Below are 56,254 nucleotides of genomic sequence, written 5' to 3'. Positions count from 1 at the left end.
ATGTTGCTTGTTGGCGGAGGCCATGGGCGTCGTTCCGTAATTCGATTAAAAGGGCAGGTGACTCAGCGGCGAGGCACTGTCCGCCCGGGTGTGTCGGGGGCCAGCTCGCCGTTTTGCAGCCAGGACAGTGCAATGGGCCATAGTGTGGCTTGGTATGCGCTGCGAAAAAAGGCGAAATGACCAACTTCCTGCTCGCCGATGTCTTGGGGGGTAATGCGCAGGTGAGTGTTGGTGCTGGCGGTGAAGTAGCCGAGCAGGCGTTCGATGGCCGGGATTGTGCCGTAGGGATCGTCGCTGAGGCTGATCGCCAGGGTTTTCGCGGTGACGGCAGCGAAGTGTCTGACATGAATGTCCTGGCCGCTGGGACGCTTCTCGTAACGCGCGGTGGGCGTGCTCCAGTCGCGCACTACACCGGCTGGCGTGTCTTCCAGCCAGCCGAGGCGTTTGCCGGGAAAGTAGCCGCAGAGCATCGTCACCAGCGGCATCACCACATGCCACTTGCCAAACATCCGCCAGCGATGAGCGGGTTCATAGTCGCGCCAGTAAGCGAATTGCGCGCCGACCGTCACCAGGCGACGGATTAGCTGTCCGGACGCTCCCAGCCCCGCTGCACAGCCACCAAAGCTGTGACCGACCACATCGATCGGCTGACCTGGAAACTCACGCTGTGCGCGCTTGAGCATCGCCTCGAAGTCCAGGGCGCCCCAGTCGGACCAGGACGCCTTCAGTCCTTTCATCGATGCGGGCCGTGATTCGCCGATGCCGCGGTAGTCGTAGGTGATGACATCGAAGCCGTTGGCAAACAGGTAATCGGCGAAGCGCGAGTAGTGTCGGCAGCGCACCGATGTGGCGGCGTTGATGATGACGACTGCCCGGGAAGCGTCCGGCTCCGCATGCCGCCAGGTGAAGCCGCCAAGGACGAAACCGTCGGCGGCGGGTTGCTTGAACGGTTCGCCCGAAGCGCCAGTCGTTAGCGGCAGCTCGATTTGAGTGGGGGCGAGGGATGCCATGTCCTGCACATTCATTGGCGTCGGACCTTTGCGGGTAGCTGACAACAATAGTCTTCACGCCGCGTATGAACAATCCATCACGGTTCCTGATGAAGGCGCTCTTCAAGCACTGCCCGCTCTCGATCCAGTTCCGCGCGTAACTCTTCCTCGCTCGGCAGTACCAGTTGGTATTTGCTGGCAAATAATTGTTCGTTGCCCTCCAGCACTGAGTAGCGCACTACGGACTCATCCTTTTGCGCGCAGAGAATGATGCCGACAGTGGGGCCGTCTTCTTCTCCCCGCTTGAGGTCGTCGTACATGCGCACGTACATGTCCATCTGGCCTACATCCTGATGGGTCAGTTCACCACGCTTGATATCGAAGATGACGAAGCACTTGAGTAGGTAGTTGTAAAAAACCAGATCGATGTAGAAGTCCTTGCTCTCGGTGCTGATGCGCTGTTGCCGGGCGATGAAAGCAAAGCCCTTGCCCAGTTCGAGCAGGAAATCCTGCAACTGTTCGATCAGAGCCTGTTCGATCTCGCTTTCCTGAAGCCTGCCGGCACTGGGCAGGCCAAGGAATTCCAGCACAACCGGATCGCGGATGAAGTCCCGAGGGCTGGCCTTCATTTGCTGAATATTGGTGGTTGCTTCCTGAATGACGGGGCAGCGATCGCGGCTCGCCAAAAGACGTTCGTAGTACAGGGTATTGATCTGGCGCTCCAGCGCTCGGCTTGACCAGTTTTGGGTGGCAGACTCGTTCATGTACCAGAGGCGGGCGTTTTCGTTGTCGACTCTTAGCAGCCTGCGATAGTGGGTCCAGCTCAATTCGTGACGCAGTGCGTCACAAATTGGGAACGCTTGGTAGAACAGGCGCATATACCGAAGGTTGGAGGCGTCGAAGCCCTTGCCGAATTCCGCTGTAAGTACCTTGGCCAAGGTCGAAAGCAATTGTTTTCCATACCCCGCCCGCCGGGCTCCTTCCTGCTCGAATTCGACAATATGCCGACCGATTTGCCAGCAGCTTTGCACTTGAATGGTATCGACCGCGCGCAACACCTTCTTTCGTGCCTGGCGGATCAGCTCACCAAGATTGCCAAGCAGTGAGGTGATTTTTGGGTCTTGTGTGTCATCGGGGACGAGGGCGCTCATGGAGTCTTCCGCAATAAGCTGAACAGGCAGAAGAGAATGGCAAGAGAGCATGGGTCGATGCTGCAGGGCGCAGCTGAAAAGACCGAAGGACCGGACTGATAGGCGTGAAGGGTGACGGAGCGATTCACGTAGTACGTTTCGTAGTGGCTCCAAGTACAAATCGTTCTAGAACACGACGACGGCGCCGGAAATCAAAATTGAGTAACGATTGGGTTCCATGGAGCCCGGGAGTCGTCATCATGAAATCTGTGAAGTCACTGTTCCTGCCCTTTGTCGCCATCGGTGTGTTGATGTTTCCGATTGCACCGCACGCTGCCAGCCTCGAGCCGATCGACAATTCGGGCGTGCAGGTTCAACGGCAGGAACAAAACGGAATTACCTACCTGTCTGGTGGTATCGGTGAGGATGAGGCGAAAGCGATACAGCAAACCACCGGTTACAACCTGCATATGACGTTCTCTGTCGGCGTCGAGAACAAATATATTCCGGACGTCGATGTAGTCATTCATAACGCGCAGGGACAGAGCGTGTTGACCCTGACTCAAGCGGGTCCGCTGGTTTACGTCCAGCTGCCTCCTGGCAAGTACACGGTGGTTGCGACCCGTGCTGGTGAACAGCGGCGTGATACCACGGATGTTGGCACGGGAACCGCGCGCAATCTGGTATTTCACTGGAATGGTGATGTCTAGCCGAGTGTAGGCGTGAGGCGATTTCGTCAGCGTTCAAATCCGCAAACAGCAGCTTTCACTGCTGTTTGCGGAACATCGCGCGCTAGAGTTTTCGGTTTGCCGGCGTGCGATGGATGGTTTGCTGAACAAACACCTGGGGGATGGAGTTAGCGGATACTGCGGATGTTGCCTTTGTTGCCTTTTACGGTGACGGATACTTTCTTGAAGATGAAGTAGTTTTCTTCGTTCACTTCATAGCGAGGGGCGACGATCAGGTCGGCGCCGGAAGATTTGACCGCTTTGTAGGCCGCAGCAGATTTAACCGCGCTGACGGGATCCAGACCAAGGCCGCTCAAGGCGCCGCTCTGACCGCCATAGCTGACGCCGTCGGCAAATTGGGAATCGCCGCCGAATTTGAGGAAACCGAACAGAACGTTGACCGAAGACTGGCCGGAGATCGCGTCACCGACAGCGATGTCTGCTTTCAGGTCGGCTTTGACAGTGCTGTCGATTGGCGAGGACGGCTGGCTGTTGTTGTAGCTGACGCAGCCGCTGGCGGTGGCAATGATTGTCGATAGGGCGAGGAACTTCAAAAGCGTGTTCAATAGCTGCTTCCTTACGTTTAAACGTGAATGCATGCAGGCAGATTGGCTGCTGCAGTATTTTCACCGGGTAAGCGTGTGCCCTCTATGAGAGGGATCCTAGAGCGCTGTATGAAGAGTTGGCACAAATCTAGGGAAGTAGTGCCTTGTAGGCGTAGGAATTTTCGTTTGCGATGAATTTGGTTAAATCCCGGGCATAAAAAACCCTGAATCTCGCAATTCAGGGTTTCGTTCACTCAGTGAAGGCTGGCGATCAGAGCGAGGCTACCAAGTGCGTGAAGGCAACGCGCAAGGGATTGGTTTCCACGCTCAGAAGCTTGATAGCCAGCGCACAGCAGACCACGATCAACATGGGCTTGATTAGCCGTGGGCCGACCCGAACAGCGGCGCGCGCACCCAATTGCGCGCCGATAAAGGCCGCCAGGGCCATGGCGATTGCGATCGGCCAGATGATCACCCCTTTGGTAATGAACACCGACAGCGAACCCAAGTTGCAGGAGGCATTGGCAAGTTTGGTAAAGCTCATGGCTCGCATCATGCCCAAGCCGCAGAGAAGAACGAACCCGACGATAAAGAACGAGCCCACGCCGGGACCAAATATGCCGTCGTAAAAGCCCAGTATCGGCGCCACGGTAAACGAAAAAAGCAGAATGCCAATTCTCTTGCGTCGATCTTCGTTGGCCAGCTTTGGAGATAGCGCAAAATAGATGGCCACCAGAATCAGCATGATCGGTACGCAAACTTCCAGATAGCGCTTATCGATAGAGCTGACGAGCAAGGCACCACTGGCACCGCCAACGAATCCGCAGATAACCAGGAAGCGGCCTTCTCTCCATTCGATCATTCCCTTGCGGGCAAAGGTAACTGTTGCCGATATGGTCGCCGAAGCCGCCTGGAATTTGTTGGTGGCTATCGCACTGATGGGATCGACACTGGCTAAAAGCAAGGCAGGCAAAGTAATCAGCCCGCCACCACCGGCAATTGCATCAAAAAAGCCGGCGCAAAAAGCAACGAGCGCCAACATGCCAATTACATCCCAAGACATTACATTCCCTCCTTGTAGTTATTGCCCATTAATCACATGACTGTTCGTTCAGGCAGCTCCGCTTCCGATTCTGCTCAGCTTCATGATCAGGGTATGTCGTCCATTTCCGTTAAATCGGACGGAGAGTTCAGACAGGCTCGTGAGGCTGGCAAAAATGGCCGATGACCGCACCTGACACTTCTCGGCCTCGCAAGCGTTAATGCGCTTGCTGGCGTGGCGATAGGGAGGTGGGGGTTACTGACTTATGAGTTTCGTTCGGACGCTACGACGCGTGGCCTACTGCTCCACACCCCCCGGCACTACCGAGCTTTTTCTTGGGAACCGAGCATATTTTTACTATTTTTCCTCGCCGCCAGAGTCGAGCATGATCCAGCGAAACCAATAATAACTGACCGTTTCAGCGGTCGGCATGGGAGTAGCGTGTGCTCGATCTCAACTACTGGCAGCAGCGGGCTGCCCGCCAAACATTCATTTCAAATGCCTTGATCGCAGGGCAGCAGGTTGCGTGCGCTTCGGGTGCGACTTTCGAGGTGATCAACCCGGCGACCAACCAGCTGCTGGCCTGTGTCACCGCCTGCGGCGAGGACGAAGTAAACCTCGCCGTGCGCTCGGCTCGCCGGGCGTTCGAGGAGGGGCCGTGGGCCCGTATGGCCCCGGTGGAACGCAAGAAGATCCTGATCCGGCTCTCCGAACTGCTGCTGGCCAACCGCGAGGAGCTGGCACTGCTCGACTCGCTGAGCATGGGCAAGCCGGTCATGGATGCCTACAACATCGATGTACCTGGCGCGGCCCATGTGTTCGCCTGGTACGGTGAAGCCCTGGACAAGCTCTACGACCAGGTTGCGCCGACCGCGCGCAATGCCCTCGCCACCATCACTCGCGAGGCCCTGGGGGTGGTTGCTGCCGTGGTGCCATGGAATTTCCCGCTGGACATGGCGGCCTGGAAGCTCGCCCCGGCATTGGCCGCCGGTAATAGCGTGGTCCTCAAACCCGCCGAGCAGTCACCATTTTCTGCCTTGCGCCTGGGTCAGTTGGCGCTCGAGGCCGGCATACCGGAAGGGGTATTGAATGTTGTCCCGGGCCTGGGCGAAAGCGCCGGCAAGGCCCTGGGGCTGCATCCTGATGTGGACTGCCTGGTGTTCACCGGCTCGACCCAGGTCGGAAAGTACTTCATGCAGTACTCGGCGCAGTCCAACCTCAAGCAGGTCTGGCTGGAGTGCGGCGGCAAGAGCCCGAACCTGGTCTTCGAAGACTGCCAGGACCTGGATCTGGCCGCGGAAAAAGCCGCGTTCGGCATTTTCTTCAACCAGGGCGAAGTCTGCTCGGCCAACTCCCGGCTTTACGTGCAACGCTCTATCTACGATGAGTTCGTCGAGCGCCTGATCGCCAAGGCTCGGACCTGGATGCCCGGTGATCCGTTGGACCCTGAAAGCCGGGCCGGTGCGATCGTCGATAGCGAGCAAGCCACCCGCATCATGAAGGCGATCGAGCAGGCACGGGGTGAAGGCGCGAAGCTCCTGGCAGGCGGCGATCGCCTGACGATCAATGGGTCTTCGAACTTCATCCAGCCGACGATCTTCGCTGACGTGGGTAGAAACATGAGCCTGGCGCGTGATGAAGTGTTCGGTCCGGTGCTGGCCATCAGTGCCTTCGACTCCGAAGAAGAGGCGATTGAGTTGGCCAACGACAGCATCTACGGGCTGGCCGCTTCAGTCTGGAGCGATGACCTGAACCGCGCTCATCGGGTGGCCCGGGCATTGAAGGCCGGGACTGTTTCGGTCAACACCATGGATGCACTGGATGTCGCCATTCCTTTTGGTGGCGGCAAGCAGTCCGGTTTCGGGCGCGATCTTTCCCTCCATTCGTTCGACAAGTACACGCAACTCAAAACCACCTGGTTCCAGCTTCGTTGAGACCGACCACGTCGCAAGGCGTGGCAGGGAAAACCCATCTGCACGCACCCCTCGGGGTGGCGTGCTTTTCATGCTTGTGGGGCCGCTGGAGCGGTCATTCAGCACCCATTGGTCGACTCACCCTAACGGGTGATATCGGCAGTTTTGCGAGCGTGGGAACATCATTTCAACCCCGGCACCAGTCACCGTGTCGCTCCCAATCGTACTTTCGGCGAGTCTTTGAAGTGGAAAACGATCGGTTTTTTTCTGCGCAATGGTTCGAACAGATGGCCAAGGTGACCGAGAGTATCGGCCAACCGGGATTCGCCGCGACGCTGTTCGAAACCCTGGGCTGTATCTGGCCCATTCAGGCGACGACGCTGTACCTGTATCCCCATGGCGGTATGCCCAGCGCGCTGTTCGAACTGGACGGTCCCTGGCTGCCGCAAGGCAATGTGCGCCAGTACCTGTCCGGATTCTATCTGCTTGATCCGTTCTATGGTGCCTGTGTGGAAGGCGTCAGCTCCGGTTGCTACGACCTCGCTGACGTCGCTCCCGACCACTTCGAACTCAGCGAGTACTACCAGTCGTTCTATCGGCACTCGCACCTGCAGGATGAGTTGAACTACATCCTGCAGTCTGCTCCCGGGCTGAGCCTGGCGGTGTCACTGGCGTTCACGGAAAAGCTCGACGCGGCTACGACGCAGCAGTTCAAGTGCATTACGCCCTGGATCCTGACCTTGCTGGGCAAGCATTTTGTCGGCCTGGACACGCGCGGCGCTCGATTTGAAAACCAATTGGAGCAGCGCATCCACTCGGCACTGAACAACTTCGGTTCGTCGATCCTGACCGAGCGCGAATGCCGCATCGCCCAACTGATCCTGCGTGGCCATTCGACCCGCTCCCTGGCCGAGCGCCTCGGGGTGTCGGAGGACACCATCAAGTCTCATCGCAAGAACGTCTACTGCAAGCTCGACATCGGCACGCAATCGGAGCTGTTTTCACTGTTTATCGATTCGTTGGCCGAAGCCCAGGGCGTGCTCAGCAAAGACCCTCTTGAAAGCTACATGAGCAAGACCCGCTGAGCGGACTTGCTACCCCTCGCGTGACTACCAACAAAAGAGAAAAAAGCCATGAATGCACCCTTCGAACCGAAACGGCAGACTGAGGATTACCAGAAGTCCGATGCCGCCCACCACATCCATGCGTTTGTGGATCAAAAGGCGCTCAATGCCGAAGGTCCTCGGGTGATGGTCCGCGGCGAGGGCCTGTATCTCTGGGACAACGACGACAAGCGTTACCTGGACGGCATGTCGGGCCTGTGGTGCACCCAGCTCGGCTATGGTCGCAAGGACCTGAGCGCTGCGGCGGCTGCGCAGATGAACCAGTTGCCGTACTACAACATGTTCTTCCACACCACCCACCCAGCGGTGATCGAGCTGTCCGAGCTGCTGTTCAGCCTCCTGCCGGGCCACTACAGCCACGTCATCTACACCAACTCCGGCTCCGAAGCGAACGAGGTGCTGATCCGTACCGTTCGCCGTTACTGGCAGGTGGTCGGCAAGCCGCAGAAGAAGATCATGATCGGCCGCTGGAACGGTTATCACGGCTCGACCCTGGCGGCCACTGCGCTGGGCGGGATGAAGTTCATGCACGAGATGGGCGGCCTGATTCCGGATATCGCGCACATCGATGAGCCTTACTGGTACGCCCAGGGCGGCGAGCTGACCCCGACCGAGTTCGGTCGTCGCTGTGCCTTGCAGCTGGAAGAGAAGATTCTTGAGCTGGGCGCCGAGAATGTCGCAGGCTTTATCGCCGAGCCTTTCCAGGGCGCTGGCGGCATGATCTTCCCGCCTGAGAGCTACTGGCCGGAAATCCAGCGCATCTGCCGTCAATACGATGTGCTGCTGTGTGCCGATGAAGTGATCGGTGGCTTTGGTCGCACGGGCGAGTGGTTCGCCCACGAGCACTTCGGTTTCGAGCCGGACACCCTGTCGATCGCCAAGGGCCTGACCTCCGGCTACGTGCCGATGGGTGGCCTGGTGCTGGGCAAGCGCATTGCCGACGCGCTGGTGGAGCAGGGCGGTGTCTTCGCCCACGGCCTGACCTATTCCGGACACCCGGTCGCGGCCGCGGTGGCGCTTGCCAACCTCAAGGCACTGCGTGATGAAGGCATCGTTCGCCAGGTGAAGGAAGATACCGGGCCGTACTTGCAGCAGATTCTGCGCGAGGTGTTCGGCAACCACCCGATGGTCGGCGAGATCCAGGGCGCGGGCCTGGTCGCGGCCTTGCAGTTCGCCGAGGACAAGGCGACACGCAAGCGCTTCGCCAACGAAAATGACCTGGCCTGGCAATGTCGCACCTTTGGTTTTGAAGAGGGCGTGATCATTCGCTCGACGCTTGGCCGCATGATCATGGCGCCGGCACTCGTGGCAACGCGCACAGAGCTGGACGAGCTGGTGGAAAAGACCCGCATCGCGGTAGACCGCACCGCACGGATCGCGGGAAAGCTCTGAAGTCATCTGTGAGCGGGTTGGTGATCGACAGCGTTACATCACCCTGCGTGCCTATCGATTGAACAAGAGGCTGCCCGACACTGGGCAGCCCACCCTTCAGCAGACCAATCACTCACGATATCCGTTCTTCGGATACCGCAGCGTCCTGCATTCAAATTTTCAGGAGTCAGCAATGAATACAATAACAAGCGTGGCCGATACTCCTTCCCATCATTCCCCGTCGGAATCGGTTTCGCCCGGCAGATTTCGACAATCCCTGGGTCTTACCGCCCTGGTCCTCTTCGGCTTGGCGTACATGGTCCCGCTGGCGGTGTTCACCACCTATGGCCTGGTGACCCAGATGACCAAGGGCCACTTGCCCACCGCCTACCTGCTGACCCTCGCCGCCATGCTGCTGACCGCCTACAGCTACGGACGCATGGTGCAGGCGCATCCGTATTCGGGGTCCGTGTACTCCTATACGCGCAAGGCGTTCGGCAGCTACTTTGGCTTCATGGCCGGCTGGACCTTGTTGCTGGACTACATCTTCCTGCCGTTGCTCAGTTATCTGCTGATCGGCATCTACATGTCCGAATACTTCCCCGCGGTTCCCGCTGCGGTGTGGGTGCTCGGCTCCATTGCCCTGGTGACCTTCCTCAACCTGATCGGCATCGAATCCATCACCCGGGTCAACCTGTTGCTCGTGGTTGTCCAGTTGGTCTTCATCGTGGTGTTCGTTGCGTTGTCGATCCACAACCTGGGGGATCAAACAGAGCCGGTTTCGCTGCTCGCACCCTTCCATCATGAAGGCTTCAGCGTTCCGTTGATCATGACCGGCGCAGCGGTCCTGTGCCTGTCCTTTCTCGGCTTCGACGCCGTGTCGACAATGGCCGAGGAGACACCCAACCCACGGCGCCTGATCCCCCTCGCGATCATGGTGGTGAGCCTGCTCGGTGGCCTGCTGTTTGTCCTGGTTTCGTATTTCGCGCAAATGGTCTATCCGCAATGGAACACCTTTGCCGACCCGGACTCGGCGTCGCTGGACGTCATGCGCCGCGTGGGTGGAGAACTGCTGGTGACCGCCTTTACCGCCACCTATGTGGCCGGCTGTTTTGCCTCGGCGATGGTCTCCCAGGCCAGCGTCTCCCGGGTGCTGTTCGCCATGGGCCGCGATGGCGCGCTGCCTCGGGTGTTCGGCAGGCTGGTCTCGAAGAAGCGCGTGCCGGCCACCGCGATCATGCTGGTCAGCCTGTTCTCCCTGATTGCCCTGTTCATCACCCTCGATACCGTGGCCAACATGATCAGCTTCGGCGCGCTCTTCGCGTTCTCGGCGGTGAACCTGGCGGTCATCAAGCATTATCTGGTCGACCAGAAGCTGCGCGGCGCCAGGAACTGTCTGATATACGGCGTGGTGCCGGCGCTGGGGTTCCTAAGCACTATTTGGCTGTGGACCAGCCTGTCCAGCATGTCGTTCGTGATTGGGCTGTGCTGGATGGGGTTGGGGCTGCTTTGTTTGCTGGGCGTAACGCGTGGGTTCCGGGTGAAGCTGCCGGAGTTGCAGATGGCGGAGTGATCGGAGCGCAGAGGCCGGACTGCGCCCGCCGCCCCTCGTGATCGCCGACCAGGCTTTCACGGGGGGCTTACAGGGGAGCAAACCATAGAAAGCAAAAAACCCGCACTAGGCGGGTTTTTTGTGTGCTTTCAGGTGTGCTTGGCATCACCTGAAAACGGAAGGTGGTGCCCAGAGACGGAATCGAACCGCCGACACGGGGATTTTCAATCCCCTGCTCTACCGACTGAGCTATCTGGGCAACGGGGCGCATTAAACTGGTTTTTCAGGGGGTCGTCAAGCAAGTTATCAAAAAATATTTAATTATTACCGTCGCTTACGATCCGACCCCCGATTTCAAGGGCTTACTCCGCAGGCGGAACGTAGCCTTCGGCCTTGGCGTATTCCTCGCCGGAGAAGTACTTGTCCATCTCGCCCTGAAGATATTTGCGGTCTTCGGCGTTCATCATGTTGAGGCGCTTTTCGTTGATCAGCAGGGTCTGGTGTTTTTGCCAGTCGGCCCAGGCCTTGGCCGAGACGTGGTCAAAAATGTCCTGGCCTTTGGCACCCGGGAATGGAGCACGCTCCAGGGCGGGCAATTCTTCTTTGTACTTGCGGCACATGATGGTGCGGGTCATGACGACTCTCCTGCGTTCAATACGACGGCCGCGCGTTCGAGCAAGGTCTTGACCGGGGCGGCAAGGCCCAGGCGCGGCGGGGTGGCGAGGTTATACCAGAGCCAGTCGGCCTCGGCCACGTGATGGCCGGCCTCCTGGACCTGAACCAGCCAGGGTTCGATGGATAACTGGAAATGGCTGAAGGTGTGCACCAGGTTCGGCAGTGCCTGCTGGTTGCCCAGCGCCAGCGAGTGCTGCGTGGCGAGGTGTTGCAGGTCGTCGAGGTCATCGAGTTCCGGCAAGCTCCATAAACCGCCCCACAGGCCCGTGGAGGGGCGACGGTAAAGCAGGATCGCACCTTCGGCATTGGCGAGCATCGGCATCAGCGTGCGTTTCTGCGGGATGGCTTTGCGTGGTTTGGGAATCGGGTAGCGGGTTTCCAGGCCGAGCATGTGCGCTTCACAACCCTTTTCCAGCGGGCAGAGCAGGCAGCTCGGCTTGCTGCGAGTGCAGAGCGTGGCGCCCAGGTCCATCATCGCCTGGGTGTAGGCGTTGACCCGATCGTGCGGCGTAAAGCGCTCAGCGTTTGCCCAGAGCTGTTTGGCCACCTTGGGCTCGCCCGGGTAGCCCTCTTGTGCGGTAAAGCGCGCCAACACCCGTTTGACGTTGCCGTCGAGGATGGGTGCGCGCAGGCCCATGCTGATGCTGGCGATCGCGCCGGCCGTAGACAGGCCGATGCCGGGCAGGTCGGTGAGCTTTTCCACGTCGCGGGGAAATTCACCGCCGTACTGCTCGACGACGATCTTCGCGGTCTTCTGCAGATTGCGTGCGCGGGTGTAGTACCCCAGGCCCGTCCACAGGTGCAGCACTTCGTCCTCGGGCGCCGCGGCCAAGGCCTCGACCGTCGGCAGCGACGCCATGAACCGGTCGAAGTAATTCAGCACGGTGCTGACCTGGGTTTGCTGCAACATGATTTCCGAGACCCACACCCGATACGGGGTGATGCCCTGTTGCCAGGGCAAGTCGTGACGGCCGTGGCGGTCGAACCATTCCAGTACCGCCGATGAAAACTGCTCGGCTCTCATCGCTTGAACAGCCCCTTGAGTGCGTCCTTGAGTTCCGGGCTGACCTTGTCGCCCAGTTTCTCGTCGATTTTTTCGCCAATGCGCTCGCCCGCCAGTTTGCTCGCGACCTGACCCATGCGTTCGTTGTCCAGGCGACAGGCCTTGGCGCCAAGCTCCAGCGGGCCGCGGCAACGCAGCGGCCACTGGATGCCGACAAACTTCTCGTTCACCTGGCAAGCCGGGTCCGGCATGTCGCTCTTGTCGCCTTCGACGATGATGCCCACGCGGTAATCCATGCCCAGGACGCGCAGGTCGACGTCGCCGTCGCCGTTGACGGTCATGCCCGGGATACGCACTTTCAGGTCCGGGTTGCTGGCGACGCCGTTACGGAAGGTCAGGTTGCCCTTGAGCTCCTGGAACGGTGTGTCCTTGCCCCGCGGCTCGCCGCTGAGGGACTTGCGGTTGAGTGTGGCGATGCCTTTGCACAACTGCTGTTCGAGGTTGGCATTGAGCAGCACGCCGTTGTTGATGACGAAACTGGCGTTGCCGTTGAGGGTCTCGATCAGCGCTTTCTGGCTGTTGCCGCTACCGGTGAGGGTGCTGTTGAGCGTTACCAGGCCCTTGACCGGTGGTTCCTTGCCCTGGCTTTCGAGGATTTTTTCCGCGGGCACCCGGCTGATTTGCGTCTGCATGTTCAACACAGGTGCCTGCTGGCGCACATCGAGGGTGCCTTTGGCATCGAAGTTGCCCTCGTACAGGTCACCGCGCAGGCTCGTCAGGGTCAACAGTCCGTCCTGGCCGTTGGCCTTGAGTACGGCGTTTTTGATCGGCAGCTTTTCCAGGGTCAACTGGCCGAAGGTCAGGTCGGCGTCTACATCCAGCTTGGCCAGGCGCTCCACCGGCAACAGGCGTTCGTTACTCCATGCTTCCTTGGTCGGGGATTGCGGCAGCGGTGTGCTGCCGGCCCCGGCCATGGCATCGGCTTCGGTGCTGGCGACTTCGGCCTGGCGCACTTGCTTGGCGCTGTTGGCCTCGGCCGATTTCGGCGGCAGGTAACGGTCGACGTTGAAGGTGTCGGCCTTGAGGGTTGCGCGCAGGGATTGCTTGGCAAAGTCCTCGACGGCGATGCGACCAGTGAAGGTGCTGTCGTCGACTTTCAGGTTGAGGTCATCCAGCGTGAGGCTGGAAGGCGTGCCGGCCAGGCGCGTGGCCACTTCGACCTTGCTCAGGCTGCCTTCAGCCATGGCCGGGAGTTTCTGGCCGATGCTGTCGACGAATTTCGCCAGGTCGAACTGGGCAATTGACAGCCCGCCGCTGACCTGTGGGGTCTTGTCCAGGTCATTGACCTTCAGCTCACCCAGCGCTCGCAGTTGGTTGGCGGAGACCTTGATCCCGGTCCATTCGGCGACGTTGGCGGCCTTGTCCAGCAGCAACTGACCCTGGGCGGCGAAGGTCATGGTCTTGCCTTGCAGCGGATCGCCGGCGACTTCGCCGGACAGCTTCATGTCTTCGAGCTTGTAGCGCTGTAGCGCACGCTCGAAACGCAGTTCGCCGGCGAGCTCGGTGCGCACCCGCAGAACCGGCTGGTTGGTGCCCAGGAATGCTGTGAGCTTGACCGGTATATTGGTGGAATCGTGCACCGGGCCGGTACTGAGCTGGATGCTTTCGGCGCTGAATTGCTTGCCGGTTTTCTCGTCGCTGTATTCAACGCGGGCGTTGTTGACGGTCAGGCTGTCGATGTCCAGGCGAATCGGCTGGGCCGGTTTTTCCACCTGGGCGGTGGTAGGCGATTCAGGTTCGCCGGTGGTCTCGGCAGGTGTGCCCGTGGTTGCAGGCTTGGGCACCTTGCCGATGTCTTCCCAGTTGCCGTGGCCATCCTTGTCGCGGTTCAGGCGCAGGTTCAAGCCTTCAACGCGCACGTCGCTCATCTGCACCTCACGGCGCAGCAACGGCAGCACGCGCACCGACAGGCCGAGCATCTGCAGGTCGGCGAACGGATCGGCGGGCTTGGCCAGGGTGGCGACCGCCGCATCGTGCAGCTCCAGGCCCAGCCACGGGAACAGGCTCCAGCCGATATCGCCATTGAGCGTCAGCTCGATGTGGGCCTTGTCGCGGGCTATCTGGCGTATCTCGTCTTTGTAGTCGTTGGGATCGAAGAGGTGGGTCAGGGCAAAGCCCAGCGCCACTACGATCAGCAACAGCCCGAGAAGTACCAGACCCAGGATTTTGCCGAACGCTTTCATGGGCGAGTCCTTGTAGTTAGTCGAATTCGAAATTTAGCCGGGGAGTATAGCGCTCCGCCGCGAGCGACCGGGCAGATCACATGACAGAGCGTCGAGCATCCAGGCAAAAAGTAATTTTTTCCTACAAATTCGGCGCAGTACCGAAGAAGTTGTTCAGCCGTTCGACAATGCCCGGAAGGGAGGTTCCTTCAGTGGCAGGAAAACAGACAACATAGAAATCATGATGTCAGTTTGGTTTTTCGCTCGCTGGCAAATGCTACTCTTCACCCGTTCGTCCGTCCCTGCGCGGCATGATGTCGCACAAAAAAACAGCTTTTCCCTGAAAAAACGGTCATGTCTGCGTGCATTGAGACTGAGGGAGAAGAGTGGCTGGCGAACCTGAATAATAATTGGGGGATACACAATGACCACGAGCATCACGGCGGACGGCCTTCAAGTCGGCCAGCCCGCGTTCCTGTCCAAGGAACGCATCATCGCCAGGCCCGGTTTCAACCGGTGGCTGGTGCCACCGGCCGCGCTGGCCATCCACCTGTGCATCGGCATGGCCTATGGCTTCTCGGTGTTCTGGTTGCCGCTGTCCAAGGCGCTGGGCATCACCGCGCCAGTGGCTTGTGCACCGGACATGGGCTTCATCGCCCAGGTCTTTTCTTCGCAATGCGACTGGCCGATTTCGATGCTCGGCTGGATCTACACCCTGTTCTTCATCTTCCTGGGCTGCTCGGCAGCCATCTGGGGTGGCTGGCTGGAACACGCCGGGCCGCGCAAGGCGGGTGTTGTCTCGGCCCTGTGCTGGTGCGGCGGTCTGCTGATTTCCGCGCTGGGGGTCTATACCCACCAGATCTGGCTGATGTGGATCGGCTCGGGGGTCATTGGCGGTATCGGCCTGGGCCTGGGTTACATCTCGCCGGTGTCGACCCTGATCAAGTGGTTCCCGGACAAACGCGGCATGGCGACCGGCATGGCGATCATGGGCTTCGGCGGGGGCGCGATGGTCGGTGCCCCCCTGGCGGCGGCGTTGATGAGCCATTTCGCTTCACCGACCAGTGTCGGCGTGTGGCAGAGCTTCCTGGTCATGGCCGCGATCTATTTCGTGTTCATGATCGGCGGTGCGCTGTCCTATCGTGTACCGCCTACCGGCTGGAAACCTGAAGGCTGGACGGCACCTGCGAAAAAAGCCTCGAACGCGATGATCACCCACCGTCATGTGCATGTGAATGTGGCGTGGAAAACGCCACAATTCCGCCTGGTATGGCTGGTGCTGTGCCTGAACGTATCGGCGGGTATCGGCATCCTCGGCATGGCTTCGCCACTGTTGCAGGAGGTGTTCGCCGGCAAGTTGCTGGGCAACGGCCTGGCATTTGGCCAGCTGGATGTCTCGCAACTGGCCTCGATTGCGGCGATCGCCGCCGGTTTCACCGGTTTGCTGAGCCTGTTCAACATCGGTGGCCGGTTCTTCTGGGCATCGTTCTCGGATTACCTGGGCCGTAAAAACACCTACTTCGTGTTCTTTGCCCTGGGTTTCGGGCTGTATGCATTGATCCCGAACCTCGGTCATCTGGGCAACGTTGCGCTGTTCGTGGCGGCGTTCTGCATCATCCTGTCGATGTACGGCGGTGGTTTCGCGACTGTCCCGGCGTACCTCGCGGACCTGTTCGGTACGCAAATGGTCGGCGCGATCCATGGTCGTCTGCTGACGGCCTGGGCTGCTGCCGGCGTGCTGGGTCCGGTGCTGGTGAACTACCTGCGTGAGTATCAGTTGAGCATCGGCGTTGAACGGGCCGCGGCTTACGACATCACCCTGTACATCCTCGCGGGCCTGCTGGTGTTGGGCTTCCTGTGCAACCTGCTGGTTCGTCCGGTGGCCGACAAGTACTTCATGACCGACGCCGAACTGGCTGCCGAACAGGCGCTGGGTCACGACAAAGGGGCTGACAGCAATACGTCGCTCGAGTGGAAAGCGGCGGCGGGTACCAAGCCTCTGGCGCTTGCTGCGTGGTTGGTGGTGGGCATTCCGTTGGCGTGGGGTGTTTGGGTGACGCTGCAGAAGACGGCGGTACTCTTCCACTAACACCCAACCATGTGGGAGCGGGCTTGCTCGCGCAAGCGGTGTGTCAGTCAACATTCATGTGTCTGAAAATCCGCTTTCGCGAGCAAGCCCGCTCCCACATTTGATCTCCACTGGACGCAAATACTGCGTTTCGACTGCTTGTACTGACATGTACACCATTGGCCGTAGTGGATTCACTCCGTCAGCGATATCACCTCCCGTGTTTCTGTTTCGCGCCCGCGCCCCTATAATGGTTGCCTTTTTCGCCCAATGATTTTGCGGAGCTGGTGATGGCCGAACGTATGGCGTCAGTCGAGCGCGACACTCTGGAAACCCAGATCAAAGCCTCGATCAACCTGGATGGCACCGGAAAGGCCCGATTTGATATCGGTGTCCCTTTTCTTGAGCACATGCTGGACCAGATCGCCCGTCACGGGCTGATCGACCTGGATATCGTCAGCAAAGGCGACCTGCATATCGATGACCACCACACCGTGGAAGACGTCGGTATCACCCTGGGCCAGGCATTCACCAAAGCCATCGGCGACAAGAAAGGCATCCGTCGCTACGGCCACGCCTACGTGCCGCTCGATGAAGCGCTGTCGCGCGTGGTGATCGACTTCTCCGGCCGCCCAGGCCTGCAGATGCATGTTCCGTACACCCGTGCCACCGTCGGCGGCTTCGACGTTGACCTGTTCCAGGAATTCTTCCAGGGCTTCGTCAACCACGCCAACGTCACCCTGCACATCGACAACCTGCGTGGCCACAACACCCACCACCAGATCGAAACCGTGTTCAAGGCTTTCGGCCGCGCGCTGCGCATGGCTGTGGAGCTCGATGACCGCATGGCCGGGCAAATGCCTTCGACCAAGGGCGTCCTGTAATGCAGACAGTCGCGGTTATCGATTACGGCATGGGCAACCTGCACTCGGTGGCCAAGGCCCTCGAGCACGTCGGTGCCGGCAAGGTCCTGATCACCAGCGATGCCAACGTGATTCGCGAAGCCGACCGGGTGGTTTTCCCCGGCGTTGGCGCGATTCGCGACTGCATGGCGGAGATCCGTCGCCTGGGTTTCGATTCGCTGGTGCGTGAAGTCAGCCAGGACCGTCCGTTCCTCGGCATCTGCGTGGGCATGCAAGCCTTGCTCGAGCGCAGTGAAGAGAACGACGGCGTCGACTGCATTGGCTTGTTCCCGGGCCAGGTGAAGTTCTTCGGCAAGGATCTGGTCGAGGATGGCGAGCACCTGAAAGTCCCGCACATGGGCTGGAACGAAGTGAAGCAGAAGGTCAGTCATCCGCTGTGGCATGACATTCCGGACCTGGCGCGTTTCTACTTCGTGCACAGCTACTACATCGCCGCCGGCAATGCCCGGCAGGTGGTCGGTGGCGGTCACTACGGGGTCGACTTTGCCGCAGCGCTGGCCGAAGGCTCGCGATTCGCCGTGCAGTTCCACCCGGAGAAAAGCCATACCCATGGCCTGCAGTTGCTGCAGAACTTCGCCGCGTGGGACGGTCGCTGGTAAATGGCCGTCAAGAAGAAGCCGCCGATCCTGACCCTCACTCCCGAGCAGGAGAGCGAGGCCAATCGCAAGATCAAGCGTTTCATGGAAGATCGCTTCGAGCTCGACCTCGGTTCGTTCGAGGCGGCCGAGATTCTTGAGCTGTTTACCCGTGAAATTGCTCCGCACTATTACAACAGGGCGATTTTCGATGTGCAGACGCACCTCAAAGAGAGGTTCGAAAGCATCGAAAGCGACCTGTGGGCGCTCGAGAAAAACTGATTTCCGAGCCAAGCTGAACATTCGAATTTGAAGGTTTGCCAGATGCTGATTATTCCCGCTATCGATCTCAAAGACGGTGCCTGTGTTCGTCTGCGCCAGGGCCGCATGGAAGATTCCACAGTGTTCTCCGATGACCCGGTGAGCATGGCTGCCAAGTGGGTGGAGGGCGGTTGCCGTCGTCTGCATCTGGTCGACCTGAACGGCGCGTTCGAAGGCCAGCCGGTCAACGGCGAAGTGGTCACGGCGATTGCCAAGCGCTACCCGAACCTGCCGATCCAGATCGGCGGCGGTATCCGCTCCCTGGAAACCATCGAGCACTACGTGAAAGCGGGCGTGAGCTACGTGATCATCGGCACCAAAGCCGTGAAGGATCCGGCCTTCGTTGCCGAAGCCTGCCGTGCGTTCCCGGGCAAAATCATCGTGGGTCTGGATGCCAAGGACGGTTTCGTCGCCACTGACGGCTGGGCCGAAATCAGCACCATCCAGGTGATCGATCTGGCCAAGCAGTTCGAAGCCGACGGCGTGTCCTCGATCGTTTATACCGACATCGCCAAAGACGGCATGATGCAGGGTTGCAACGTGCCGTTCACCGCCGCGCTGGCCGCTGCCACGAAGATTCCGGTGATCGCTTCCGGCGGCATCCACAACCTGGGTGACATCAAGACCCTGCTCGACGCCAAGGCGCCAGGCATCATCGGCGCGATCACCGGCCGCGCGATCTACGAAGGCACCCTCGACGTCGCTGAAGCGCAAGCTTTCTGCGATTCGTACAAAGGCTGAGGACTGACCATGGCGCTGGCCAAACGCATCATCCCTTGCCTGGACGTGGACAACGGCCGGGTCGTCAAAGGTGTGAAGTTCGAGAACATCCGCGATGCCGGTGACCCGGTGGAAATCGCCCGTCGCTATGACGAGCAGGGTGCCGACGAGATTACCTTTCTCGACATCACCGCCAGCGTTGACGGTCGAGACACCACGCTGCATACCGTCGAGCGCATGGCCAGCCAGGTGTTCATTCCGCTGACCGTGGGCGGTGGCGTGCGCACCGTGCAGGACATTCGCAACCTGCTCAATGCCGGTGCGGACAAGGTCTCGATCAACACCGCAGCCGTTTTCAACCCGGAATTCGTCGGCGAAGCGGCGCAGCATTTTGGTTCGCAATGCATCGTGGTCGCGATCGATGCGAAGAAGGTCTCGGGACCTGGCGAAACCCCGCGCTGGGAAATCTTCACCCATGGCGGTCGCAAGCCAACCGGCCTCGACGCCGTTGAGTGGGCGAAGAAGATGGAAGGCCTGGGGGCCGGTGAGATCCTGCTGACCAGCATGGACCAGGACGGTATGAAAAATGGCTTCGATCTGGGCGTCACCCGCGCCATCAGCGATGCGTTGGGCATTCCGGTGATCGCTTCCGGTGGTGTCGGCAACCTGCAGCACCTGGCCGACGGCATTCTCGAAGGCCACGCCAGCGCAGTATTGGCAGCGAGCATTTTCCACTTCGGTGAATACACCGTTCAGGAAGCCAAGGCATACATGGCACACCGCGGGATTGTGATGCGCTGAACAAACCGCTGCAGGCCAGTGGACATCATGGCGGGCTCAGGGCACTCTTGGGCACGCCATGGATTTCGGTAGCCAGACATGTTTAAAACCATTCTTCTTGTCCTCGCCAGCGCTTCCTTGTTGCTCCTAGGTAGTGCGCGCGCGGCAGACAGCTCCGCCACAGAGCTGGTGTTGCTGACGGAAAACTTCCCGCCCTACAACATGGCCAGGAACGGCAAGAACTTCGCTCAGGACGAGAACATCAATGGCATCGCCGTGGACATCGTTCGTGAGATTTTCAAGCGCGCCGATATCAGCTATAGCCTGACCCTGCGTTTTCCGTGGGAGCGGGTCTACAAGCTGGCACTGGAAAATCCCGGCTACGGTGCATTCGTGATGGCGCGTTTGCCGGACCGCGAGCGGCTCTTCAAGTGGGTCGGGCCGATCGGTCCGGATGACTGGATCATGCTGGCCAAGGCCGACAGCAAAATCTCCCTCGAAACGCTGGAAGACGCGCGCAAGTACAGGATTGGCGCGTACAAGGGCGACGCCATTGCCATGACGCTGGCCAAGCAAGGCTTGAAGCCGGTGGTGGTGCTGCGCGACCAGGACAACGCGAAGAAACTGGTCAACGGCCAGATCGACCTGTGGGCCACCGGTGATCCGGCTGGACGCTACCTGGCGCGTCTGGAAGGCGTGAGCGGGCTAAAGACAGTGCTGCGCTTCAACAGCGCCGAGCTCTATCTGGCGTTGAACAAGGATGTGCCGGACGATACGGTGGCCAAACTGCAGGCGGCGCTGGATCAGATGCGCAAGGAAGGCAAGGTGGACGAGATCATGGCGCAGTATCTGTAAGGTAGATCAAAAGATCGCCGCCTGTTGTAGCTGCGGCAGGCTGCGATCTTTTCAGCGGTAAACCCCATCCTTTCCATGCGCAGCCGTCGCGCGATTACCGCGCACGCTGATCATCTGCTTGATATCAATCCACTCGATCCCTTGAGCTTTCAGCTTCGGCAACTCGCGCTCCAGCACCGCCAGGGTCTGCGGATACGGATGCCCGATCATCACCGCTGATCCCTGCTTGTGAGCCAGGCTGATCGCTGTCTGCAACTGGGTGTAAATTGCCGCTTCAGTGCGCTCATCATCCAGGAACACATCACGCGAAACGCTCGCCAATCCGATCTTCTGCGCCTCGGCGGCGGCCACCGTCTGTGCGCTGGTGCGGCTATCCAGGAATAGCTTGTGTCGACGCTGCAAGTCAGCCATCAACCAGGCCATGGCCGGTCGTTGGGCGGTCATGCGGCTGCCCATATGGTTATTGATGCCGGCGGTGTAGGGCACCACCTCAAGGGCTGCGTTCAGGCGTTTCTCAAGCTCGTCGATGGGCAAGTCAGGACGCCAGGCGAACGGCCCGGTGGCCGGGTCCATGGGCATGTGCAGGATGACGATCTTGCCGGCGCGATGGGCTTCGCGGGCGAATTCGGTGGCGTGGGGAGTGTCAGGCATGATCGCCGCGGTCACAGGGCCCGGCAGGGCCAGTACCTGGCGATCCCGGGGCAGGCTCTGCCCCAGGTCATCGATGATCAGCGTGATATAGGCCTTTTGCGGGGCGGGCGCTGCGTGAGCAACACTCGCCAGGCAACACAACAGCCCCAAGGCTAACCGCAGTAGCATCTCAGCGGCCGGACGTGATGCTCAGCCCTTTGAGCAGGCTCAGGGCCTGGGCCAGTTGGTAATCGTCGTCCTGCGGCATCGGCTTGGCCTTGCCGCCGGAACTGCTCGGCTTGTCGGCGCCGCCGTTGCCATTGCCCAGGTGACCCTGCAGATCGGCTTCCTTGAAGTAGTCGCCGTCTTGCTCGTTGGTGATCTTGGCCCTGCGCACTTCGATGTCCGGGATGATGCCCTGGGCCTGGATCGAGCGGCCGTTTGGCGTGTAGTACAGCGCCGTGGTGATCTTCAGGGCGCGCTCGTTGTTCAGAGGCAGCACGGTTTGCACCGAGCCTTTGCCGAAACTCGGCGTACCCATGACCACCGCACGTTTCTGGTCCTGCAGGGCGCCGGCGACGATTTCCGAGGCCGAGGCGCTGCCGCCGTTGATCAGCGTGACCATCGGCACGGCTTCGCTTTCGTCCTTGCCGGTGGCGGAGAAGCGCAGTTCGGAGTTGGCGATGCGGCCCTTGGTGTAGACGATCAGGCCCTTGGTGATGAAGTGGTCGACCACTTCCACCGCCGCTTGCAGCACGCCGCCCGGGTTGTTGCGCAGGTCGAGGATGATGCCGTTGAGTTTCTTGCCGTTGTCTTTGCGCAGCTTGGCCAGGGCCTTGGACACTTCTTCGCCGGTCTTGACCTGGAACTGGGTGATGCGGATGTAGCCATAGCCCGACTCGAGCAACTGGCTCTTCACGCTCTTCACCTGAATGATGGCGCGGGCCAGGGTCACATCGAACGGGGTGCCGCCGTCGCGGACCAGGGTCAGGGTGATTTTCTGGCCGATCTTGCCGCGCATCTTGTCCACGGCTTCGGTCATGGTCTGGCCGCGAGTGGGCTGGCCGTTGATCTTGACGATGAAGTCGCCCGCCTGGATGCCAGCCTTGGAGGCCGGCGTGTCATCGATCGGCGACACCACCTTGATGAAGCCGTCCTCGGCGCCGACTTCGATGCCCAGGCCGCCAAACTCGCCGCTGGTGCTTTCCTGCAGTTCAGCGAAATCTTCAGGGCCCAGGTAGGCGGAGTGCGGGTCAAGGTTGCTGAGCATGCCCTTGATCGCGTTTTCCAGCAGGGTCTTGTCGTCTACCGGTTCGACATACGCGGCCTTGATCCGATCCATGACCTCGGCAAAGGTGCGCAACTCTTCCAGCGGCAATGGCGCCTTGGTGGTCGCGGCAGTGCCCGCAGGCGCGACTGCCGGGGCCGGCTGAGCGGCAAACGCCAGAGGCGCGCCGATCACCAGGGCGATCGCCAGGGCCAACGAGGTAAGGCGGGACAAATACAGCATGTCGAACGAACTCCTAATGTAGGTGACTCAGCGCCTATCCTTGCGCGCGGCACCATTGCGCCGGATCACTCGGGTGACCCTGCTGACGAATCGCAAAATACAACGCTGGTGTGTCCTGCCCGCCACTGTTACCGACAGTGGAGATGGATTCACCGGCTTTTACCACGTCACCCGCAGACTTGAGCAGTGTCTGGTTGTGACCATAAAGACTCAAAAAACCGTTACCGTGGTCGAGAATCACCAGCAGCCCGGCACCGCGCAACCAGTCGGCGAACACCACGCGACCGCCATGCACCGCGTGCACGGTGCTGCCGGCAGAAGCGCCGATCATCACGCCGTCCCACTTGGTCCGGGTATCGTCGCCACGGCTTTCACCGAAGCGTGCCAACAGTCGACCATCAACCGGCCACGGAAGTTTGCCGCGGGTAGACGCAAATGCACCGCCAAAAGTTTCGCCTGAGCTTGAAACCAATGCGCCGGGTGTTGATTTAACGGGTTTGCGTGGGGCGTCATCGCTGGCATCTGCCTGCGCCTGGGCCTCACGTAAACGCTTTTTTTCGGCTTCCTGCTGGGCAATCAGCGCTTTCTGTCGCGCCTCTTCTGCCTCACGAGCCTGGCGGGCCAGGGTTTCCTCAATGGTTTTAAGGACTTTAGACAGGTCTGCCTGATCCTGCTCACGGGCTGCCAGTTTCTGGTCGCGAGCCTTCACGTCTTCGTTGAGCTTGGCCAGGACTTGCTGGCGCTCCTGGCGAACCTTCTCGAGTTCGCCACGCTGGGTTTCGAGGCTGCTCTGCTGCACCAGCAATTGCGCTTGCTGCAGGCCGATGTCTTTTTCGACATTGGCCAGCTGGCGCAGGGTTTCGTTGAAATTCTTCAGCTGCTCCAGGCGGGCCTGGCTCAGGTAGTCGTAATAAGTGAGTGTGCGGGCGAACTTCTCGGGGTTCTGCTGGTTGAGCAGCAGTTTCAAGTACTCCTGGCGGCCGTTCTGATAAGCCGCGCGGGCCTGGATGGCGATCAGTCGCTGCTGTTCAGTGCGCGCGCTCTGGAGTTTTTTTTTCTCCGCATCGAGTCGCTGCAACTCGGATTCGCTTTTCTGCAGCTCTTTTTGCAGGGCTTCGACCTGCTTTTCGAGCTTGCCCATCTCGGTCTCGGTGCCCTTGAGGTCTTTCTGTACGCCGGACTTTTCTTGCTGCAGCTTGCCCAGCAGTTTTTTCAGCTCGGCAATGTCCTGACGCGTGGCGTCCAACTGTTGCTGGGTTTGCGCGCGCTCGTCGGCGAAGGCCGGTTGGAGCAGGCAAGTCAGGGCAAGGGCTATCAGGACGCGGAGCATAGAGGCGGGCGACACCAGGGAAAGGGACGTCCTAGTATGCCCGCCAAGCGCAGCAAAAAAAATGCCCATTTCTGACTGTGTGATGACTGGACCCAAAAACACCCTAAAACCAATGTGGGAGCGGGCTTGCTCGCGAATGCGATGGGTCAGGCGACGACGATGTCGACTGATACTGCGCATTCGCGAGCAAGCCCGCTCCCACAGGGTTTTATGGTGTTCGGGATATCCTGGTCAGACCAGAATCGAAGTCCCGGTCATTTCCGCCGGTTGTTCCAGGCCCAGCAGTTTCAGCATGGTCGGTGCCACGTCCGCCAGCACGCCGCCTTCGCGGACTTTCAGGTCGCGCTTTCCGACATAGATGAAGGGCACCGGCTCGGTGGTGTGCGCGGTATGGGCCTGGCCGGTGGCCTCGTCGGACATTTGCTCGACGTTGCCATGGTCGGCGGTGATCAGGGCTTCGCCGCCGACTTTATCCAGCGCTTCGACGATGCGGCCGACGCAAAGGTCCAGGCACTCGACCGCCTTGACCGCCGCTTCGAACACGCCGCTGTGGCCAACCATGTCGCCGTTGGCGTAGTTGACCACGATCACGTCGTAACGCTGGTTTTCGATGGCGTCGACGATGCGGTCGGTGACTTCCGGTGCGCTCATCTCCGGCTGCAGGTCGTAGGTGGCGACTTTCGGCGACGGGATCAGGATGCGCTCTTCGCCCGGGAAAGGTTCTTCACGACCGCCGGAGAAGAAGAAGGTCACGTGGGCGTATTTTTCGGTTTCGGCGATGCGCAGCTGGGTCTTGCCGTTTTTCGCCAGGTAGTCGCCCAGCACGTTTTCCAGGCTGCCGGCAGCGAAGGCCGAAGGTGCAGGAATGCTGGCGGCGTATTGGGTCAGCATGACGAAGCCGGCCAGTTTTGGCTGACGGGCACGCTCGAATTCCTTGAAATCGTCTTCGACGAACACGCGGGTCAGTTCTCGGGCGCGGTCGGCGCGGAAGTTCATGAACACCACGGCGTCGCCGTCTTCGACCTTCACCGGCTCACCGATGGAGGTGGCTTTGACGAACTCGTCGCTCTCGCCACGCGCGTACGCGGCCTGCAGGCCTTCCTGGGCGGTGGCGGCGTTGAATTCGCCATGGCCGTCGACGATCAGGTTGTAGGCCTGGGATACACGGTCCCAGCGGTTGTCGCGATCCATGGCGAAATAACGGCCGATGAGGCTGGCGATGCGGCCTTTGCCCAGGGCCTGGAAGGTGGCGTCCAGCAGTTCGATCGACGATTGCGCGCTTTTCGGCGGGGTATCGCGGCCGTCGAGGAAGGCGTGCAGGTAGATTTTTTCAGCGCCGCGCTTGGCGGCCAGTTCGGCCATGGCGACCAGGTGATCCTGGTGGCTGTGCACGCCGCCATCGGACAGCAGGCCCATGAAGTGCACGGCTTTACCGGCGGCGACGGCTTTGTCCACGGCGGCGCAGATGGTCGGGTTCTCGAAAAACTCGCCGTCGCGGATCGATTTGGTCACGCGGGTGAAGTCCTGGTACACCACGCGGCCGGCGCCGAGATTCATGTGGCCAACTTCGGAGTTGCCCATCTGGCCGTCGGGCAGTCCAACGTCCATGCCGCTGCCGGAAATCAGGCCGTTGGGCACGGTGGCCCACAAACGATCCAGTACCGGCTTCTTCGCCGCAAAGATGGCGTTGGATTCAGGGCTCTCACTGTGACCGAAGCCGTCGAGAATAATCAGGACCAAAGGTTTAGGCGTGGTAGTCATGGAGTCCGCTCGTGGCTGAATTAAAAGAGGGCGATGGAAAAGGGAGTGGCAGTTTAAAGCGAAGTTCCGGCCACGTCACCGCCGGACGGGGTTTGGCCCACCATAGTGGCTGTGTATACTGGCCGACATTTTAACGCCCTGGAACCTCCTTCGATGGTTGCTCACCTGATTGAATTTGCCACTAACCACTACATCCTCGTCGGTATCTTCGTCGTACTGCTGGCGTTGCTGATCGCCTACCAGATGCAGGGCGGCGGCCGTAGCCTGAGCACTGGCGAACTGACTGGCCTTGTCAACAAGGATGCCGGCGTGGTGATCGACATTCGTCCGACCAAGGACTTCGCCGCCGGTCATATTGTAGGCGCGCTGAGCATTCCTCACGACAAACTGGCTGCACGCGTCGGCGAGCTGGAAAAACACAAGGCCAAGACCATCATCCTGGTCGACGCCATGGGCCAGACGGCCGGTACCCACGCCCGCGAGCTGGTGAAGGCAGGTTTCACCGCCGCCAAGCTGTCCGGTGGTGTGTCCAGCTGGAAAGCCGACAATCTGCCGCTGGTGAAGTGATATGAGCAACGTCGTCGTCTATTCCAGCGATTACTGCCCTTATTGCTCCCGAGCCAAGTACCTGCTCGAGAACAAAGGCGTGGCCTTCGAAGAGATCAAGGTCGATGGCAAGCCGCAGGTGCGCGCCGCGATGGCTCAGAAAGCCGGACGCACGTCCGTGCCGCAGATCTGGATCGGCAGCACCCACGTTGGCGGTTGTGATGATTTGTTTGCCCTGGAGCGCGCCGGCAAGCTCGACGCGCTGCTCAAGGCCTGAAATTCCATACCCTATAAAAGCCCAAGATCAGAAAGGATCTGAGATGACTGACCAACAGAACACTGCAGCCAGCGAAGAAGAAACCGCACCGCAATTCTCCTTGCAGCGCATCTACGTACGTGACTTGTCCTTCGAAGCCCCGAAAAGCCCGGCGATCTTCCGCCAGCAGTGGGAGCCGAGTGTCGGTCTGGATCTCAATACCCGTCAAAAGGCTCTGGAAGGCGACTTCCACGAGGTCGTGCTGACCCTGTCGGTCACCGTGAAGAACGGTGACGAAGTGGCATTCATCGCCGAAGTGCAACAGGCGGGTATCTTCCTGATCAAGAACCTGGACGACGCTTCGATGAGCCACACCCTGGGTGCATTCTGCCCGAACATCCTGTTCCCGTACGCTCGCGAAGCGCTGGACAGCCTGGTGACCCGTGGTTCGTTCCCGGCCCTGATGCTGGCTCCGGTGAACTTCGACGCGCTGTACGCGCAAGAACTGCAACGCATGCAGGCAGCGGGCGAGACGCCGACCGTCCAATAAGCGTTCCTGAAGTCGAAGCAAGTCCAATGTGGGAGCGGGCTTGCTCGCGAAAGCGGTCTATCAGTCGACATTGATGTTGAATCTGATGACCCCTTCGCGAGCAAGCCCGCTCCCACATTTGTTTCGGGGTGTTATTTGAAATCGTTTTGGCGCCAGGCCTCGTACACGGCCACCGCGACAGTGTTGGACAGGTTCAGGCTGCGGCAGCCTTCGCGCATCGGCAGACGCAAGCGTTGTTCTGCGGGCAGGGCGTCGAGCACATCGGAGGGCAGGCCACGGCCTTCCGGGCCGAACAGGAACGCATCGCCCGGTTCGAAGCTGGCGTCGTGGAACGGTCGCGAGCCCTTGGTGGTGAAGGCAAACACCCGCGGATGACCGAGGCTTTCCAGGCAGCTGGCCAAGTCCGCGTGGCGTTGCAGGGTGGCATACTCGTGGTAATCGAGGCCGGCCCGGCGCAGGCGCTTGTCGTCCATCTCGAAGCCCAGCGGTTCGATCAAATGCAGGTGGCAGCCACTGTTGGCGCACAGCCTGATAACGTTGCCGGTGTTCGGCGGAATTTCTGGTTGGAAAAGGATGACGTGAAACATGCACGGCTCCGAAGGTAAAGATGAGCGGCATTCTACGCCGCAAGCCGACCCTCGTTCGAAACTATTCCCGCGTGTGATGGCTTCACTGGCAATCGTCGGGGTCATGGTGGGGCTGATGATCGGTCGCCTGACCACTCCCGACCCCAGTCAATTGCAGCAGGTCGAGGTCACCGGTGACGGGCTGGTGATGTGGTTCAACAACGAACCCAAGACCCACGGCGAAATAGTCGATGGTAGCGTTGCTTTGCTGTTCGAGGCTGAGGGCACGGCGCAGAAGGGCCAGCTCAAGCTCCATGACAAGAACGTGAACTGGCGCGTGCGTAAAAGTGATGGGGGATTGTTGCTGACGCTGGTGGCGGCCCGGCCCCTGCAGGGGGAGTGGACCGGTAGCGAGGTCGATGACCGCTGGCGGTTGGAGATCCATCTCCGTGAGCAATAAAAGAGGGGAATCCCCGGCCTGCCTGTACCAAGGTCCCCAAAACGGGAGGGTTCGCGCATCGCGCCTGAACCCGGTGTAAAGAGGGAATCCCCGGCCTGCCTGTACCAAGGACCCCAAAACTGGGGGGCTCGTCGCTTGTGCGGTGTGAGCCCGGTGTAAAGAGGGGAATCCCCGGCCTGCCTGTACCAAGGTCCCCGAAACTGGGTAGTGATCTGAATCACTGATGAGACTATTGCAGGGGGCGTGCCAGCTTTTAACAAGTTGAAACAGAAAGTTGCCCGCAAGCGTCGAAAGCCCCGCAATCCGGGGCTTTCGTGTTTTTTCGATAGGGGTTCGATTGCGAACGCAGGGGTGATTTCAGATCAGTTGCCGTGCGCGATTGCGGGTCACTGTGCATTCAGTCGGTGCGCGCGGATCTGAATGTGGGAGCGGGCTTGCTCGCGAAAGCGGTGTGTCAGTCCACATTGATGTTGAATCTGATGGCCCCTTCGCGAGCAAGCCCGCTCCCACATTGTTCGGTGTAAACCATCGGCCCTGCTTAACCCTCATCCCCCTCATCATCATCCCCACCATCAACCTTCATCCCCAGCTCCTTGATCTTGCGAGTCAGGGTGTTGCGCCCCCAGCCCAGCAGCACGGCGGCATCCCGGCGGCGGCCGGCGGTGTGCTTGAGGGCGGTTTCGATCATGATCCGCTCGAAGGTCGGCACCGCACTGTCCAGCAGGCTGGACTGACCGCGAGCCAGGGCCTGGTCGGCCCATTGGCGCAGCGCCTGTTCCCAGTTGGTCACCGGCGCCGAATCCTGCGGAAGGCTCAGCAGCTCCGGTGGCAGGTCGCCGATGTGCACTTCGCGACCCGAAGCCATCACGGTGATCCAGCGGCAGGTGTTCTCCAGCTGGCGCACGTTGCCCGGCCATGGCAGGTTCTTCAGGTATTCCTCGGTTTCGCTCTTCAGCAGTTTCGGCTCGACGGCCAGTTCCTGCGCGGCGCGGCTGAGGAAATGCTTGGCCAGGGTCGGGATGTCTTCGCGACGGTCCGACAGGCGCGGTATGTGGATGCGGATCACGTTGAGGCGGTGGAACAGGTCTTCACGGAATTTCCCGGCATGCACCAGGGTTTCCAGGTTCTGGTGCGTTGCGGCGATGATCCGCACATCGACTTTGACCGGGACGTGACCCCCGACACGGTAGAACTCGCCGTCGGCAAGTACGCGCAGCAAACGGGTCTGGGTGTCGGCCGGCATGTCGCCGATTTCATCAAGAAACAGCGTACCGCCATCGGCCTGCTCGAAACGCCCGCGACGCAGGTTGGCCGCGCCAGTGAAGGCGCCTTTCTCATGGCCGAACAGCTCGGATTCCATCAGGTCTTTTGGGATCGCCGCCATGTTCAGTGCAATGAACGGCGAAGCCGCGCGTGGGCTGTGGCGGTGCAGGGCGTGGGCCACCAGTTCTTTACCGGTACCCGATTCGCCGTTGATCAGCACGGTGATGTTGGAATGGCTCAGGCGCCCGATGGCGCGAAACACTTCCTGCATCGCCGGCGCTTCGCCGATGATTTCCGGGGTGCGGGTCAATGCGACCGGGACTTCCAGGCCTTGCTGTTCCTGGGCGTGCTGGTTGGCGCGCTTGACCAGCGAGACCGCCTCGTCGACATCGAACGGCTTGGGCAGGTATTCGAATGCGCCGCCCTGATAGGACGCGACAGCGCTGTCCAGATCGGAGTGCGCGGTCATGATGATCACTGGCAGCCGTGGGTGTTGCTCGCGAATCCGCGCCAGGAGGTCCAGGCCGCTGGCACCGGGCATGCGGATGTCGGAGATGATCACGTCCGGCTGCTGGCGCGCCAGGCGGCTCATCACGCCATCGGCGCTGTCGAAGCTTTGCGTGGTCATGCCTTCCTGCTGCAAGGCTTTTTCCAGGACCCAACGGATAGAACGGTCGTCATCGACGATCCACACGGTTTCACTACGGCTCATGTCGATGTGGCTCCTTGTTCCAGTGGCAGAAAGATCGAGAACGTGGTGTGGCCGGGGTGGCTGTCACATTCGATCAAGCCCTGGTGCTGGCTGATGATGTTCTGGGTAATGGCCAGGCCCAGCCCGGTACCGTCCGGACGGCCGCTGACCATGGGGAAGAAGATGGTTTCCTGAAGATCCGCAGGAATGCCCGGACCGTTGTCGATGATTTCGATCTTGGTCACCAAGCGGTGGCGCACATGACCAATGGTGAACTGGCGCATGGCCCGGGTGCGCAGGGTGATGCGGCCCAGGCGCAACTCGTTCTGGCTGCTGATAGCCTGCATCGCGTTGCGCACGATATTCAGCACGGCCTGGATCATTTGTTCACGATCGATCAGGACGTCAGGAATGCTCGGGTCGTAGTCGCGCACCAGCGTGATGCAGCCCTGGCTTTCGGCCTCGACCAGATGGCAGACGCGCTCCAGCACTTCGTGAATGTTGCACATGGCCAGCGATGGCAACTTGTTCGAGCCGAGCATGCGATCGACCAGGTTGCGCAGGCGATCGGCCTCTTCAATGATGACATTGGTGTAGTCGCGCAGGCTTTCTTCCGGCAGCTCGCGTGCCAGCAGCTGCGCCGCGCCGCGGATACCACCCAGCGGATTCTTGATTTCATGGGCCAGGCCGCGGACCAGCATCTTGCTGGTTTCCTGCTTCGACAGCTGGGCCTCTTCCTTGGTGATGCGCAGCAAGCGGTCGCGGGGATGGACTTCGAGCAGGAGCAGGGTATCGCCATTGCTCAGGATCGGCGTTACCGCGTAATCGACCGTCAGGGTCTGGCCGGTGAGGGCGGTGAGCATGGCTTCTCGCTTGGTGAACGGATGCGCCTGCTGCACCGCCTGGCGCAATGAATTGAGCGCCTCGGTGGATTCGGTGAACAGCTCGCTGATGAACTGCCCATGGCTGCGCTGGCCGCTGATGGCCAGGAGCATTTCCGCCGCGGGGTTCATGTACTCAAGGCGCAGTTCGGCGTTGAGCAGAATGGTGGCGGTGGTCAGGTTGTCGAGAAGCAAGCGATGCAGTGCGTCACTGATGGTCATTCAGGACCTCTTTTGGAGCATGGCGCGCGCATGAATAAAGCGCTGATACGAGGAAAATGCAAAAACCAAACCAAGGCTCCGAAAAGAAGCGTTTAACCCCTGAAACGGGTGTTTAACGCTCGATTGCGTGGCGTTCTGCCAGCTTCAGCGGGTAATTTCGAACCAAAATGGGCTGCAATGTGCGCGGGGTGCAACCATTCGCACCAATATAGTGCGCAAGCCGGGACAAGGTAAGGAGTCCTTCAGCGCTTGTGCACCCGCTGCACGGTGAAGGTGACGGTAGGGCTTTGCTGCACGATGGTTTCGCCGCTGACGACCTGCACGGCGAGGCTGTGCAGGCCACGGTCGATGTTCACCAGTTGCAGGCTCGGTACGTTGCTGGGTTGGCCATAAGGCTGGTTATCCAGCAACAGCTGCAGTAGATGCGGGCCTTGCAGGCGCGGTTCGATCAGTACGTTGACGGTGAAGGTGCCGTTGTTGGCGCGCAGGGCTTCGGTGGTGGGCAGGCCCGTGAGTTCCAGTACGTTGTAGGCGATCCTGGGCTGATCTTGCGACTGGGTGGGGGTGGGAGGTGCTTGCGTGGGCTGGGGCTGAGCGCGATTGAGCGGTGGCAGTTCGACCGGCTGCGCGGTGACGCCATCGGGTGGTTGATTGCTATACGCCGTGTTGCCCTGGGCGTCGGTGTACTTGTAGATCTGCGCTGTGGCGGGCAGGGCGATCAGCAGCAGGATTAGGAGAAAGCCACGAGGCATGAAATCGACCGGAAGCGAAAGCGTTGGAGTGCAGCATAGGTCAGGGGGGTGGTTGTCCCAAGTGAATCAAGATCAAAAGATCGCAGCCTTCGGCAGCTCCTACTATGGGAATGGCGTGCACCCTGTAGGAGCTGCCGCAGGCTGCGATCTTTTGACTCATGAAAAAGGCCTCCCGAAGGAGGCCTCTTTTTTGTCACGCCGCGTGTCGCAGCGCTACCGGATCAGCAGCTGTAGTACAGCTCGTATTCCAGTGGGTGTACGAAGGTACGTACCTTGATTTCTTCTTCGCTTTTCAGGGCGATGTAAGCGTCGATGAAGTCGTCGCTGAAAACGCCGCCTTTGGTCAGGAACGCACGACCTTTGTCCAGCTCTTCCAGGGCTTCTTTCAGGCTGCCGCAAACTTGTGGGATCTCTTTCGCCTCTTCAGGCGGCAGGTCATACAGGTTTTTGTCAGCTGCATCGCCAGGGTGGATCTTGTTCTGGATGCCGTCCAGGCCGGCCATCAGCAGTGCGGCGAAGCACAGGTACGGGTTGGCAGCCGGATCGGGGAAGCGAGCTTCGATACGGCGGGCTTTCGGGCTCGACACGTAAGGAATACGGATCGAAGCGGAACGGTTGCGAGCCGAGTAGGCCAGCATTACCGGTGCTTCGAAGCCTGGAACCAGACGCTTGTAGGAGTTGGTAGCCGGGTTGGTGAAGCCGTTCAGGGCCTTACCGTGCTTGATGATGCCGCCAATGAAGTACAGGGCGGTATCGGACAGGCCGGCATAACCTTCGCCAGCGAAAGTGTTCTTGCCTTCTTTCCAGATGGACATGTGCACGTGCATGCCCGAGCCGTTGTCGCCGTACAGCGGCTTAGGCATGAAGGTAGCGGTGCGACCGTAGGCGTCGGCAACGTTGTGCACGACGTACTTCAGGGTTTGGGTTTCGTCGGCTTTCTTCACCAGGGTGTTGAATTTGACGCCGATTTCGTTCTGGCCGGCAGTTGCCACTTCGTGGTGGTGAACTTCGACGGTCAGGCCCATTTCTTCCAGTGCGTTGCACATGGAGGTACGGATTTCGTGGTCGTGGTCGAACGGTGGAACCGGGAAGTAGCCGCCTTTGACGCCTGGACGGTGGCCCTTGTTGCCGCCTTCGATGTCCTGGTCGGACATCCAGGAACCTTGTTCGGAGTAGATCTTGAACATGGAGCCGGAAATGTCGGACTTGAACTTCACCTGGTCAAAGATGAAGAACTCTGGCTCTGGACCGGCGAACACGGTGTCACCGATACCGGTGGATTTCAGGTGCTCTTCGGCGCGCTTGGCGATCGCGCGTGGGTCGCGGTCGTAGCCTTGCATGCTCGAAGGCTCGATGATGTCGCAGACCAGGATCAGGGTCGGCTCTTCGGTGAACGGGTCCAGGACAGCGGTGGAGTCGTCTGGCATCAGGATCATGTCGGAGGCTTCGATGCCTTTCCAGCCAGCGATGGACGAACCGTCGAACATCTTGCCGACTTCGAAGAAGTCATCATCCAGCGCGTCGCGAGCCGGCATGGTCACGTGGTGCTGAGTGCCTTTGGTGTCCGTGAAGCGCAGATCAATCCACTTGACGTCATGATCTTTAATGAGTTGAACCGACTTCGACATAGTGTCCTCCGGGTGGCTTAGGGCTGGTAGTGGATGCCCTTAATAGTTGGTGATGCCGGCGCGAATACTCTGCCAAGGCAACCTGCCTCACAAGGGAGCAAATTGCATGCCAGTGCCCCACCATGGGTTTTTTGCCCCAAATTCACGCCTGTCAGGCGGAAAAGCACATTAAAGCGTAATAATGCGCCCTACAATGTGGCGTTCATTTCAATAAATGACCTGTTTTGGTGCGCTAAAAACCTTCTGCACATTAACTGGTTAAACCTTGAGCAATTTCCGCTATAATCCGCGCCCCCCTTTTTCGGCAGGCCCTGCGCGCGCTGTTTCCATGAAATTAATCGTAAAAGTCTTTCCCGAGATCACCATCAAGAGCCGCCCGGTACGGATGCGTTTCATCCGTCAGTTGGCCAAGAACATCCGTGCCGTGCTCCGTGACCTGGACCCGGCTGTGGTGGTGAACGGTGTGTGGGACAATCTCGAGCTGGAAACCCGCGTCAGCGAGCCCAAGGCCCTGAAGGAGATGGGCGAGCGCCTGAGCTGCATGCCGGGCATCGCGCATTTCCTGCAGATCGACGAGTACCCGCTGGGTGACTTCGATGACATCGTCGAGAAGTGCAAGCAGCACTACGGCGATGCACTGGCTGGCAAGATTTTTTCGGTACGTTGCAAGCGCGCCGGCAAGCATCCGTTCAGCTCGATCGATATCGAGAAATATGTCGGCAGCCAGTTACGCCGCCAGTGCGGTGCCGCCGGAATCGACCTGAAAAAGCCTGAAATCGAAGTTCGTATCGAAGTTCGCGACCAACGGTTGTTCGTGATCCACAGCCAGTACAACGGCATCGGCGGTTATCCGCTGGGTGCGCTGGAGCAGACGCTGGTGCTGATGTCCGGTGGTTTCGACTCCACCGTCGCGGCCTACCAGATCATGCGCCGCGGCCTGATGGCGCATTTCTGCTTCTTCAACCTGGGCGGCCGTGCCCACGAATTGGGCGTCATGGAAGTCGCGCATTTCATCTGGAAGAAGTACGGCAGCTCGCAACGCGTGTTATTTGTCAGTGTGCCGTTCGAGGAAGTGCTGGGAGAAATTCTCGGAAAAGTCGATAACAGTCATATGGGCGTAGTATTGAAGCGTATGATGTTGCGCGCTTCCTCGCAGATTGCCGATCGATTGCACATCGAGGCACTGGTCACCGGTGAGGCGATCTCACAGGTATCGAGCCAGACGCTGCCGAACCTGTCCGTGATCGACTGCGTAACCGACAAGCTGGTCTTGCGTCCGCTGATCGCCAGTCACAAGCAGGACATCATCGACCTGGCCAACGAAATCGGCACTGCCGACTTCGCCAGGCACATGCCGGAGTACTGCGGGGTCATCTCGGTGAACCCCAAGACCGCTGCCAAGCGCTATCGCGTGGAGCACGAAGAGAAAGAGTTCGACATGGCAGTCCTCGAGCGTGCACTCGAGAACGCCAAACTGGTACCGATCGATCGCGTGATCGACGAATTGGGCCAGGATCTGCAAATTGAAGAAGTCAGCGAAGCGCTGGCCGGTCAGATCGTCATCGATATCCGTCACCCGGATGCCGCTGAAGACGACCCGCTGGACCTCGCTGGCATCGAGGTACAAACGATGCCGTTTTATGCACTGAACGCTCGTTTCAAGGAACTGGACCCTACTCGCCAGTACCTGCTTTATTGCGACAAAGGCGTGATGAGTCGCCTGCATGCCCACCATTTGCTCAGTGAGGGGCATGCCAATGTGCGCGTTTATCGACCGAGCTAAGTGCCCGGGGCTGTTTGCCTGTGGCTTGCGTCACCGGCCCCCCGACGCCGCCGTCAAGCTGTAACGGCAAGGCCTGACTCTACTGTAAATCGCTGCCAAGACTTGTCAGCGCACCGAATCCTCTGATCGAGATACACAAGTGATCGAAAATCTACGCAACATCGCCATCATTGCTCACGTTGACCATGGTAAAACCACCCTGGTAGACAAACTCCTGCGTCAATCCGGCACCCTGGAGCGCAACGAGCTCAACGACGAGCGCGTGATGGACTCCAACGACCAGGAAAAAGAGCGCGGTATTACCATTCTGGCGAAAAACACCGCCATCAACTGGAACGGCTACCACATCAACATCGTGGACACCCCGGGCCACGCCGACTTCGGCGGCGAAGTTGAACGCGTAATGTCGATGGTCGACTCCGTTCTGCTGCTGGTTGACGCTCAAGACGGCCCTATGCCGCAAACGCGTTTCGTGACCAAGAAGGCTTTCGAAGCCGGCCTGCGTCCAATCGTGGTCATCAACAAGGTTGACCGTCCAGGCGCGCGTCCGGACTGGGTTCTGGACCAGATCTTCGACCTGTTCGACAACCTGGGTGCCACCGAAGAACAGCTGGACTTCCAAGTCGTCTACGCCTCGGCCCTGAACGGTATTGCCGGTCTGGACCACACCGCAATGGCTGAAGACATGACCCCGCTGTACCAAGCGGTCGTCGACCACGTTCCGCCGCCGAAAGTCGACCGTGACGGTCCGTTCCAGATGCAGATCTCCGCACTGGACTACAACAGCTTCCTGGGTGTTATCGGTGTTGGCCGTATCGCTCGTGGTCGCGTCAAGCCGAACACCCCGGTTGTCGCTATCAGCGCCGACGGCAAGAAGCGTAACGGTCGCATCCTGAAGCTGATGGGTCACCACGGTTTGCACCGTATCGACGTTGAAGAAGCGGCTGCCGGCGACATCGTGTGCATCAGCGGTATGGACGAGTTGTTCATCTCCGACACCCTGTGCCAGCTGGACACCCCAGAAGCGATGAAGCCTCTGACCGTTGACGAGCCAACCGTTTCCATGACCTTCCAGGTAAACGACTCGCCATTCTGCGGTAAAGAAGGCAAGTTCGTGACCTCCCGTAACATCAAGGATCGTCTGGACAAAGAGCTGCTGTACAACGTTGCCCTGAAAGTTGAAGAAGGCGACACCGCTGACAAGTTCAAGGTTTCCGGCCGTGGTGAGCTGCACCTCTCGGTACTGATCGAAACCATGCGTCGCGAAGGCTTCGAGCTGGCCTTGGGCCGTCCGGAAGTGATCATCCGTGAAGTCGACGGCGTGAAGCAGGAACCGTTCGAAAACGTGACCATCGACATCCCTGAAGAATCCCAGGGCAAGGTCATGGAAGAGATGGGTCTGCGTAAGGGTGACCTGAGCAACATGGTGCCGGATGGCAAAGGCCGTGTTCGCCTGGAATACAACATCCCTGCTCGTGGTCTGATCGGTTTCCGTAACCAGTTCCTGACCCTGACCAACGGTGCCGGCATCCTGACCTCGATCTTCGATCGCTACGACACCGTCAAGTCGGGCCACATGTCCGGCCGTCAGAACGGCGTTCTGGTTTCGGTTGAAACCGGCAAGGCACTGACCTACTCGCTGGAAACCCTGCAGGCTCGTGGCAAGCTGTTCGTAGAACACGGCCAGGAGATCTACAACGGTCAAATCGTTGGTCAGAACAGCCGCGACAACGACCTGGGTGTAAACCCAACCAAAGGCAAGAAGCTCGACAACATGCGTGCTTCGGGTAAAGACGAAACCATCGCTCTGGTTCCACCTGTTCGCTTCACCCTGGAACAGGCTCTGGAATACATCCAGGAAGACGAGCTGTGCGAAGTAACGCCTAAGTCCATCCGTCTTCGCAAGAAGATCCTGGACGAAAGCGAGCGTACCCGCGCTGCCAAGAAAGCCAAGGCATAAGATTTAGCCCAGGCTGAACGAAAACGCCCCCGGTCGAGAGATCGGGGGCGTTTTTATTTGTCTGCAATTTAGGGGGTGTTTGTGCTGGCCCCTTCGCTGGCAAGCCAGCTCCTACAGGGTTTCGTGTCGTACGCTTTGTAGGAGCTGGCTTGCCAGCGAAGGCGGCCGATCAGCCACCGCCAAAATCAGAGATGATCAGAACCGCTCAATCGACCGCGAACTGGTTTCACGCACCACTTCTTTCGGCTTATAAGCGCAATACCCCGGCCGCGGGCCGATTTTCGGGTGGTTACGGCAAGTATCCGGGCGCTTATCATAAATAGTGCACAGACGGCTCTTACGATCCAGGTACAGGCAATCGTTGTTGCTCATGCGCTGGAGGGTGAAGATTCCTGACTTCTGATTGAAGCGCTCGACCAGACCTTCCTTTTGCAGGCGTTTGGCGATGTTCTTCGGCGGATCACCCAGCTCGAACTCATCGACCACGCCGATGCGGATCAGATCCTTGATCTTGACCTCGACGGGCAGGGTGCAGCAGCTGGACATGCACGAGCCGCACATCGGGGCAGAGTACTTGGCCCACGTATCGAGTCGGTCGATCTCCGCGGCGGCGATCAGGTTGGGCTTCATCATGTGTTGTTACCAGCGTGTGCATCAGGGCGCGCGATCATACCGGGACTGGTGGATTTTTGAACAACCTTTCGCCAGTTTTTTTTCGCGAGCATCCAGTTGCACCGTTAATCCGGCACGGCCCCTGCATTGATTCAGGCACATGACAATGTATTGCCGGCTTGACGCGCATTAACAGGAAAAACTGCCGAACCAGAGTCTATACCGTCTGTCAGACCGTCTAGTCTCAGACAATTCCAAGCTCGCTCGAGGTCCTATCGATGACTCAAGAACCACTTGTTCGCGAAGCAGAGGTGGCCGCATTCCGCGACGCCGTCTTGACCAAACTCACCTACGCGGTGGGCAAAGACCCGGATCACGCCTTCGATCATGACTGGTTCGAAGCCATTGCCCTGGCGGCGCGTGATCACATGGTCGAGCACTGGATGGACCACACTCGGCAGATCTACCGCAAAGGACAGAAGCGGGTTTATTACCTCTCCCTGGAATTCCTCATCGGCCGGCTGCTCTACGACAGCCTGAGCAATCTCGGCCTGCTCGACGTCGCGCGCGAAGCCCTGACCGAACTCGGCGTCGACCTTGAGCGCATTCGCTTGCTGGAGCCCGATGCGGCCTTGGGTAACGGTGGCCTCGGGCGACTGGCAGCGTGCTTCATGGAAAGCATGTCGACCCTGGGCATCGCGGGTCACGGTTACGGCATTCGTTACGAACACGGCTTGTTCCGTCAGGCCGTCGTCGACGGCTGGCAACAGGAGCAGACCGAACACTGGCTGGATTTCGGCAACCCCTGGGAGTTCGAGCGGCCGGAAGTGGTTTACACGATCGGCTTTGGCGGCGGTGTCGAGACCGTGACCGATGAAGCCGGCAAGTCCAAGCAGGTCTGGCACCCGGCGGAAACCGTGCGAGCCATTGCCTATGACACGCCGGTGGTCGGTTGGCGCGGGGCGAGCGTGAACACGTTGCGGCTGTGGCGCGCACGGGCCATGGAGGATTTGCACCTGGAACGCTTCAATGCCGGTGACCACCTGGGTGCGGTGGCCGAAGTGGCCCGGGCCGAAAGTATCTCGCGGGTACTCTACCCGGCGGACAGCACCGAGGCCGGGCAGGAACTGCGGTTGCGCCAGGAATACTTCTTCGTCGCCGCGTCCCTGCAGGATTTGCTGCGTCGCCATCGCAACATGCACACCTCGGTGCTGACCCTGGGCGATCACGCGGCGATCCAGCTCAACGACACCCACCCCTCGATCGCCGTGGCCGAGTTGATGCGCCAATTGGTCGATGTCTACGACGTGGCATGGGATGCGGCGTGGCAGGTCACGGTCGACACGCTGTCCTACACTAACCACACCTTGCTGCCCGAAGCGCTGGAAACCTGGCCGGTGGGCTTGATGGAGCGCATGCTGCCACGGCACATGCAGATCATTTACCTGATCAACGCCCAGCATATCGACTCGTTGCGGGCCAAGGGCATCCACGATTTCGACGTGCTGCGCGCGGTGAGTCTGATCGAGGAAGACAATGGCCGCCGCGTGCGCATGGGCAACCTGGCGTTCCTCGGCTCCCACAGTGTCAACGGCGTATCGGCCTTGCACACGCAACTGATGCGCAAGACGGTGTTCTCCGAGCTGCACAAGCTCTATCCGCAGCGGATCAACAACAAGACCAACGGCATCACGTTCCGCCGCTGGCTGTACCAGGCCAACCCGGAACTGACCTCGATGCTGGTCGATGCCCTCGGCCCGGACCTGCTGGACAATCCCGAGGAGCGCTTGCTCGAGCTGCAGCCGTTCGCCGACAAGCCGGCGTTCCGCAAGGCGTTTGCCGAACAGCGCTTGCACAGCAAAAAGGCCCTGGCCTACCTGATTCATGAACGCTTGGGGGTGGCGGTCAACCCGGCGGCGATGTTCGACGTGCAGGTCAAGCGGATTCACGAATACAAGCGCCAGCTGCTCAACCTGATGCACACCGTGGCGTTGTACCAGGCGATCCGTGCGGAACCGGAAATCGACTGGGTACCGCGGGTGAAGATCTTCGCCGGTAAAGCGGCGGCCAGTTATCACCAGGCCAAGCTGATCATCAAGCTGACCAACGACATCGCCCGGGTGGTGAACAACGACCCGACCGTACGCGGGTTGCTCAAGGTCGTGTTCCTGCCCAACTACAACGTCAGCCTGGCGGAGAGCATCATTCCGGCCGCTGACCTGTCCGAGCAGATATCTACCGCCGGCTTTGAGGCCTCGGGCACCAGCAACATGAAATTCGGCCTCAACGGTGCATTGACCATCGGCACGCTGGACGGTGCCAACGTGGAGATGTCCGAGCGTATCGGCGTCGAGAACATGTTCATCTTTGGTCTTAGCGCCCAGCAGGTTGAAGCGCGCAAGCAGAACCACGAATTCAGCGCGGTGCCGGACATTGCCGGGTCCCATCGACTCAACGATGTGCTGCAAGCCATTCGCGGCGGGGTGTTCTCGCCGGACGATCTGTCCCGTTACACCGGGTTGATCGATTCGCTGGTTGAGTATGACCGCTTCCTGGTCTGTGCCGATTTCGATTCCTACTGGAATGCGCAAATGCGCGTCGAAGCCCTTTGGCACGATTCCCAGGAATGGTGGCGCTCGGCGGTGTTGAACACCTCGCGCATGGGCTGGTTTTCGTCCGACCGGACGATTCGCGAGTACGCCACGGAAATCTGGAAGGCCTTGGAGTAACGCTGCCAGCGGTTCGATATACTGACGGCTGCAAAAGATCGCAGCCTTCGGCAGCTCCTACAGCTAGGGGTTGCCGGGGGCTGCGATCTTTTTTGGAGCTGGCTGCGCTAATCTTCCTGGATTGCGCTTAGGGATATCGACCATGCAATGGATGTTCATGCTTGTGGGCCTGGTGCTCGGCTGGATACTCGACGAGTCGTTCAGCGATGCGTTGCTGGGCGCGCTGCTCGGACTGGGTATCGGCCAGGCCGTTCACATCGGCAGGCTGGGATCGCAGGCCAACGAGCAACGCCGTCTATTTAAGCAGGCGCAACTTGCACTGCAGGCGGTCGAGCAACGCTTGGCCATGCTGGAATCCACTGGGGTCAAGGCGCCTGAATCCAGCGCAGCCGTTCCAGCTCCCGACATTGTTGTCGCTCAAGCCCCCGCCGAAACCCCGGAGCTGATCTGGGAGCTGCCGCCTGACCTTGAACCGGTCGCGACAGCGCAGCCCTTCGACGCCTGGAAATCAGCGCCCGCCAAGCCCTCTGAACCCAACCTCATCGAGCGCGCCATCAACGCTACACGTGCGTGGCTGTTGGGCGGCAATACCGTGCTGCGGGTCGGTGTGCTGCTGTTGTTCCTCGGCCTGGCCTTCCTGCTGCGCTACGCCACCGAGGGAATCGTGGTACCGATTGAGTTGCGCTACGCCGGTGTCGCGGCTGCTGCATTGGGCTTGCTCGGCCTCGGCTGGTGGCTGCGAACGCGTAACAGCGCTTACGCCTTGATTTTGCAAGGCGCCGGCATCGCCGTGCTGTACCTGACAGTATTTGCCGCCATGCGCCTGCATCCGTTGCTCGACCCCTCGGCAGCGTTCGGCCTGTTGGTGGCGGTGACGGTGTTTTCGGCGATTCTCGCCATTACCCAGGATGCCCTGGGCCTGGCTGCCGCCGCGGCGCTGGGTGGATTCGCCGCGCCCCTGCTGGTGTCCACGGGTGCCGGCAGCCACGTCGCGCTGTTCAGCTATTTCGCCTTGCTCAACGCCGGCATCCTCGTCATCGCCTGGTTCAAGGCCTGGCGCTTGCTGAATGTCATCGGCTTCACCGGCACCTTCAGTGTCGGGGTCGCCTGGGGCTTGCGCTCTTATACGCCAGAGTTGCTGTGGAGCACCGAGCCGTTCCTGATTCTGTTCTTCGTGATGTACCTGGCCATCGGCATGTTGTTCACCCGGCGAAAACTGCTGCAAATGAGCGACGCGCCCGAGGATGACGGCCGTGAAGCGCTGTTGCTCTGGTCCGCACGCAAGGGTGACTACGTCGACGGCACGCTGCTGTTCGGTCCGCCGTTGGTGGGCTTTGGGCTGCAGTTCGCCCTGGTTCAGCATCTGGAATTCGCCGCCGCGTTCAGCGCCTTGGCCTTGGGCCTGATCTATATGGGCCTGGCACGACTGCTGATGCCTGGTCGAGCGTTGCTGCTGGGGGAAACCTGTCTGGCCCTGGGCGTGATTTTCACCAGCCTGGCGATTTCGTTGGGGTTCGATGCGCGCTGGACCACAGCCGCGTGGGCGGTGGAAGGCGCGGGCATCTGCTGGCTCGGCCTGCGTCAGCAACGACCTGTAGCCCGGGCTTTTGCGTTGCTGCTGCAACTGGGGGCGGCGCTGGTATTTCTCAGCGAGTTGGGTCGCGCAGAAACCAGTCTGATCAGCGGCGTGCCTTTGGGCGCGTTGTTGCTCGGCGGCGCGCTGCTGTTCAGTTTCTACCAGTTGCGCAAAGCGTCGCCCGAGCAAACGCAGGCGTGGGAGCGCAAGGGCTTGCCGGTGCTCGCCTGTCTCGGCCTGACGTTCCTGTATCTGCTGGCGCCGCTGTTCTTCTTCAGTCATGGCACGACGATCAGTTGGGCATTGGCCGGATTGGTGACGTTGTGGGTCGGCCTGCGCCTGCCATCACGCACGTTCCTGTTCACCGCGGTTGCCGTACAGCTGCTGGCAGGTGGGTTATTCCTGTTGGCCGGGCCACCCCTTAGTGATGAGCTGCGGCCGTTGGCCCATGGCGGATTCTGGGCGCCGCTGGTGTTGGGGCTGTCTGCGTTGGTCGGAGCCTGGCGATTACAGCTCGGTAACTCCACCAAGGCGCCAGACGGATTGAACGTGCAGCGTTTGTCCCAGGTCGGGCTAGCGTGGGGCGCGGGTTGGTGGGCGCTGGCGTGGCTCAGCGAAGTACTGCGCTTTGCACCCTTGACGCTGCAAGCGACATTACTGCTGGCTGTCGCGGCCACGAGTGTTGCGTTGTGGGCGGTGTTGGCATTGCGCCTGAAATGGCCGTCGCTCGGGCTGCTCTGCACCTTGCTGATGCCCGCTGCCGCGCTGGTGTTGCTGGCGGCCTGGCACTCGCGGTATCACCCGGCGGCCCATTTCGGTTGGCTGCTGTGGCCGACGGTGTTTGTGGTGCATTTCATTTCCCTGCGGCGCCTGGCGCCGATGCTGCCGGCGCTCGCGCTGGGTGCCGCGCATGTAGTCGGTTGCTGGTTGCTGATCGGTGTGCTGGCCCTGGAGCTGCGTTACGGCCTGCTGCAGTTGTCCGAGCAGTACAACGCCTGGCGCTGGTTGGGTTGGGCGATTCTGCCGGGCTTGTATCTGTTGTTGATGGCGTCCCCGCGTGCCTGGCCTTGGCCGGTATCGGCTTATCCGCACGAGTACCGTGTATATGCCGCCGCGCCGTTGGCACTGTTGATGCTCGGCTGGTTCTGGCTGGCTAACAGCGTCAGTGACGGCACCGCCGAGCCGCTGCCTTACGTGCCGCTGATCAACCCTCTGGAGTTGGGTTTGTTGTTCGCACTGTTCGGCGTTTACGTGTGGTCGCGTAGCGCCTTGACGCAACTGGCGATTCCCAAGGCCTACGCCGCATACGCCATGCAAGCGGTCACTGGCGTGTCCCTGTTCGCATTTTTCACCGCACTGGTGATGCGCGCGGCGCACCATTGGGGCGGTGTGCCGTTCGAGCTCGACGCGTTGCTCGAGTCCATGTTGGTCCAGGCCGGCCTGTCCATCGTCTGGACCCTGATGGCGCTGGGTTTGATGATCGGCGGCCATTTGCGTCATCGCCGTGAAGTCTGGTTGATCGGTGCGGCACTGATCGGCGTGGTGGTGGCGAAACTGTTCTTTGTGGAATTGAGCAACCGTGGCGGGCTGGCGCGGATCGTGTCGTTTATCGGCGTTGGCGTGTTGCTACTGGTGGTGGGCTATTTCGCCCCGTTGCCGCCCAGGCGCGTCGAAACCGTGGCGGACACCGAGAAACCGGCACCGCAAACCGAAGGAGTGTCGTCTTGAGTCAGAAGTTGAGCCTGGTCTGGTTGGGCGTCGTTGCAATGGGCGTGGTACTGACGGCTACTGCTCAGGAAACACCGGCGGACTTCGCCACGCAAGTGCCGTTGTCCGTGAGTGGTGAAGGTCCATGGTATCGCCTTGAGCTGCCCCTGGCCGTGCAACTGAGCGCTCGGCAGACCGACCTCAGTGATGTGCGCGTGTTCAACGCCGCTGGCGAACCGCAAGCCTATGCCCTGTCACGGGCAACCGCGCAAGCTGACGACGATCCCATGCTGACCGACGTCAAATGGTTCCCGCTGTACGACTCGGCGGACGCCACCGGGCATGCCCCGAGCGTTAAGGTGCAATCGAGCGCCAATGGCACTTTGGTCCAGGTGCAGCCCTCCACTGAGCTGGAGGTGGGCGAAGAAGCTTTGCGTGGCTGGCTTCTGGACGCCAGCGCCATCAAGGCCCCGTTGCAGCAGCTGATTCTCGACTGGACCAGTGAGCGTGATGGCTTCCAGCGGTTCAGCATCGAAGCCAGCGACGATTTGCAGCATTGGCAGTCGTGGGGCGAGGGGCAACTGGCGCGATTGACGTTTGCCGATGAGCGGGTCGAGCAGCATGAGGTCAGCCTCCCGGGGCAGTCGGCACGCTATCTGCGTTTGCTGTGGGATATGCCGCAATCGGCGCCGATACTGACATCGGCGCAACTGCAAAGTGTGCGCAACTTGCCGCTGCCGTTGGTCTGGTCATACGCGTTGGCCGGCAGCAGCGTGAAAGCGGGCGAATACACCTGGCAACTGCCGAGGGTGCTGAACGTCCAGCGTTTGCAGATCGAACTGAGCCAACCCAACAGCCTGGCGCCGGTCATCCTTTCCGGGCGTCGCGACAGCACCTTGCCGTGGCAACCGTTGAGCAGTGGCCTGCTTTATCGCCTGAACCAGAGTGGCGAGGACGTGGTGCAAAACGAATTGCAGTTGCCGGGGCAGGCCGTGCAGCTGTTGAAACTGACGGTGGACGAGCGCGGCGGTGGCCTCGGCGCGCAGGCGCCAACGGTGAAGTTCGCCGTGCGCGCGACGCAATTGGTGTTTCTGGCGCGCGGACCTGGGCCCTATACGCTGGTGCTGGGCAATGCGACGGTGAAGGCGGCGAGTCTGCCGTTGTCGACGTTGATCCCCGATTACAGCCCGGCAAAGCTGGCGACGTTGGGCCGGGCGTCGGTGGATGGCGGGGTGTCGGTTACCCCGGTGTCTACAGGGCCGGTATCGACGGGCTCCGACTGGAAGAAATTCGGCCTGTGGGCGGTGCTGCTGCTCAGTGTTTTGTTTCTGGCGACGATGGCCTTCAGTCTGCTGCGCAAGCCGCCCGCCAATCCCTGAGAATGGCTGGCGCTGCGCGCCAGTTCGCGAGCAAGCCCGCTCCCACACGGGATCTGCTTCATGACATAGATAATGAGTACGCTACAGATCAAATGTGGGAGCGGGCTTGCTCGCGAATGCGGTCTGCCAGCAGCCAAAAAATAGCGAAACCTGTGACCCATCAAAGGCTCACATTCATCCCATTTCCTACTACGCTGAACCCCGCGCATGAACTCTCTTCGGCCGATCACGTCTGATAGGAGGAAATGCGCCCCGACTCGCGTTAAACTGCGCGGGTTTTTAGTCCCCCATTCCACCGGAGCCTTCCATGTCCCGCGTTACCTTGAGTCGCTATTTGATTGAGCAGACCCGCAGCAACAACACTCCTGCCGATCTGCGCTTCCTGATCGAAGTGGTGGCGCGTGCCTGCAAGGAGATCAACCACGCCGTGTCCAAAGGCGCCCTGGGTGGCGTTCTGGGCAGCATGGGCACCGAAAACGTCCAGGGCGAAGTGCAGAAGAAGCTCGACGTGATCTCCAACGAGATCCTGCTCGAAGCCAACGAATGGGGCGGTCACCTGGCCGGCATGGCGTCCGAAGAAATGGACAATGCCTACCAGATCCCGGGCAAATACCCGAAAGGCGCCTACCTGCTGGTATTCGACCCGCTGGACGGTTCGTCGAACATCGACATCAACGCCCCGGTCGGCACCATCTTCTCGGTACTGCGTTGCCCGAACGAATACCTGAGCCAGAACGAGCCCTTGAATGAAAAGGCTTTCCTGCAGCCAGGCACCCAGCAAGTGGCCGCCGGTTACGCGATCTACGGTCCACAGACCATGTTGATCCTGACTCTGGGCGACGGCGTGAAAGGTTTCACCCTGGACCGTGAAATGGGCAGTTTCGTCCTGACCCACGAGAACATCACCATTCCTGAAGCCACCCAGGAATTCGCCATCAACGCCTCCAACCAGCGTCACTGGGAAGCCCCGGTTCAGCGCTATGTCGGCGAATTGCTGGCAGGCGATGAAGGCCCGCTGAAAAAGAACTACAACATGCGCTGGGTCGCCGCGATGGTGGCCGACGTGCACCGTATCCTGACCCGTGGCGGTCTGTTCATGTACCCACGCGACAGCCGCGAGCCCTCCAAGCCGGGCAAACTGCGCCTGATGTACGAGGCTAACCCGATGTCGTTCCTGGTGGAACAAGCGGGCGGCGCGTCCACCGACGGCCACCAGCGCATTCTCGACATCCAGCCTGAAGGCCTGCACCAGCGCGTAGCGGTGTTCCTCGGCTCGAAAGAAGAAGTCGCACGCGTGACGGCCTACCACAAGGAATAAACCATGGACGCGCCCTGGCAGCCGTTGCTCGATTGGTGGTTCGGTACAGCCGAAACAGCCAGGGCAATCGCGGCTGACAAGGGCAAGTTGTGGTTCGGCAAGCGTGACAGCCAGGACCTCGAGGCGCGTGAGCGTTTCGGGGCCCAGGTCGAGCAGGCACTGACCGGCGGATTGACCGAGTGGATGCAACGTCCCGAAGGTTGGCTGGCACTGGTGCTGTTGCTCGATCAACTCCCGCGCATGATCTTTCGCGACTCCCCCAAAGCCTTTTCCGGTGACCTGCGGGCCCAGAAACTGGTCGCCCAAGGCATTGCCGCGGATTTTGATCGGCAGTTAACACCCATTCAGCGAGTGTTCATCTACCTGGTGTTCGAACACAGCGAGAACCTCGCGGTGCAGAACGAAGGCGTCTCGCGCTACATCGACCTGGTGGCGCAGCAGCCTGAGACTGATCGGGCCTTGTTTGCCGATTACCTGGATTTTGCCGAGCGGCATCAGAAGGTGATTGCGCAGTTTGGACGGTTTCCCCATCGCAATGCGGTGTTGGGGCGCGAGAGTACGGCTGAGGAATTGGTGTTTCTTTCGAAACCCGGGTCGCGCTTCTAAACGCTGCCTACGGATTGTCTTGAAGCAGCCGCTTCATCAGTAATGCTGACAGACTTTTTCGCGTATCGGCAATGATATGGACGAAGACTGTCTGTTCGCGAACCTCATAAATGGCTCTGTTCATTCCTGAGAGGATCTGTCGATACTGGCTGAGATTCAGCTTCTCGATTTCTTCCGGTATCGACTGTTGCCTTCGCTGGCAAGCCAGCTCCTACAGGGATCTTTGTTGCACCGCCGATCACTGTAGGAGCTGGCTTGCCAGCGAAGGGGCCGGTGATAGTGACTTAGATCCTGAAACTACCCACCAACTGTTTAAGCCGCGCCGCCTGCTGCTCAAGATCGGCACACGCGCGCAAGGTCGACTGCAGGTTCTCCACGCCTTCCTGGTTCAGCGTATTGATCTCGGTAATGTCGACGTTGATCGACTCCACCACGGCCGTCTGCTCTTCCGTCGCCGTCGCCACGGATTGGTTCATGCCATCGATCTCGCCGATGCGCTGGGTCACGCTGCCCAGGCGCTCGCCAGCCTGGTTGGCGATGCCGACGCTGTTTTCGCTCTGGCGCTGGCTGTCGGTCATGATGATGACCGCTTCCCGGGCGCCGACTTGCAGTTCCTCGATCATCTTCTGCACTTGCTGTGCCGAGTCCTGGGTGCGGTGGGCGAGGTTGCGCACTTCGTCGGCAACCACCGCAAATCCACGTCCGGCCTCACCGGCACGAGCGGCTTCGATCGCCGCATTGAGCGCCAGCAGGTTGGTCTGCTGGGAGATGCTGGTGATTACTTCCAGAATCTGCCCGATGTTGACGGTGTTGCTGTTGAGCGTCTCGATGTTGCCGCACGAGTCGCTGATCTTGGCCGACAGCTGGTGCATGGCCGAAATGGTTTTATCCACAACCTGCTGACCCTCTTCGGCCAACGCGCGCGCATCGCTCGAATGCTGCGAGGCGAGGGCGGCGTTCTGGGCGATTTCCTGGGCGGCGGCACCGAGCTCGTTGATCGCCGCAGCCACACTACTGGTGCGCGAGGCTTGCTGGTCGGAGTTGAACATCGACGAGTTGGAGGCGGCGACAACGCGCAGGGCCACTTCGTTGACCTGGCCCGTGGCCGAAGACACTTCGCTGATCGAGGTGTGGATGCGTTCGACGAAACGGTTGAACGACAGCCCCAGTGCGCCGAATTCGTCATGGCCATGGATGGCCAGGCGTTTGGTCAGGTCGCCTTCGCCTTCGGCGATGTCGTGCATGGCACGGCCCATGGTCAGCAGCGGCTGCATCAGGAAGCTGATCAGCATGCCCAGCAAGGTGATGATGATCAGCACTGCAATCACCATGGCGATGATCGCCGAGGTGCGGAATTCGCTCAGCATCGAGAACGCGGTGTCCTGATCCAGCACCAGCGCTACGTACCAATCCGCCGATGGCACACCGTTGACGTGGGTGAAGGAGATGAACTGGCTTTTGCCGTCGATCTCGACTTCTTTCATGCCCGGGCTGACTTTCGGCGCACCGTTGGGGTAAGCATCGCTCAGGTTCTTGAGCACCCATTTGCTGTCCGGGTGAATCAGGATCTTGCCGTCGGCGCCCACGATGAAGGCATGGCCGTGGCCGCCGAAGTTCAGCGAGTTGATGATTGCACTGACGCTGGACAGGTCGATGTCGGCGCCAGCAACGCCGATCATCTGGCCCTGGCGCTGGACCGGCGTTGCCACCGTGATCACCAGTTTGCCAGAGGAGGCGGCGATGTAGGGTTCAGTGACGATGGTCTGTTGCGCGGTGTTGGCCGCTTTGTACCAGCCGCGGGTGCGCGGGTCGTAGTCTGACGCGCGATTGCCCGCAGGGACGGAGAACATCACGCCATCGGTGCCACCGAAGTAACTCAGCTGGAAGTTGCCGGTGTAGGCGGGCAGGTCGATGACCCGTTTCAGGCTGGCGGGGGCATTGCCGTCGGCGCTGACCTGCTGGGCCATTGATTGCAGCAACTGCATGCGGCTTTCCAGCCAGGTCTGGATGTTGCTGGTGGTCAGGCTGCCCAGTTCCTGCATCGAAGCTTCGGTGCTGCTACGCAAGGTCTGGCGCTGGCGATAGTCGTTGAACAGGATGAAACAAGCGAATGCGACGGCCACCACGAGGGCGGCAGCCAACAGGATCTTGTGGCTGAATTTCATGTTTCTGGTCATGGGATGGGCTACCGCAGGAGATCGGGTCGACAAAAGGGGGGCAAAGGCCACGGACGTGGCTTTGCGTTGCTTGTATGTCGACTGAGCGGCGCCAAAGATTAGGCACTTTGAGCAAAAAACGACGAAATACCCGACAGCCATACGAAGCGGTTGATAATTCGCGCAAAGGTAGACGAGTGGCCTGACAAATAGCCCGTCGGGCAGGGAACCAGATAGGGGTTTTCTCTTCTAAGGTTCAGCTTGGCAGTCATGCCAATCCCTTCGTCCGTGGAGTTTTACATGTCGCTGCGATCCATCGCCCTGCTGTCGTTTTGCGTGTTGCTGGCTGCGTGCAGCAAGGTCAACCAGGAAAACTACTCGAAGCTGTCGTCAGGAATGGCCAAGGCCGAGGTTGAGTCCCTGTTGGGCAAACCCGCCGATTGCTCAGGCGCGCTCGGCATGTCCAGTTGCACATGGGGCGACAAGAATAGCTTTATCAGCGTGCAGTTCGCCGGTGACAAAGTGTTGATGTTTTCCGGCCAAGGCCTGAAGTAAACCGGGGCCACGCGCCCACGGGAGAAAAACAATGAAGCGGTTATTGATCATGCTTTTTGCCGGCCTGGTGTTGGCCGGCTGTGCCAGTTCTGGCCAGGATCCGTTGGCGCCCAAGACCGTCAACAGTGTCAATCTCAAGCGCTACCAGGGTACTTGGTACGAGCTGGCGCGAATGCCGATGTACTTCCAGCGCGATTGCGCGCAATCCGAAGCCCATTACACGCTCAAGCCTGACGGTAACGTCGCGGTGTTGAATCGCTGCCTGACGGCGCAGTGGCAATGGGAAGAGGTCAAGGGCACGGCGTACCCGCAGGTACCAGGCAAGAGCGACAAGTTGTGGGTCGAGTTCGATACCTGGTTTTCCAGGCTGATTCCGGGCGTGGCGAAGGGTCAATACTGGGTGTTGTACGTCAGCGATGACTACAAGACCGCCATCGTCGGCGACCCGAGCCGTCGTTACCTGTGGCTGTTGTCGCGCACCCCGACCGTCAACGGCGTAGTGCGTGAAGAATTGCTGAGCAAGGCGCGTCAGCAGGGTTATGACACCACGCGGCTGATCTGGCGGGCGTCGGATACGCAGATGGCGAAGACCTCGAACTAAAAAGATCGCAGCCTGCGGCAGCTCCTACAGGGTAAACATCAAGCCCATGTAGGAGCTGCCGCAGGCTGCGATCTTTTGCTTTTAGCCGAGCAAATCGCGCAGGACCTGGGTGAAGGCGCGATTGCTTTCCTCTTCCCCGGCATGCCGCCCGTCACGCACGACCCACTGGCCATTGACCAGCACATCGCGCACCTGGCGATCGCCACCGGCAAACAACCAACGATTGAGAATCCCGTCGCCACTGGCGGTCGCCAGGTACGGATCGTTGCCGTCCAGCACCAGCCAATCGGCACGCTTGCCGACTTCCAGTGCGCCGATCGGTTGCCCGAGTGCCTGGGCGCCGCCGTCCAGCGCCGCATCAAACAGCGTGCGGCCGACCATCGGCTGGTCCGCGCCATACAGGCGGTTGCGCCGTTGATCACGCAGGCGCTGACCGTATTCCAGCCAGCGCAACTCTTCCACCACGCTCAATGACACATGGCTGTCGGAACCGATGCCCATGCGCCCGCCCTGGGCGAGAAAATCCACTGCCGGGAAAATCCCGTCGCCGAGGTTGGCTTCGGTGGTCAGGCACAGGCCGGCGATGGCGCGACTCTTGGCCATCGACGTGACCTCTTCCGGGTTGGCGTGGGTGGCGTGCACCAGGCACCAGCGCTGGTCGACTTCGACGTTTTCGTACAGCCATTGCAGTGGACGACGGCCGCTCCAGCTCAGGCAGTCGTCGACTTCTTTCTGCTGCTCGGCAATGTGGATGTGCACCGGGCATTGCTTGTCGCTGGCCGCCAGCACTTCGCTGATCTGTTGTGGCGTGACCGCGCGCAATGAGTGGAAACACAAACCCAGGGACTGAGCCGGTTGCTGCGCCAGCAACGGTTGCAGGCGCGATTGCAGTTTGAGGTAGTTTTCAGTGCTGTTGATAAAACGGCGCTGGCCGTCATTTGGCGTTTGACCGCCGAAACCGGCGTGGCTGTAGAGCACGGGAAGCAGGGTCAAACCGATACCCGCAGAACTGGCCGCCTGGCTGATCCGCAGGGCCAGTTCGGCTGGATCTGCGTAAGGCTGGCCATCGATGTCGTGATGCACATAGTGAAATTCCGCCACCGAGGTGTAACCGGCCTTGAGCATTTCGATGTACAGCTGGCGGGCAATGACGCCCAATTGCTCCGGGCTGATTTTTCCGACGAGGCGATACATCAAGTCGCGCCAGGTCCAGAAGCTGTCGTTCGGATTGCCTGCCACTTCCGCCAGCCCGGCCATGGCCCGCTGGAACGCGTGGGAGTGCAGATTCGGCATGCCCGGCAGCAGCGGACCGCTCAACCGTTCGGCGTCATCTGCATGAGAATCGGCCTGGATATGGGTCAAGACGCCGTCGGCGCTGACCTCAAGACGTACATTGTTGGCCCATCCGTTAGGCAGCAGCGCGCGTTCGGCAAAGAAGGCGGACATGGTTCAGCACCCCATCGTGTGTTATTTGTATATACATATACAGACGTTTGCCTGCCCGGTAAACTCCGGCAAGCTAGCGACATCAACCAAACGACCAAGGATTAACCGTGCCGACTCCGCCTCCAGTCTCTCCGTTGGCCGCGAACATGGGCGACAGTCCGGCGCCCCTGTACGCTCGCGTCAAACAGATGATCACCCAGCAAATCGACAGCGGTAACTGGCCGCCGCACTACCGCGTTCCGTCGGAAAGCGAGCTGGTCAGCCAGCTGGGTTTCAGCCGCATGACCATCAACCGCGCCTTGCGCGAAATGACCGCCGACGGTCTGTTGGTGCGCATGCAGGGTGTCGGCACCTTCGTTGCCGAGCCGAAGAGCCAGTCCGCCCTGTTCGAAGTGCACAACATCGCCGACGAAATCGCCTCCCGTGGCCATCGCCACACCTGCAAGGTGATCACCCTTGAAGAGGAAGCTGCGGGCTCCGAACGCGCCCTGGCGCTGGACATGCGCGAAGGCCAGAAGGTTTTCCACTCGCTGATCGTGCATTTCGAAAACGACATTCCGGTGCAAATCGAAGACCGTTTCGTCAACGCGCTGGTGGCGCCTGAGTACCTCAAGCAGGATTTCACCCTGCAAACGCCCTACGCCTACCTGAACCAGGTCGCGCCGCTGACCGAAGGCGAGCACGTGGTCGAGGCGATCCTGGCCGAGCCGTCCGAATGCAAGTTGCTGCAGATTGAAAAAGGCGAGCCGTGCCTGCTGATCCGTCGCCGCACCTGGTCTGGTCGTCAGCCGGTGACCGCCGCTCGCTTGATCCACCCTGGTTCCCGTCATCGTCTGGAAGGTCGGTTCCACAAATGAATGATCTGAAAGTTTTACGCGCCAAAGATTACCCGCGCATGCCGTGGAAGAACGGCGGCGGCAGCACCGAAGAAATTACCCGCGATGCCGGTACCGGCCTGGATGGGTTCGGCTGGCGCTTGTCGATTGCCGATATCGGCGAGTCGGGCGGGTTTTCCACCTTTGCCGGTTACGAGCGGGTGATCACCGTTTTGCAGGGTGACGGCATGACCCTGACGGTGGATGGCCAGGGCGCTCGGCCACTGTTACCGCTGGACCCGTTTGCCTTCAGTGGTGAAAGCAAGGTGTCCTGCACATTGCTGGGTGGGCCGATTCGCGATTTCAACCTCATTTATGCGCCGCAACGTTACGCGGCGCGGTTGCAGTGGTTGAGCGGTGAGCAGCGGTTTTTCAGCGAGGCTGGGACTGTGCTGGTGTTCAGTGTCAGTGATGCGCTGGAAGTGAAGACCGGTAACACCGTCTCGCAGCTTGGTCGGCATGATTGTCTGCAGCTCGACGGTAACGCCGGGCTGCTGGAAGTATCCAGCAATAGCGCCTGCTGCGTGATCGAACTGACAACGCGCTGATCCCCTTGCAGGAGCGAGCTTGCTCGCGAAAAAACCAAGGACGCCGCGGAGCATCTGGTTTTACGCGTTATCGTTCAAGACCATCGCGAGCAAGCTCGCTCCTACAGGGGGGAGAGCTTGCTCGCGATGTCGTTTCCCCTCTCGGATTACGTTTCCCACAGCGCACCACTTTGTTACCGAACGCCCCAGCGTGGCGCAAAACCTCGCCTAAGTAACAAAATCCCCTCGCCACAAAAATCCCCCCAGAAAAATTTCATCCACGCCAGAACCCTTATTCCAGGCGCTCTCCAGCCCTTTCAGAATTTTTCTTGAATGCTCATCCAACAAGTTGGCCGCTTGATTGCATATGCTTGTATGTACAAGTAAAGACGTATGCGTATGAGTCACGAGGACTCAACCATCGTCCACTGATTTGCCGGTGTGCACTGATGCCCATTGGCTTGCTCGCCCACTGCCTGGGTTGGTTTTTGGATTGATTGCTGAGGAGTTCTTTTCGTGACTAAATTTCGTGACGTTGAAATCCGCGCTGCCCGCGGTAACAAGCTGACCGCCAAGAGCTGGCTGACCGAAGCGCCGCTGCGCATGCTGATGAACAACCTCGACCCTGAAGTCGCCGAGAACCCTAAAGAACTGGTGGTTTACGGTGGTATCGGTCGTGCGGCCCGTAATTGGGAGTGCTACGACAAGATCGTCGAAAGCCTGACCCACCTGAACGACGACGAGACCCTGCTGGTGCAATCCGGCAAGCCGGTCGGCGTGTTCAAGACCCACGCCAACGCCCCGCGTGTACTGATCGCCAACTCCAACCTGGTACCGCACTGGGCGAGCTGGGAGCACTTCAACGAACTCGACGCCAAGGGCCTGGCCATGTACGGCCAGATGACCGCCGGCAGCTGGATCTACATCGGCAGCCAGGGCATCGTCCAGGGCACCTACGAAACCTTCGTCGAAGCCGGTCGCCAGCACTACAACGATGACCTCAAAGGCAAGTGGGTACTGACCGCAGGCCTGGGTGGCATGGGCGGCGCGCAGCCTCTGGCAGCAACCCTGGCCGGTGCCTGCTCGCTGAACATCGAATGCCAGCAGGTCAGCATCGATTTCCGCCTGAAAAGCCGCTATGTCGACGAGCAAGCCAAAGATCTCGACGACGCGCTGGCCCGCATCGCCAAGTACACCGCTGAAGGCAAGGCGATCTCCATCGCCCTGCTGGGCAACGCGGCAGAAATCCTGCCGGAACTGGTCAAGCGCGGTGTGCGCCCGGACATGGTCACCGACCAGACCAGCGCCCACGACCCGCTCAACGGCTACCTGCCAGCCGGCTGGACCTGGGAGCAGTACCGCGCTCGCGCCCTGACCGAACCTGCTGCCGTGATCAAGGCCGCCAAGCAATCGATGGCCGTGCACGTCAAAGCGATGTTGGACTTCCAGAAAATGGGCGTACCGACCTTCGACTACGGCAACAACATCCGCCAGATGGCGCAAGAAGAAGGCGTGGAAAACGCATTCGACTTCCCGGGCTTCGTACCAGCCTACATCCGCCCACTGTTCTGCCGTGGCATCGGTCCGTTCCGCTGGGCGGCGCTGTCGGGTAACGCCGAAGACATCTACAAGACCGACGCCAAGGTCAAGGAACTGATCCCGGACGACGCCCACCTGCACAACTGGCTGGACATGGCCCGCGAGCGCATCAGCTTCCAGGGGCTGCCGGCACGTATCTGCTGGGTTGGCCTGGGCCTGCGCGCCAAGCTCGGCCTGGCGTTCAACGAAATGGTGCGCAGCGGCGAGCTGTCCGCGCCAATCGTGATCGGTCGCGACCATTTGGACTCAGGTTCCGTAGCGAGCCCGAACCGCGAAACCGAATCGATGCAGGACGGTTCCGACGCCGTCTCCGACTGGCCACTGCTCAACGCCCTGCTCAACACCGCCAGCGGCGCGACCTGGGTGTCCCTGCACCACGGCGGCGGCGTCGGCATGGGCTTCTCCCAGCACTCGGGCATGGTGATTGTCTGCGACGGTACCGATGAAGCGGCCGAGCGTATCGCTCGCGTGTTGCACAACGACCCGGCGACCGGCGTGATGCGACATGCGGATGCCGGTTACCAGATCGCGATCGACTGCGCCAGGGAGCAGGGGCTGAACCTGCCGATGATTACCGGTAAATAAAAAACCGGCCTTGGCCGACGCAAACCTGTAGGAGCTGGCTTGCCAGCGAATGACGCACCCAGGTGTGTCAGGAAAGATGCCTTCGCGAGCAAGCTCGCTCCTACAGGGGATCACCAACCCAGAATAACAATCCACAGAGGTTGAATCATGGCTGTCAGCAGCGAACGTGCAGGCAACAAACCGTTGATCGAGAAGCGCTCGATCGACTACATCCCGGAGGCGGAAAGACACGGTCGTCTGTTTAGCCAGTTCACCCTGTGGATGGGTGCCAACCTGCAAATCACCGCGATTGTCACCGGGGCCCTGGCCGTGGTGCTCGGCGGTGATGTGTTCTGGTCGTTGATCGGTCTGTTGATCGGCCAACTGATCGGTGGCGGCGTCATGGCGCTGCATGCGGCGCAAGGGCCCAAGCTGGGCCTGCCGCAGATGATCTCCAGCCGTGTGCAGTTCGGCGTGTATGGCGCGGCGATCCCGATCGTGCTGGTGTGCCTGATGTACCTGGGCTTCACCGCAACGGGGACCGTGCTTTCCGGCCAGGCGCTGGGCCAGTTGTTTGGCGTCAGCGACACCGTCGGTATCCTTCTTTTCGCCAGTGTCATCGTGCTGGTCACGGTGCTCGGTTACCGAGTGATCCATTGGATCGGCCGTGTTGCCAGTG

Annotated in this window: 49 protein-coding genes, 1 tRNA gene and 1 pseudogene (2 of these 51 only partly in view); 29 read left to right on the top strand and 22 right to left on the bottom strand. The window is 60.2% G+C overall.

Annotation, left to right across the window (positions count from 1 at the left end):
- The 3 genes from SOP95_RS05705 to SOP95_RS05695 all read right to left on the bottom strand — a co-directional run.
- Positions 1 to 24, bottom strand: the beginning of a protein-coding gene (locus SOP95_RS05705) for a hypothetical protein (RefSeq protein WP_274075134.1). The gene continues 393 nt to the left of window position 1, outside the view; only the first 24 of its 417 coding nucleotides appear in the window; its start codon is at positions 22 to 24; its stop codon lies off the left edge, out of view.
- Between the two features lie 38 nt (positions 25 to 62).
- Entirely contained in the window at positions 63 to 1,025 is a 963-nt protein-coding gene (locus tag SOP95_RS05700; RefSeq protein WP_323606521.1) for an alpha/beta hydrolase family protein, read from the bottom strand.
- Between the two features lie 62 nt (positions 1,026 to 1,087).
- A complete protein-coding gene (locus SOP95_RS05695) occupies positions 1,088 to 2,140 on the bottom strand; it encodes a PDDEXK nuclease domain-containing protein (RefSeq protein WP_323606520.1) in 1,053 nt (350 codons plus the stop codon).
- Between the two features lie 239 nt (positions 2,141 to 2,379).
- On the opposite strand from SOP95_RS05695, the gene SOP95_RS05690 reads away from it, so the two are divergent.
- A complete protein-coding gene (locus tag SOP95_RS05690; RefSeq protein ID WP_323606519.1) occupies positions 2,380 to 2,829 on the top strand; it encodes a carboxypeptidase regulatory-like domain-containing protein in 450 nt (149 codons plus the stop codon).
- Positions 2,830 to 2,975: 146 nt separating this feature from the next.
- Here SOP95_RS05690 and SOP95_RS05685 read toward each other — a convergent pair whose 3' ends face one another.
- Together SOP95_RS05685 and SOP95_RS05680 are read right to left on the bottom strand one after the other, a co-directional pair.
- Positions 2,976 to 3,446, bottom strand: a complete 471-nt coding sequence (locus SOP95_RS05685) for a hypothetical protein (protein ID WP_274075138.1) — start codon at positions 3,444 to 3,446, stop codon at positions 2,976 to 2,978.
- 217 nt (positions 3,447 to 3,663) lie between these two features.
- Positions 3,664 to 4,455: a TSUP family transporter gene (locus SOP95_RS05680; RefSeq protein ID WP_323606518.1), complete on the bottom strand. Its 792-nt coding sequence runs from the start codon at positions 4,453 to 4,455 to the stop codon at positions 3,664 to 3,666.
- A gap of 422 nt (positions 4,456 to 4,877) precedes the next feature.
- Between SOP95_RS05680 and SOP95_RS05675 the strand changes: the two genes are divergently transcribed.
- The 4 genes from SOP95_RS05675 to SOP95_RS05660 all read left to right on the top strand — a co-directional run bounded on the left by SOP95_RS05675 (position 4,878) and on the right by SOP95_RS05660 (position 10,415).
- The gene (locus SOP95_RS05675) at positions 4,878 to 6,368 is read left to right on the top strand and encodes an aldehyde dehydrogenase (protein ID WP_323606517.1); all 1,491 of its coding nucleotides are present in this window, start codon (positions 4,878 to 4,880) and stop codon (positions 6,366 to 6,368) included.
- A gap of 266 nt (positions 6,369 to 6,634) precedes the next feature.
- Positions 6,635 to 7,432 carry a helix-turn-helix transcriptional regulator gene (locus SOP95_RS05670; RefSeq protein WP_274075141.1) on the top strand — a complete coding sequence of 266 codons (798 nt, stop codon included), beginning with the start codon at positions 6,635 to 6,637 and terminating at the stop codon, positions 7,430 to 7,432.
- 48 nt (positions 7,433 to 7,480) lie between these two features.
- The gene (locus SOP95_RS05665) at positions 7,481 to 8,863 is read left to right on the top strand and encodes an aspartate aminotransferase family protein (RefSeq protein ID WP_274075142.1); all 1,383 of its coding nucleotides are present in this window, start codon (positions 7,481 to 7,483) and stop codon (positions 8,861 to 8,863) included.
- A gap of 172 nt (positions 8,864 to 9,035) precedes the next feature.
- Entirely contained in the window at positions 9,036 to 10,415 is a 1,380-nt protein-coding gene (locus SOP95_RS05660) for an APC family permease (protein WP_323606516.1), read from the top strand.
- Positions 10,416 to 10,577: 162 nt separating this feature from the next.
- On the opposite strand, the gene SOP95_RS05655 is transcribed toward SOP95_RS05660, so the two are convergent.
- From SOP95_RS05655 to SOP95_RS05640, 4 genes are all read right to left on the bottom strand, one after another.
- A tRNA-Phe gene (locus SOP95_RS05655) sits at positions 10,578 to 10,653 on the bottom strand.
- 103 nt (positions 10,654 to 10,756) lie between these two features.
- A complete protein-coding gene (locus SOP95_RS05650; protein ID WP_008024947.1) occupies positions 10,757 to 11,029 on the bottom strand; it encodes an oxidative damage protection protein in 273 nt (90 codons plus the stop codon).
- Positions 11,026 to 12,093 carry an A/G-specific adenine glycosylase gene (gene mutY, locus SOP95_RS05645; RefSeq protein WP_274075144.1) on the bottom strand — a complete coding sequence of 356 codons (1,068 nt, stop codon included), beginning with the start codon at positions 12,091 to 12,093 and terminating at the stop codon, positions 11,026 to 11,028. The genes SOP95_RS05650 and mutY overlap by 4 nt, the downstream gene beginning before the upstream one ends.
- A complete protein-coding gene (locus SOP95_RS05640; protein WP_323606515.1) occupies positions 12,090 to 14,315 on the bottom strand; it encodes an AsmA family protein in 2,226 nt (741 codons plus the stop codon). The genes mutY and SOP95_RS05640 overlap by 4 nt, the downstream gene beginning before the upstream one ends.
- A 403-nt stretch (positions 14,316 to 14,718) precedes the next feature.
- On the opposite strand from SOP95_RS05640, the gene SOP95_RS05635 reads away from it, so the two are divergent.
- The 7 genes from SOP95_RS05635 (at position 14,719) to SOP95_RS05605 (ending at position 20,536) form a co-directional block, all read left to right on the top strand.
- Positions 14,719 to 16,383: an OFA family MFS transporter gene (locus SOP95_RS05635; protein ID WP_323606514.1), complete on the top strand. Its 1,665-nt coding sequence runs from the start codon at positions 14,719 to 14,721 to the stop codon at positions 16,381 to 16,383.
- Between the two features lie 269 nt (positions 16,384 to 16,652).
- Complete coding sequence (gene hisB / locus SOP95_RS05630) at positions 16,653 to 17,246, top strand: imidazoleglycerol-phosphate dehydratase HisB (protein WP_007939452.1); 594 nt, start codon at positions 16,653 to 16,655, stop codon at positions 17,244 to 17,246.
- Positions 17,246 to 17,884: an imidazole glycerol phosphate synthase subunit HisH gene (gene hisH / locus SOP95_RS05625; protein WP_077186145.1), complete on the top strand. Its 639-nt coding sequence runs from the start codon at positions 17,246 to 17,248 to the stop codon at positions 17,882 to 17,884. Before hisB ends, hisH begins: the two co-directional genes overlap by 1 nt.
- Entirely contained in the window at positions 17,885 to 18,142 is a 258-nt protein-coding gene (locus SOP95_RS05620) for a DUF2164 domain-containing protein (protein ID WP_095077943.1), read from the top strand. It begins immediately after the preceding gene.
- A 42-nt stretch (positions 18,143 to 18,184) separates the two neighbouring features.
- The gene (hisA, locus tag SOP95_RS05615; RefSeq protein ID WP_027617356.1) at positions 18,185 to 18,922 is read left to right on the top strand and encodes a 1-(5-phosphoribosyl)-5-[(5-phosphoribosylamino)methylideneamino]imidazole-4-carboxamide isomerase; all 738 of its coding nucleotides are present in this window, start codon (positions 18,185 to 18,187) and stop codon (positions 18,920 to 18,922) included.
- 9 nt (positions 18,923 to 18,931) lie between these two features.
- The gene (gene hisF / locus SOP95_RS05610) at positions 18,932 to 19,702 is read left to right on the top strand and encodes an imidazole glycerol phosphate synthase subunit HisF (RefSeq protein ID WP_007897430.1); all 771 of its coding nucleotides are present in this window, start codon (positions 18,932 to 18,934) and stop codon (positions 19,700 to 19,702) included.
- A gap of 78 nt (positions 19,703 to 19,780) precedes the next feature.
- Entirely contained in the window at positions 19,781 to 20,536 is a 756-nt protein-coding gene (locus SOP95_RS05605) for a substrate-binding periplasmic protein (protein ID WP_274075149.1), read from the top strand.
- Positions 20,537 to 20,587: 51 nt separating this feature from the next.
- Here the strand turns inward: SOP95_RS05605 and SOP95_RS05600 are convergent, their stop codons facing one another.
- From SOP95_RS05600 to gpmI, 4 genes are all read right to left on the bottom strand, one after another.
- Complete coding sequence (locus SOP95_RS05600) at positions 20,588 to 21,355, bottom strand: divergent polysaccharide deacetylase family protein (protein WP_323606513.1); 768 nt, start codon at positions 21,353 to 21,355, stop codon at positions 20,588 to 20,590.
- 1 nt (position 21,356) lies between these two features.
- Positions 21,357 to 22,676: a S41 family peptidase gene (locus tag SOP95_RS05595; protein WP_323606512.1), complete on the bottom strand. Its 1,320-nt coding sequence runs from the start codon at positions 22,674 to 22,676 to the stop codon at positions 21,357 to 21,359.
- Between the two features lie 34 nt (positions 22,677 to 22,710).
- Positions 22,711 to 24,006 (bottom strand): murein hydrolase activator EnvC family protein, encoded by a 1,296-nt coding sequence (locus SOP95_RS05590; RefSeq protein WP_323606511.1) that lies wholly within the window; start codon positions 24,004 to 24,006, stop codon positions 22,711 to 22,713.
- A 231-nt stretch (positions 24,007 to 24,237) separates the two neighbouring features.
- On the bottom strand, positions 24,238 to 25,767 hold the full coding sequence (gene gpmI / locus SOP95_RS05585) for a 2,3-bisphosphoglycerate-independent phosphoglycerate mutase (RefSeq protein ID WP_274075153.1): 1,530 nt from the start codon (positions 25,765 to 25,767) through the stop codon (positions 24,238 to 24,240).
- A gap of 153 nt (positions 25,768 to 25,920) precedes the next feature.
- On the opposite strand from gpmI, the gene SOP95_RS05580 reads away from it, so the two are divergent.
- From SOP95_RS05580 to secB, 3 genes are read left to right on the top strand one after another with little or no spacing between them, the layout of a single operon-like run.
- The gene (locus SOP95_RS05580) at positions 25,921 to 26,334 is read left to right on the top strand and encodes a rhodanese-like domain-containing protein (RefSeq protein WP_274075154.1); all 414 of its coding nucleotides are present in this window, start codon (positions 25,921 to 25,923) and stop codon (positions 26,332 to 26,334) included.
- 1 nt (position 26,335) lies between these two features.
- Positions 26,336 to 26,590 carry a glutaredoxin 3 gene (gene grxC / locus SOP95_RS05575; protein ID WP_008058538.1) on the top strand — a complete coding sequence of 85 codons (255 nt, stop codon included), beginning with the start codon at positions 26,336 to 26,338 and terminating at the stop codon, positions 26,588 to 26,590.
- 43 nt (positions 26,591 to 26,633) lie between these two features.
- Positions 26,634 to 27,119, top strand: a complete 486-nt coding sequence (gene secB / locus SOP95_RS05570) for a protein-export chaperone SecB (protein ID WP_274075155.1) — start codon at positions 26,634 to 26,636, stop codon at positions 27,117 to 27,119.
- 131 nt (positions 27,120 to 27,250) lie between these two features.
- Here the strand turns inward: secB and trmL are convergent, their stop codons facing one another.
- On the bottom strand, positions 27,251 to 27,706 hold the full coding sequence (gene trmL / locus SOP95_RS05565; RefSeq protein WP_323606510.1) for a tRNA (uridine(34)/cytosine(34)/5-carboxymethylaminomethyluridine(34)-2'-O)-methyltransferase TrmL: 456 nt from the start codon (positions 27,704 to 27,706) through the stop codon (positions 27,251 to 27,253).
- On the opposite strand from trmL, the gene SOP95_RS05560 reads away from it, so the two are divergent.
- A complete protein-coding gene (locus SOP95_RS05560) occupies positions 27,705 to 28,145 on the top strand; it encodes a hypothetical protein (RefSeq protein ID WP_323606509.1) in 441 nt (146 codons plus the stop codon). The genes trmL and SOP95_RS05560 overlap by 2 nt on opposite strands.
- A 538-nt stretch (positions 28,146 to 28,683) precedes the next feature.
- On the opposite strand, the gene ntrC is transcribed toward SOP95_RS05560, so the two are convergent.
- The 4 genes from ntrC to glnA form a co-directional block, all read right to left on the bottom strand.
- On the bottom strand, positions 28,684 to 30,120 hold the full coding sequence (ntrC, locus tag SOP95_RS05555) for a nitrogen regulation protein NR(I) (RefSeq protein ID WP_274075158.1): 1,437 nt from the start codon (positions 30,118 to 30,120) through the stop codon (positions 28,684 to 28,686).
- Positions 30,117 to 31,202, bottom strand: a complete 1,086-nt coding sequence (gene glnL / locus SOP95_RS05550) for a nitrogen regulation protein NR(II) (protein ID WP_274075159.1) — start codon at positions 31,200 to 31,202, stop codon at positions 30,117 to 30,119. The genes ntrC and glnL overlap by 4 nt, the downstream gene beginning before the upstream one ends.
- A gap of 242 nt (positions 31,203 to 31,444) precedes the next feature.
- A complete protein-coding gene (locus SOP95_RS05545) occupies positions 31,445 to 31,954 on the bottom strand; it encodes a DUF4124 domain-containing protein (protein WP_323606508.1) in 510 nt (169 codons plus the stop codon).
- A 221-nt stretch (positions 31,955 to 32,175) separates the two neighbouring features.
- Complete coding sequence (gene glnA, locus SOP95_RS05540; RefSeq protein ID WP_274075161.1) at positions 32,176 to 33,582, bottom strand: glutamate--ammonia ligase; 1,407 nt, start codon at positions 33,580 to 33,582, stop codon at positions 32,176 to 32,178.
- 328 nt (positions 33,583 to 33,910) lie between these two features.
- On the opposite strand from glnA, the gene thiI reads away from it, so the two are divergent.
- Together thiI and typA are read left to right on the top strand one after the other, a co-directional pair.
- The gene (gene thiI, locus SOP95_RS05535) at positions 33,911 to 35,365 is read left to right on the top strand and encodes a tRNA uracil 4-sulfurtransferase ThiI (protein WP_323606507.1); all 1,455 of its coding nucleotides are present in this window, start codon (positions 33,911 to 33,913) and stop codon (positions 35,363 to 35,365) included.
- Positions 35,366 to 35,504: 139 nt separating this feature from the next.
- Complete coding sequence (gene typA / locus SOP95_RS05530; RefSeq protein ID WP_274075163.1) at positions 35,505 to 37,325, top strand: translational GTPase TypA; 1,821 nt, start codon at positions 35,505 to 35,507, stop codon at positions 37,323 to 37,325.
- A 195-nt stretch (positions 37,326 to 37,520) separates the two neighbouring features.
- Here the strand turns inward: typA and SOP95_RS05525 are convergent, their stop codons facing one another.
- Positions 37,521 to 37,958 (bottom strand): YkgJ family cysteine cluster protein, encoded by a 438-nt coding sequence (locus SOP95_RS05525; RefSeq protein WP_323606506.1) that lies wholly within the window; start codon positions 37,956 to 37,958, stop codon positions 37,521 to 37,523.
- A gap of 257 nt (positions 37,959 to 38,215) precedes the next feature.
- Between SOP95_RS05525 and SOP95_RS05520 the strand changes: the two genes are divergently transcribed.
- From SOP95_RS05520 to SOP95_RS05500, 5 genes are all read left to right on the top strand, one after another.
- Positions 38,216 to 40,666: a glycogen/starch/alpha-glucan phosphorylase gene (locus SOP95_RS05520; RefSeq protein WP_274075165.1), complete on the top strand. Its 2,451-nt coding sequence runs from the start codon at positions 38,216 to 38,218 to the stop codon at positions 40,664 to 40,666.
- 142 nt (positions 40,667 to 40,808) lie between these two features.
- A complete protein-coding gene (locus SOP95_RS05515) occupies positions 40,809 to 43,970 on the top strand; it encodes a DUF2339 domain-containing protein (protein ID WP_323606505.1) in 3,162 nt (1,053 codons plus the stop codon).
- On the top strand, positions 43,967 to 45,328 hold the full coding sequence (locus SOP95_RS05510; protein WP_323606504.1) for a DUF3999 domain-containing protein: 1,362 nt from the start codon (positions 43,967 to 43,969) through the stop codon (positions 45,326 to 45,328). The genes SOP95_RS05515 and SOP95_RS05510 overlap by 4 nt, the downstream gene beginning before the upstream one ends.
- Before the next feature lie 307 nt (positions 45,329 to 45,635).
- A complete protein-coding gene (locus tag SOP95_RS05505) occupies positions 45,636 to 46,646 on the top strand; it encodes a class 1 fructose-bisphosphatase (RefSeq protein ID WP_015093094.1) in 1,011 nt (336 codons plus the stop codon).
- 3 nt (positions 46,647 to 46,649) lie between these two features.
- Positions 46,650 to 47,252 (top strand): DUF924 family protein, encoded by a 603-nt coding sequence (locus SOP95_RS05500; RefSeq protein ID WP_274075168.1) that lies wholly within the window; start codon positions 46,650 to 46,652, stop codon positions 47,250 to 47,252.
- A gap of 7 nt (positions 47,253 to 47,259) precedes the next feature.
- Here the strand turns inward: SOP95_RS05500 and SOP95_RS05495 are convergent.
- Together SOP95_RS05495 and SOP95_RS05490 are read right to left on the bottom strand one after the other, a co-directional pair.
- A pseudogene (locus SOP95_RS05495) lies at positions 47,260 to 47,436 on the bottom strand (type II toxin-antitoxin system RelE/ParE family toxin); the annotation flags it as partial.
- Positions 47,437 to 47,536: 100 nt separating this feature from the next.
- Positions 47,537 to 49,429 carry a methyl-accepting chemotaxis protein gene (locus SOP95_RS05490; RefSeq protein ID WP_323606503.1) on the bottom strand — a complete coding sequence of 631 codons (1,893 nt, stop codon included), beginning with the start codon at positions 49,427 to 49,429 and terminating at the stop codon, positions 47,537 to 47,539.
- Between the two features lie 279 nt (positions 49,430 to 49,708).
- Here SOP95_RS05490 and SOP95_RS05485 point away from each other — a divergent pair, with 279 nt between their 5' ends.
- Both SOP95_RS05485 and SOP95_RS05480 read left to right on the top strand, forming a co-directional pair.
- Positions 49,709 to 49,963 carry a lipoprotein gene (locus tag SOP95_RS05485; RefSeq protein WP_046815262.1) on the top strand — a complete coding sequence of 85 codons (255 nt, stop codon included), beginning with the start codon at positions 49,709 to 49,711 and terminating at the stop codon, positions 49,961 to 49,963.
- A gap of 31 nt (positions 49,964 to 49,994) precedes the next feature.
- A complete protein-coding gene (locus tag SOP95_RS05480) occupies positions 49,995 to 50,564 on the top strand; it encodes a lipocalin family protein (RefSeq protein WP_274075170.1) in 570 nt (189 codons plus the stop codon).
- Between the two features lie 81 nt (positions 50,565 to 50,645).
- On the opposite strand, the gene SOP95_RS05475 is transcribed toward SOP95_RS05480, so the two are convergent.
- Positions 50,646 to 52,010, bottom strand: coding sequence for a formimidoylglutamate deiminase (locus SOP95_RS05475; protein WP_274075171.1), 1,365 nt, complete (start codon positions 52,008 to 52,010; stop codon positions 50,646 to 50,648).
- Positions 52,011 to 52,156: 146 nt separating this feature from the next.
- Here SOP95_RS05475 and hutC point away from each other — a divergent pair, with 146 nt between their 5' ends.
- From hutC to SOP95_RS05455, 4 genes are all read left to right on the top strand, one after another.
- Positions 52,157 to 52,867, top strand: coding sequence for a histidine utilization repressor (hutC, locus tag SOP95_RS05470; protein WP_170948611.1), 711 nt, complete (start codon positions 52,157 to 52,159; stop codon positions 52,865 to 52,867).
- Positions 52,864 to 53,433 carry a HutD/Ves family protein gene (locus SOP95_RS05465; RefSeq protein WP_323606502.1) on the top strand — a complete coding sequence of 190 codons (570 nt, stop codon included), beginning with the start codon at positions 52,864 to 52,866 and terminating at the stop codon, positions 53,431 to 53,433. Before hutC ends, SOP95_RS05465 begins: the two co-directional genes overlap by 4 nt.
- A 495-nt stretch (positions 53,434 to 53,928) precedes the next feature.
- Entirely contained in the window at positions 53,929 to 55,596 is a 1,668-nt protein-coding gene (gene hutU / locus SOP95_RS05460; protein ID WP_323606501.1) for a urocanate hydratase, read from the top strand.
- Between the two features lie 147 nt (positions 55,597 to 55,743).
- Positions 55,744 to 56,254 carry the 5' portion of a purine-cytosine permease family protein gene (locus tag SOP95_RS05455; RefSeq protein WP_274076130.1) on the top strand. It continues 959 nt past the right edge of the window, so only the first 511 of its 1,470 coding nucleotides appear in the window; the start codon lies at positions 55,744 to 55,746; its stop codon lies off the right edge, out of view.

The sequence above is a fragment of the Pseudomonas sp. YuFO8 genome (genome assembly GCF_035065025.1).
Classification (GTDB): domain Bacteria; phylum Pseudomonadota; class Gammaproteobacteria; order Pseudomonadales; family Pseudomonadaceae; genus Aquipseudomonas; species Aquipseudomonas putida_AE.
Note: the sequence above shows the minus strand (reverse complement) of the source record. Positions and strands in the feature narration are given on the sequence as shown.

What these genes read in the sequence shown, in the direction of transcription:
- SOP95_RS05640 (WP_323606515.1), bottom strand. Translation starts at nt 14,315, where the DNA reads ATGAAAGCGTTCGGCAAAATCCTGGGTCTGGTACTTCTCGGGCTGTTG.
- SOP95_RS05485 (WP_046815262.1), top strand. Translation starts at nt 49,709, where the DNA reads ATGTCGCTGCGATCCATCGCCCTGCTGTCGTTTTGCGTGTTGCTGGCT.
- mutY (WP_274075144.1), bottom strand. Translation starts at nt 12,093, where the DNA reads ATGAGAGCCGAGCAGTTTTCATCGGCGGTACTGGAATGGTTCGACCGC.
- trmL (WP_323606510.1), bottom strand. Translation starts at nt 27,706, where the DNA reads ATGTTTCACGTCATCCTTTTCCAACCAGAAATTCCGCCGAACACCGGC.
- SOP95_RS05515 (WP_323606505.1), top strand. Translation starts at nt 40,809, where the DNA reads ATGCAATGGATGTTCATGCTTGTGGGCCTGGTGCTCGGCTGGATACTC.
- SOP95_RS05465 (WP_323606502.1), top strand. Translation starts at nt 52,864, where the DNA reads ATGAATGATCTGAAAGTTTTACGCGCCAAAGATTACCCGCGCATGCCG.
- SOP95_RS05580 (WP_274075154.1), top strand. Translation starts at nt 25,921, where the DNA reads ATGGTTGCTCACCTGATTGAATTTGCCACTAACCACTACATCCTCGTC.
- SOP95_RS05525 (WP_323606506.1), bottom strand. Translation starts at nt 37,958, where the DNA reads ATGATGAAGCCCAACCTGATCGCCGCCGCGGAGATCGACCGACTCGAT.
- ntrC (WP_274075158.1), bottom strand. Translation starts at nt 30,120, where the DNA reads ATGAGCCGTAGTGAAACCGTGTGGATCGTCGATGACGACCGTTCTATC.
- hisF (WP_007897430.1), top strand. Translation starts at nt 18,932, where the DNA reads ATGGCGCTGGCCAAACGCATCATCCCTTGCCTGGACGTGGACAACGGC.
- SOP95_RS05505 (WP_015093094.1), top strand. Translation starts at nt 45,636, where the DNA reads ATGTCCCGCGTTACCTTGAGTCGCTATTTGATTGAGCAGACCCGCAGC.
- SOP95_RS05480 (WP_274075170.1), top strand. Translation starts at nt 49,995, where the DNA reads ATGAAGCGGTTATTGATCATGCTTTTTGCCGGCCTGGTGTTGGCCGGC.
- secB (WP_274075155.1), top strand. Translation starts at nt 26,634, where the DNA reads ATGACTGACCAACAGAACACTGCAGCCAGCGAAGAAGAAACCGCACCG.
- SOP95_RS05620 (WP_095077943.1), top strand. Translation starts at nt 17,885, where the DNA reads ATGGCCGTCAAGAAGAAGCCGCCGATCCTGACCCTCACTCCCGAGCAG.
- SOP95_RS05545 (WP_323606508.1), bottom strand. Translation starts at nt 31,954, where the DNA reads ATGCCTCGTGGCTTTCTCCTAATCCTGCTGCTGATCGCCCTGCCCGCC.
- SOP95_RS05605 (WP_274075149.1), top strand. Translation starts at nt 19,781, where the DNA reads ATGTTTAAAACCATTCTTCTTGTCCTCGCCAGCGCTTCCTTGTTGCTC.
- hisB (WP_007939452.1), top strand. Translation starts at nt 16,653, where the DNA reads ATGGCCGAACGTATGGCGTCAGTCGAGCGCGACACTCTGGAAACCCAG.
- gpmI (WP_274075153.1), bottom strand. Translation starts at nt 25,767, where the DNA reads ATGACTACCACGCCTAAACCTTTGGTCCTGATTATTCTCGACGGCTTC.
- SOP95_RS05685 (WP_274075138.1), bottom strand. Translation starts at nt 3,446, where the DNA reads ATGCATTCACGTTTAAACGTAAGGAAGCAGCTATTGAACACGCTTTTG.
- SOP95_RS05500 (WP_274075168.1), top strand. Translation starts at nt 46,650, where the DNA reads ATGGACGCGCCCTGGCAGCCGTTGCTCGATTGGTGGTTCGGTACAGCC.
- SOP95_RS05635 (WP_323606514.1), top strand. Translation starts at nt 14,719, where the DNA reads ATGACCACGAGCATCACGGCGGACGGCCTTCAAGTCGGCCAGCCCGCG.
- hisA (WP_027617356.1), top strand. Translation starts at nt 18,185, where the DNA reads ATGCTGATTATTCCCGCTATCGATCTCAAAGACGGTGCCTGTGTTCGT.
- thiI (WP_323606507.1), top strand. Translation starts at nt 33,911, where the DNA reads ATGAAATTAATCGTAAAAGTCTTTCCCGAGATCACCATCAAGAGCCGC.
- SOP95_RS05650 (WP_008024947.1), bottom strand. Translation starts at nt 11,029, where the DNA reads ATGACCCGCACCATCATGTGCCGCAAGTACAAAGAAGAATTGCCCGCC.
- SOP95_RS05595 (WP_323606512.1), bottom strand. Translation starts at nt 22,676, where the DNA reads ATGCTGTATTTGTCCCGCCTTACCTCGTTGGCCCTGGCGATCGCCCTG.
- hisH (WP_077186145.1), top strand. Translation starts at nt 17,246, where the DNA reads ATGCAGACAGTCGCGGTTATCGATTACGGCATGGGCAACCTGCACTCG.
- glnA (WP_274075161.1), bottom strand. Translation starts at nt 33,582, where the DNA reads ATGTCGAAGTCGGTTCAACTCATTAAAGATCATGACGTCAAGTGGATT.
- SOP95_RS05680 (WP_323606518.1), bottom strand. Translation starts at nt 4,455, where the DNA reads ATGTCTTGGGATGTAATTGGCATGTTGGCGCTCGTTGCTTTTTGCGCC.
- SOP95_RS05560 (WP_323606509.1), top strand. Translation starts at nt 27,705, where the DNA reads ATGCACGGCTCCGAAGGTAAAGATGAGCGGCATTCTACGCCGCAAGCC.
- SOP95_RS05670 (WP_274075141.1), top strand. Translation starts at nt 6,635, where the DNA reads ATGGCCAAGGTGACCGAGAGTATCGGCCAACCGGGATTCGCCGCGACG.
- SOP95_RS05600 (WP_323606513.1), bottom strand. Translation starts at nt 21,355, where the DNA reads ATGCTACTGCGGTTAGCCTTGGGGCTGTTGTGTTGCCTGGCGAGTGTT.
- hutC (WP_170948611.1), top strand. Translation starts at nt 52,157, where the DNA reads ATGGGCGACAGTCCGGCGCCCCTGTACGCTCGCGTCAAACAGATGATC.
- SOP95_RS05520 (WP_274075165.1), top strand. Translation starts at nt 38,216, where the DNA reads ATGACTCAAGAACCACTTGTTCGCGAAGCAGAGGTGGCCGCATTCCGC.
- SOP95_RS05665 (WP_274075142.1), top strand. Translation starts at nt 7,481, where the DNA reads ATGAATGCACCCTTCGAACCGAAACGGCAGACTGAGGATTACCAGAAG.
- SOP95_RS05660 (WP_323606516.1), top strand. Translation starts at nt 9,036, where the DNA reads ATGAATACAATAACAAGCGTGGCCGATACTCCTTCCCATCATTCCCCG.
- SOP95_RS05695 (WP_323606520.1), bottom strand. Translation starts at nt 2,140, where the DNA reads ATGAGCGCCCTCGTCCCCGATGACACACAAGACCCAAAAATCACCTCA.
- SOP95_RS05700 (WP_323606521.1), bottom strand. Translation starts at nt 1,025, where the DNA reads ATGAATGTGCAGGACATGGCATCCCTCGCCCCCACTCAAATCGAGCTG.
- SOP95_RS05690 (WP_323606519.1), top strand. Translation starts at nt 2,380, where the DNA reads ATGAAATCTGTGAAGTCACTGTTCCTGCCCTTTGTCGCCATCGGTGTG.
- glnL (WP_274075159.1), bottom strand. Translation starts at nt 31,202, where the DNA reads ATGACCATCAGTGACGCACTGCATCGCTTGCTTCTCGACAACCTGACC.
- SOP95_RS05590 (WP_323606511.1), bottom strand. Translation starts at nt 24,006, where the DNA reads ATGCTCCGCGTCCTGATAGCCCTTGCCCTGACTTGCCTGCTCCAACCG.
- SOP95_RS05475 (WP_274075171.1), bottom strand. Translation starts at nt 52,010, where the DNA reads ATGTCCGCCTTCTTTGCCGAACGCGCGCTGCTGCCTAACGGATGGGCC.
- grxC (WP_008058538.1), top strand. Translation starts at nt 26,336, where the DNA reads ATGAGCAACGTCGTCGTCTATTCCAGCGATTACTGCCCTTATTGCTCC.
- SOP95_RS05490 (WP_323606503.1), bottom strand. Translation starts at nt 49,429, where the DNA reads ATGACCAGAAACATGAAATTCAGCCACAAGATCCTGTTGGCTGCCGCC.